This window comes from Methylophaga lonarensis MPL, from assembly GCF_000349205.1.
Classification (GTDB): domain Bacteria; phylum Pseudomonadota; class Gammaproteobacteria; order Nitrosococcales; family Methylophagaceae; genus Methylophaga; species Methylophaga lonarensis.
Genome location: NZ_APHR01000075.1, coordinates 1 through 53,514 on the forward strand (window position 1 = coordinate 1; position 53,514 = coordinate 53,514).

The 53,514-nt window shown below is 48.0% G+C and carries 40 protein-coding genes and 1 tRNA gene; 21 read left to right on the forward strand and 20 right to left on the reverse strand.

What is annotated here, in order from left to right; translation table 11 throughout:
* The first annotated feature begins 260 nt into the window (after window positions 1-260).
* Entirely contained in the window at window positions 261-566 is a 306-nt protein-coding gene (locus MPL1_RS11935) for a hypothetical protein (protein WP_009727390.1), read from the forward strand.
* Window positions 567-654: 88 nt separating this feature from the next.
* On the opposite strand, the gene MPL1_RS11940 is transcribed toward MPL1_RS11935, so the two are convergent.
* From MPL1_RS11940 to MPL1_RS11985, 10 genes are all read right to left on the reverse strand, one after another.
* Window positions 655-1,530, reverse strand: a complete 876-nt coding sequence (locus tag MPL1_RS11940; protein WP_009727391.1) for a carbon-nitrogen hydrolase family protein — start codon at window positions 1,528-1,530, stop codon at window positions 655-657.
* Between the two features lie 55 nt (window positions 1,531-1,585).
* Window positions 1,586-2,173 carry a GNAT family N-acetyltransferase gene (locus MPL1_RS11945; protein WP_009727392.1) on the reverse strand — a complete coding sequence of 196 codons (588 nt, stop codon included), beginning with the start codon at window positions 2,171-2,173 and terminating at the stop codon, window positions 1,586-1,588.
* A gap of 86 nt (window positions 2,174-2,259) precedes the next feature.
* Window positions 2,260-2,667, reverse strand: coding sequence for a ketosteroid isomerase-related protein (locus MPL1_RS11950; RefSeq protein WP_009727393.1), 408 nt, complete (start codon window positions 2,665-2,667; stop codon window positions 2,260-2,262).
* Window positions 2,668-3,099: 432 nt separating this feature from the next.
* Window positions 3,100-3,984 (reverse strand): agmatinase, encoded by an 885-nt coding sequence (speB, locus tag MPL1_RS11955; protein WP_009727394.1) that lies wholly within the window; start codon window positions 3,982-3,984, stop codon window positions 3,100-3,102.
* On the reverse strand, window positions 3,981-5,147 hold the full coding sequence (gene nspC, locus MPL1_RS11960; protein ID WP_009727395.1) for a carboxynorspermidine decarboxylase: 1,167 nt from the start codon (window positions 5,145-5,147) through the stop codon (window positions 3,981-3,983). Before nspC ends, speB begins: the two co-directional genes overlap by 4 nt.
* 659 nt (window positions 5,148-5,806) lie before the next feature.
* Window positions 5,807-7,006, reverse strand: a complete 1,200-nt coding sequence (locus MPL1_RS11965) for a saccharopine dehydrogenase family protein (protein ID WP_009727396.1) — start codon at window positions 7,004-7,006, stop codon at window positions 5,807-5,809.
* Between the two features lie 36 nt (window positions 7,007-7,042).
* Window positions 7,043-8,989, reverse strand: coding sequence for a biosynthetic arginine decarboxylase (gene speA / locus MPL1_RS11970; RefSeq protein ID WP_009727397.1), 1,947 nt, complete (start codon window positions 8,987-8,989; stop codon window positions 7,043-7,045).
* Window positions 8,990-9,096: 107 nt separating this feature from the next.
* Window positions 9,097-10,152 carry a succinylglutamate desuccinylase/aspartoacylase family protein gene (locus MPL1_RS11975; protein ID WP_009727398.1) on the reverse strand — a complete coding sequence of 352 codons (1,056 nt, stop codon included), beginning with the start codon at window positions 10,150-10,152 and terminating at the stop codon, window positions 9,097-9,099.
* Window positions 10,153-11,058: a 30S ribosomal protein S6--L-glutamate ligase gene (rimK, locus tag MPL1_RS11980; RefSeq protein WP_009727399.1), complete on the reverse strand. Its 906-nt coding sequence runs from the start codon at window positions 11,056-11,058 to the stop codon at window positions 10,153-10,155.
* Window positions 11,055-11,567, reverse strand: a complete 513-nt coding sequence (locus tag MPL1_RS11985) for an ATP-dependent zinc protease family protein (protein ID WP_235045585.1) — start codon at window positions 11,565-11,567, stop codon at window positions 11,055-11,057. The genes rimK and MPL1_RS11985 overlap by 4 nt, the downstream gene beginning before the upstream one ends.
* 163 nt (window positions 11,568-11,730) lie before the next feature.
* Between MPL1_RS11985 and MPL1_RS11990 the strand changes: the two genes are divergently transcribed.
* The 15 genes from MPL1_RS11990 (at window position 11,731) to MPL1_RS12050 (ending at window position 34,148) form a co-directional block, all read left to right on the forward strand.
* Window positions 11,731-11,817: transfer RNA gene (locus MPL1_RS11990), tRNA-Leu, on the forward strand.
* A 179-nt stretch (window positions 11,818-11,996) separates the two neighbouring features.
* Window positions 11,997-13,619, forward strand: a complete 1,623-nt coding sequence (locus MPL1_RS11995; protein WP_009727401.1) for a site-specific integrase — start codon at window positions 11,997-11,999, stop codon at window positions 13,617-13,619.
* A gap of 291 nt (window positions 13,620-13,910) precedes the next feature.
* Entirely contained in the window at window positions 13,911-14,741 is an 831-nt protein-coding gene (locus tag MPL1_RS12000; RefSeq protein ID WP_009727402.1) for a site-specific integrase, read from the forward strand.
* A 900-nt stretch (window positions 14,742-15,641) separates the two neighbouring features.
* A complete protein-coding gene (locus tag MPL1_RS12005; RefSeq protein ID WP_009727404.1) occupies window positions 15,642-15,983 on the forward strand; it encodes a hypothetical protein in 342 nt (113 codons plus the stop codon).
* Window positions 15,980-16,213 (forward strand): hypothetical protein, encoded by a 234-nt coding sequence (locus MPL1_RS12010; RefSeq protein WP_009727405.1) that lies wholly within the window; start codon window positions 15,980-15,982, stop codon window positions 16,211-16,213. Before MPL1_RS12005 ends, MPL1_RS12010 begins: the two co-directional genes overlap by 4 nt.
* A complete protein-coding gene (locus MPL1_RS12015; protein WP_009727406.1) occupies window positions 16,213-17,259 on the forward strand; it encodes an AAA family ATPase in 1,047 nt (348 codons plus the stop codon). The genes MPL1_RS12010 and MPL1_RS12015 overlap by 1 nt, the downstream gene beginning before the upstream one ends.
* A 351-nt stretch (window positions 17,260-17,610) precedes the next feature.
* Complete coding sequence (locus MPL1_RS12020; protein ID WP_009727407.1) at window positions 17,611-17,802, forward strand: ribbon-helix-helix protein, CopG family; 192 nt, start codon at window positions 17,611-17,613, stop codon at window positions 17,800-17,802.
* A gap of 2 nt (window positions 17,803-17,804) precedes the next feature.
* Window positions 17,805-20,135, forward strand: a complete 2,331-nt coding sequence (locus tag MPL1_RS12025; RefSeq protein ID WP_235045586.1) for an anti-phage-associated DUF499 domain-containing protein — start codon at window positions 17,805-17,807, stop codon at window positions 20,133-20,135.
* A 62-nt stretch (window positions 20,136-20,197) separates the two neighbouring features.
* Window positions 20,198-20,929 (forward strand): chitobiase/beta-hexosaminidase C-terminal domain-containing protein, encoded by a 732-nt coding sequence (locus tag MPL1_RS13880; protein ID WP_200858806.1) that lies wholly within the window; start codon window positions 20,198-20,200, stop codon window positions 20,927-20,929.
* Window positions 20,930-20,974: 45 nt separating this feature from the next.
* A complete protein-coding gene (locus MPL1_RS12030) occupies window positions 20,975-21,595 on the forward strand; it encodes an anti-phage-associated DUF3780 domain-containing protein (protein WP_009727408.1) in 621 nt (206 codons plus the stop codon).
* On the forward strand, window positions 21,596-22,477 hold the full coding sequence (locus MPL1_RS13885) for a DUF1156 domain-containing protein (RefSeq protein ID WP_200858807.1): 882 nt from the start codon (window positions 21,596-21,598) through the stop codon (window positions 22,475-22,477).
* Complete coding sequence (locus MPL1_RS12035) at window positions 22,410-24,623, forward strand: anti-phage-associated DUF1156 domain-containing protein (protein ID WP_200858808.1); 2,214 nt, start codon at window positions 22,410-22,412, stop codon at window positions 24,621-24,623. The genes MPL1_RS13885 and MPL1_RS12035 overlap by 68 nt, the downstream gene beginning before the upstream one ends.
* Before the next feature lie 90 nt (window positions 24,624-24,713).
* On the forward strand, window positions 24,714-27,464 hold the full coding sequence (locus tag MPL1_RS12040; RefSeq protein WP_009727409.1) for a phospholipase D-like domain-containing anti-phage protein: 2,751 nt from the start codon (window positions 24,714-24,716) through the stop codon (window positions 27,462-27,464).
* Window positions 27,461-28,330 carry a restriction endonuclease gene (locus MPL1_RS12045; RefSeq protein ID WP_009727410.1) on the forward strand — a complete coding sequence of 290 codons (870 nt, stop codon included), beginning with the start codon at window positions 27,461-27,463 and terminating at the stop codon, window positions 28,328-28,330. The genes MPL1_RS12040 and MPL1_RS12045 overlap by 4 nt, the downstream gene beginning before the upstream one ends.
* A 49-nt stretch (window positions 28,331-28,379) precedes the next feature.
* The gene (locus tag MPL1_RS12050) at window positions 28,380-34,148 is read left to right on the forward strand and encodes an ATP-binding protein (RefSeq protein ID WP_009727411.1); all 5,769 of its coding nucleotides are present in this window, start codon (window positions 28,380-28,382) and stop codon (window positions 34,146-34,148) included.
* A gap of 589 nt (window positions 34,149-34,737) precedes the next feature.
* Here MPL1_RS12050 and MPL1_RS12055 read toward each other — a convergent pair.
* From MPL1_RS12055 to MPL1_RS12065, 3 genes are all read right to left on the reverse strand, one after another.
* The gene (locus tag MPL1_RS12055; RefSeq protein WP_009727412.1) at window positions 34,738-35,169 is read right to left on the reverse strand and encodes a GNAT family N-acetyltransferase; all 432 of its coding nucleotides are present in this window, start codon (window positions 35,167-35,169) and stop codon (window positions 34,738-34,740) included.
* A gap of 155 nt (window positions 35,170-35,324) precedes the next feature.
* Complete coding sequence (locus tag MPL1_RS12060; RefSeq protein ID WP_009727413.1) at window positions 35,325-36,578, reverse strand: ammonium transporter; 1,254 nt, start codon at window positions 36,576-36,578, stop codon at window positions 35,325-35,327.
* A gap of 11 nt (window positions 36,579-36,589) precedes the next feature.
* Complete coding sequence (locus MPL1_RS12065; RefSeq protein ID WP_009727414.1) at window positions 36,590-36,928, reverse strand: P-II family nitrogen regulator; 339 nt, start codon at window positions 36,926-36,928, stop codon at window positions 36,590-36,592.
* A gap of 354 nt (window positions 36,929-37,282) precedes the next feature.
* Between MPL1_RS12065 and MPL1_RS12070 the strand changes: the two genes are divergently transcribed.
* Window positions 37,283-37,915: a helix-turn-helix domain-containing protein gene (locus MPL1_RS12070; protein WP_040577157.1), complete on the forward strand. Its 633-nt coding sequence runs from the start codon at window positions 37,283-37,285 to the stop codon at window positions 37,913-37,915.
* Between the two features lie 66 nt (window positions 37,916-37,981).
* Here MPL1_RS12070 and MPL1_RS12075 read toward each other — a convergent pair whose 3' ends face one another.
* From MPL1_RS12075 to MPL1_RS12090, 4 genes are read right to left on the reverse strand one after another with little or no spacing between them, the layout of a single operon-like run.
* Window positions 37,982-38,707: a succinate dehydrogenase/fumarate reductase iron-sulfur subunit gene (locus tag MPL1_RS12075; RefSeq protein ID WP_009727416.1), complete on the reverse strand. Its 726-nt coding sequence runs from the start codon at window positions 38,705-38,707 to the stop codon at window positions 37,982-37,984.
* The gene (locus tag MPL1_RS12080; protein ID WP_009727417.1) at window positions 38,704-40,653 is read right to left on the reverse strand and encodes a fumarate reductase/succinate dehydrogenase flavoprotein subunit; all 1,950 of its coding nucleotides are present in this window, start codon (window positions 40,651-40,653) and stop codon (window positions 38,704-38,706) included. Before MPL1_RS12080 ends, MPL1_RS12075 begins: the two co-directional genes overlap by 4 nt.
* Window positions 40,650-41,234: a succinate dehydrogenase cytochrome b subunit gene (locus MPL1_RS12085; protein ID WP_009727418.1), complete on the reverse strand. Its 585-nt coding sequence runs from the start codon at window positions 41,232-41,234 to the stop codon at window positions 40,650-40,652. Before MPL1_RS12085 ends, MPL1_RS12080 begins: the two co-directional genes overlap by 4 nt.
* A complete protein-coding gene (locus MPL1_RS12090) occupies window positions 41,234-41,737 on the reverse strand; it encodes a hypothetical protein (protein ID WP_009727419.1) in 504 nt (167 codons plus the stop codon). The genes MPL1_RS12085 and MPL1_RS12090 overlap by 1 nt, the downstream gene beginning before the upstream one ends.
* A 442-nt stretch (window positions 41,738-42,179) precedes the next feature.
* Between MPL1_RS12090 and metG the strand changes: the two genes are divergently transcribed.
* A complete protein-coding gene (gene metG / locus MPL1_RS12100) occupies window positions 42,180-44,207 on the forward strand; it encodes a methionine--tRNA ligase (RefSeq protein ID WP_009727421.1) in 2,028 nt (675 codons plus the stop codon).
* A gap of 327 nt (window positions 44,208-44,534) precedes the next feature.
* Here the strand turns inward: metG and MPL1_RS12105 are convergent, their stop codons facing one another.
* A complete protein-coding gene (locus MPL1_RS12105) occupies window positions 44,535-45,233 on the reverse strand; it encodes an ElyC/SanA/YdcF family protein (RefSeq protein ID WP_009727422.1) in 699 nt (232 codons plus the stop codon).
* A 97-nt stretch (window positions 45,234-45,330) separates the two neighbouring features.
* On the opposite strand from MPL1_RS12105, the gene MPL1_RS12110 reads away from it, so the two are divergent.
* Entirely contained in the window at window positions 45,331-47,427 is a 2,097-nt protein-coding gene (locus tag MPL1_RS12110) for a GGDEF domain-containing phosphodiesterase (RefSeq protein WP_009727423.1), read from the forward strand.
* A 399-nt stretch (window positions 47,428-47,826) separates the two neighbouring features.
* On the opposite strand, the gene MPL1_RS12115 is transcribed toward MPL1_RS12110, so the two are convergent.
* Both MPL1_RS12115 and MPL1_RS12120 read right to left on the reverse strand, forming a co-directional pair.
* Window positions 47,827-48,261, reverse strand: a complete 435-nt coding sequence (locus MPL1_RS12115) for a pilin (RefSeq protein WP_009727424.1) — start codon at window positions 48,259-48,261, stop codon at window positions 47,827-47,829.
* Between the two features lie 309 nt (window positions 48,262-48,570).
* Complete coding sequence (locus MPL1_RS12120; protein ID WP_009727425.1) at window positions 48,571-50,163, reverse strand: tetratricopeptide repeat protein; 1,593 nt, start codon at window positions 50,161-50,163, stop codon at window positions 48,571-48,573.
* A 212-nt stretch (window positions 50,164-50,375) separates the two neighbouring features.
* Between MPL1_RS12120 and MPL1_RS12125 the strand changes: the two genes are divergently transcribed.
* Both MPL1_RS12125 and MPL1_RS12130 read left to right on the forward strand, forming a co-directional pair.
* Complete coding sequence (locus MPL1_RS12125) at window positions 50,376-51,395, forward strand: metal-dependent hydrolase (RefSeq protein ID WP_009727426.1); 1,020 nt, start codon at window positions 50,376-50,378, stop codon at window positions 51,393-51,395.
* 413 nt (window positions 51,396-51,808) lie between these two features.
* A complete protein-coding gene (locus tag MPL1_RS12130) occupies window positions 51,809-53,404 on the forward strand; it encodes a protein adenylyltransferase SelO (RefSeq protein WP_009727427.1) in 1,596 nt (531 codons plus the stop codon).
* The last annotated feature ends 110 nt before the right edge of the window (window positions 53,405-53,514 follow it).

Consider the following 53,514-nt stretch of genomic DNA (forward strand, 5'->3'; position numbering starts at 1 on the left):
ACTCGCCGTCATTCCGCGCATGCGGAAGCTGACAAARGCCGTGCACAGATTCCGGACAAACGCCGCGCGTTTTCCGGAATGACGATCAACTCGCCGTCATTCCCGCGAATGCGGGAATCTGACAAAGGCCGTGCACAGATTCCGGACAAACGCTGCACGTTTTCCGGAATGACAATCAACTCACCGTCATTCCCGTCCGCATGCGGGAATCTGACAAAAGCCGTGCACAGATTCCGGACAAACGCTGCACGTTTTCCGGAATGACAATCAACTCACCGTCATTCCCGCGCATGCGGGAATCTGACAAAAGCCGTGCACAGATTCCGGACAAACGCCGCGCGTTTTCCGGAATGACGATCAACTCGCCGTCATTTCCGCGCATGCGGGAATCTGACAAAGGCCGTGCACAGATTCCGGACAAACGCCGCGCGTTTTCCGGAATGACGATCAACTCGCCGTCATTCCCGCGCATGCGGGAATCTGACAAAGGCCGTGCACAGATTCCGGACAAACGCTGTGCGTTTTCCGGAATGACGAAGGTGTGGGCTGCTCGTTTTCCGGAATGACCGTATTTGGGTTGCGCGTTTTCGGAATGACGGTGTGTGTTGCGCGTTTTCGGGACTGATTCTGTTACCGCCTGAAGTCAGATCGAAGTTATTTGGGTGGGCTCAGCTCGTGCTGTTTGGGCCAGTCGCGGTAGTTAAATACCTGGCCTTGCTGACGAACTCTGGCGATTTCGGCAAGATCCAATTCGGCGAATACCCATTCAGCCGTATCAGTGCTGCCTTCGACCAGAATGCCATTGGCCGGAAAACCATAGTCCACAGGCGTGTAAAAGCTTGCTCTGCCGGTATTGACATCAACTGCTTCCGACCATTCAGCCTTACCAAACGTCGGCGATTGAACCACAAAGCACTGATTTTCCAGAGCACGAGCCTGACAACCAATGCGAACACGGTAAAAACCGGCCTCGGTATCGGTACAGCTGGGCACCAGTATCAAATCAGCGCCTGCCGCCACCTGATGATTGGCAATCAGAGGAAACTCACTGTCATAGCAGATGTTGATGCCGATTCTGCCGATATCGCTGTCAATGACTTTGATTTCCTGACCGGCATGGATCAGCCACTGCTCGTTTTCGAAGCGTGTCATCACCAGCTTGTCCTGGTAACCCAGTAAGCCATCAGGCGAATAGAGATTGGCGCGATTACGGAAGGTGTTGTCTGATTGCAAGACGGGAAAACTACAGCCAAGAATCATCACATCATGCTGGCGAGCCAGTTGCTGGTGTATGGCTTGCCAGTCAGGGTAAATGGATTGCATAGAATGCAGCTGTTGGTTCAGATCGCTATAGACCTCCTGACCAAACATCGAGGCCAGTTCCATGCTGCCATATTCGGGAAACACCAATAACTTGGCATTTTCAGCGGCGGCTGACTCGACCCAGCGTGTCAGTTTGTCGGCATAAGCAGCCCAGTTCTCAAGAAAACTGATGTCGTACTGTGCCGCAGCGACTTTTACTTTACTCATTTATGTTTTACTCAGAAAAAACGCTCTGATCAGAGCGTTTAATAGATTGAGGGCTTCAGAGTGTTTTCATCCAAAAAGTCATCGGCTTTGGTGACTCTTCGGTTTCGTCCAACTCTTTCCAACTGAATTCAGTGTGTAGCTCAGGATGCTTTTCATAGCCACGCTTGCGCCAGAAGTTATCCAGAGGCACATAGTCTGCTGGCCGACGTGGGTGATTTTCTGGTCGCTGCACACCACAAAAACAACTGTACTCAAAACCGCCCAGTTCACGTGCGTGCGCTTCCCGATGATCAAAGAATGCCACCCCTGCGCCTTGTCCACGATAGCTAGAGAGCAGCACGGACTCACCACAGTAGAAAACTGTGTCAACGTCGATTCCCGCTTTCAGAAATGGCGCTTTGACGTCGTCAGTCTCATAGCGGAGCGGTATACCAGTTGATGCACCGACCACTGTGCCGTTATCCAGCGCCAGTACAATAACGCTCTCTGGGCACTCGATATAGGTTTGCAGATAGCGTTCTTCGTAATCGTAATCGCCGTCGTACAGATAGGGAAAATCCCTGAACACCTGAATACGCAGACGTGCAAGCTCAGGGATGTATTGCTTGAGTGCTTCGCCTGAGAGACGTTTCAATTCCAACATTTTACGCTCACTTTTTCAGCATCTCAGAACGTCATCAAGAACAGCCAGATACCCGGCTGTTCTTGTTTTGTTCTGCGGAAAATGACTTAACCGACGACTTGTTTGATCCAGTCTTCCAGGTTGTAGTAGTTAGTGATGCGAGCCACTTTGCCATCGCGAATCACAAAGAAAGCACCTGCTGGCAGGTTGTATTTTTGACCCGCTGCTTCAGGCAGACCTTCATCGGTGCTCAGGTATTCACCCAGAACGGTGAATTCAACTGCGGCGCGATCACCGGCATCGTTGGTGGTAATTGAAATATCAACGATTTGTTCTTTGTAATGCGCATTCATGCGATCCATGAAAGCGGTAAATTTTTCTTTACCTACTTCGCGACCACCTTGGTTGACGTCATGAATCACGTCATCAGTCAGCATGCCCAAAAAGGCGTCCATGTCCTGACGGTTAAACGCATCGTAGTAGTTTTGCAGTAAGGTCACAGTAGCTTGATTCATCTGGCAAATTCCGTGGAATGAAAAAACGCGGGATCTTAGCGTGTAAATGCTTCAATGAAAAGTAAAAACTGCCAAACAGCGCTGACTTTAAAGTGGTACTACTTAGGCGCTAGTTCAATGTGAAACAGCTTGATGCAATGAAACCCAACAAGACTCATCCGCAGATTACACAGATGAGCGCAGATTGCGTTAATAAACAATTTAAGGCAGGGACGGGAATCTGTTAAGGCCGTGCAGAGATTCCGGACAAACGCCAAGCGTTTTCCGGAATGACGAGGTGATTACACGTTTTCGGAATGACGGGTGTGTGCTGCGCTAGTTATGTTGGTTGGTGGCGGTGGCTTCGGAATGCCTCCACTGCGACCGACATGACAGCAATTGGACATTAAATCTGCGGCTATCTGCGTAATCTGCGGATAAATTTCGTTGAGCTTAAGATTCTAAACTACGCGCAGTGATGCCCATCAGCTTGTAGGTCAGTAACGAAGCGGCAAAGTCATAGGCATGAAAACCTTCAATCGGTGCAAACTCCATCACGTCAAAACCGATAATGCGTCGTTGCTTGGCGACTGATTCAAATAACTGCAGCGTCTGATACCAGCCCAGACCACCCGGCACTGGTGTACCTGTCGACGGAAACACACTGGGGTCCATACCATCGATATCTACAGTGAAAAACACATTTTCCGGGAAATCATCAGGCAGCGTGATACTGGTGATATTGTTCGGCACCAGCGCATCCGCATCCTGGTAATAGACACCGAATTGTTCACGAATCTGCATTTCCTCTTCGCAAAAAGCGCGAATGCCCAATTGATACAGAGGAATGCCCATATCCACAGCCCGCTTCATTACTGACGCATGGCTGAGAATATCGCCCTCGTAGGCTTGACGCAGATCAGCATGCGCATCGATCTGCACAATGCCAAAATCTTCCATTCCTGCATCTTTCAAGCCCTTAAGCACACCATAGGTTACCGTGTGCTCACCGCCCAATACCACAGGAATACCACCATTTCTGACAATCTCGGCGGTAGCGTTGGCGATGTTCTCGATCACTTGTTCTGGAGCGACTGAACAATCCACCGCTGCACAGGTATGAATGCCTAAATCACAGGGATTGCACTTGCCATCCCACTTTTCCAACTGCCATGAGGCGTTGAGAATTGCCGAAGGCCCAAGACGCGTACCGCCACCATATGACACAGTTTTTTCGTAGGGTACAGGCAATACATGAAACATGGCCTGTTGCGGATCAGCCTGATCTATCTCTGATCCCAGGAAAATTGGATAGTGTTCGCTTGAATCAGTATTCATGACAGTCGCTCTTTAAAGTCTATATAAGCAAATTCTTTGACCACATTCAGGTGATCGGTTTCGCTGTTCCAGATAGCCAGTGCCGGCAGTTTGGTGCCGTTAAAAGTGGTGGTTTTCACCATGGTGTAGTGACTCATATCCTCAAAAATCAGTCGCTGGCCGATTTGCAGAGGTTGATCAAAACTGTAGTCACCAATCACATCGCCCGCCAGACAGGTTAAACCGCCCAGGCGATAGGTATGCGCTTTTTCATCGGGCATGCCTGCGCCGGTGATGTCTGGACGATAGGGCATTTCCAAAGTATCGGGCATGTGACAGGTGGCTGAAGTATCCAGAATCGCCTGATTAAGATGATTCCAGGTCAGATCCAGCACTTCACAACTGAGGATACCGGTGCCAATCGCCACCGCCTCGCCCGGTTCCAGATACACATCAACATTGTGACGTTGTTTGAACGACTGAATCAGTTCCACCAGACCATTAATGTCATAACCTTCAGCAGTGATATGGTGGCCACCACCGAAATTCACCCATTGCATCTGTGGCAGCAAATGACCGAATTTCTTTTCTACCGCCTCGACCGTACGTTGTAATGGTGCAAAACCTTGTTCACACAAAGTATGAAAATGCAGACCACTGATGCCGTCCAGCGCAGTCTCATCAAGCTGTGACAAAGGAATGCCGAGACGTGAGCCCGGTGCGCAGGGATCATAAATTGGCACCGCGCCTTCTGAATGTTCGGGATTGATACGCAAACCAAAATGCAGTTCAGGTCGGTTTTTCTGCGCGGCAAGACACTGATCACGAAAGCGCAGCCATTGGCCACAGGAATTGAAGACGATGTGATGTGCAAACGTCAGCAGTTCATCAATATCGGCCTGGCTGAATGCCGCGGCAAATACATGCACTTCACCACCGTATTCCTCAAAGCCAAGGCGTGCCTCATGTAAACCACTGGCACAGGTGCCACTGAGATATTTTGCAGTCAGCGGAGCCAAAGACCACATTGAAAACGCTTTGAGTGCCGCCAGCACCTTAGCGCCACTGGCTTGTTGCACCTCATGCAAAATACGCAGATTTCGTTCAACGGCCACCTCATCCACCACAAAACAGGGCGATGGCAGACGCTGTAAATCCAGCTTGGAAAAATCAGTAAATTGCATGTTCTTCAAACACCCGAAGCATTGTTCAGTTAAAAAATATCAGCGCAGAGGCACAGGCCTTTGTTGGGTTTCATTGCATTCAACCCAACCTACATCATTGTTATGTTGATCGTATTGGAGGCATCGCCAACGACCGAAATAACACGTTTTTCTCTGTGACCTCTGTGTCTCTGTGGTTGATCTTTAAAGCCAATCTGCGCCTACCTGCATAATCTGCGGATAAACATTATTGTCATGCCGACCGCAGCGGAGGCATCTCCAACGGACGAAAAAGCCTTTGTTGGGTTTCATTGCATTCAACCCAACCTACATCATTGTTATGTTGATCGTATTGGAGGCATCGCCAACGACCGAAATAACACGTTTTTCTCTGTGACCTCTGTGTCTCTGTGGTTGATCTTTAAAGCCAATCTGCGCCTATCTGCATAATCTGCGGATAAACATTATTGTCATGCCGACCGCAGCGGAGGCATCTCCAACGGACGAAAAAGCCTTTGTTGGGTTTCATTGCATTCAACCCAACCTACATCGTTGTTATGTTGATCGTATCGGAGGCATCGCCAACGACCGAAATAACACGTTTTTCTCTATGACCTCTGTGTCTCTGTGGTTGATCTCTAAAGCCAATCTGCGTTCATCTGCGGATTGTTGTTTACCACTCATCCGTCGAGATTGAAACCATCCAGTTCAATCACATTCCATGGCAGGCCGTATTTGTTCATGTCTTCCATAAACGGATCTGGATCGAACTGTTCGATATTCCAAACACCCGGTTTTTTCCATTTGCCTTCCAGCATCAATTTGGCACCAATCATCGCAGGTACACCGGTGGTGTAGGAAATCGCCTGTGACTGCACTTCAGCGTAGCAATCCTGATGGTCTTTGATTTGGTACAGGTAAACGATTTTCTCTTTACCGTCTTTGATGCCCTTGACCACACAGCCGATACAGGTTTTGCCTTTAGTACGCGGCCCCAGTGTTGAAGGATCAGGCAATAATGCTTTCAAGAATTGAATCGGTACGATTTGCTGGCCGTTAAATTCAACCGCATCAATACCGGTCATGCCGACATTGCCCAGCACTTCCAGATGTTTCAGATAACTGTCGCCAAAGCTCATCCAGAATTGAGCACGTTTCAGGGTCGGAAAGTTGATCACCAACGACTCCAGCTCTTCGTGGTACATCCGGTAGATGTTGTAACTGCCGACTTCTTCCGGGCAGGTAAAACGAGCCTTTTTCGACATGGCCGGCGTGGTAACAAACTCACCGTTTTCCCAATGGCGGCATTCGGCGGTCACTTCGCGGATATTAATTTCCGGGTTGAAGTTGGTAGCAAACGGATAACCATGGTCGCCGCCGTTAACGTCGATAATGTCCAGCTCGTGGATTTCATCAAAATAATGTTTGGCAAGATAGGCGGTAAACACATTGGTGGCACCGGGATCAAAGCCACTGCCTAACAGCGCCATCAGACCGGCCTGTTCAAATTTTTCACGGTAGGCCCACTGCCATTTGTATTCAAACTTGGCAGTGTCCAACGGTTCATAGTTGGCAGTATCAAGGTAATCAATGCCAGCCGCCAGACAGGCGTCCATGATGGTCAGATCCTGATACGGCAAAGCCACGTTAATCACCAGATCCGGTTGCTCTTTCTGCAGCAGTGCAGTTAATTCCGGCACATTATCAGCATCGACCTGAGCCGTGCGAATGGGCCGACTCAACTGGGCAGCAATCGCTTTGCACTTGGCTTCGGTACGGCTGGCCAGCACGATCTCAGAAAACACTTCCGGCAACTGGGCACATTTATGGGTCACCACACCGCCAACACCACCAGCGCCAATAATCACTACTTTAGACATAAGCAAAACCTTTCCTGAAAAATGAATCTGCTGAAATTAACGTTCGAAGAAGGTGTAACCATTCATGCTGTCATTAAACGCCCGCAGCATTTGCTGACGCATAGGCACTGAAATACGACCATCACGCACGGCCTGCTCGGCAATTTTGCGAAATTGTTCCTGCATCATTTTGGGATCGTATTCAACATAACTCAGCACATCGGCAATGCTGTCGCCGTGGAATTCGCGAATAAAATCAAAACTGCCGTCTTCATTGATGTGCACACTGACCACGTTGGTATCACCAAACAGGTTATGTAAATCGCCAAGCGTTTCCTGATAGGCACCCACCAGGAATACGCTCAGATAATATTCTTCACCATGTTTCAACGGATGCAGCGGCAGGGTTTTGTGGATGGCATCTTCGTAAGAAAACGAATCAATTTTGCCATCGCAGTCACAGGTCATATCAGCCAGCACTGCAGAGCGGGTCGGCTCTTCATTCAATCGGTGGATGGGCATAATCGGAAACAGCTGATCAATGGCCCAGATATCCGGCAGTGACTGAAACAGACTGAAATTGCCGTAATAAATGTCTGACAACAATTCCGGCAGGCTTTCCAGTTCGGCTGAAATACGCCGTGCCTGTGGCAATAATTCAGAGATTTTTTCCCAGATGGCCAGCGCCAGATTCTCGGCCAGAGCCCGGTCTCGCAGTGAGGCCTGACCATGGTGGAACAACTCACGCAGTTCATCACGGTAATACAAGGAGTCGTTGTAACATTCCTGCAGGTTCTGTGGCGTCACATTGCTCAGTACCGAATACAGATTAATGATCATGTCATGGCTGTCTTCCGGCGCGGTTTCCGGGATCTTGCCCGGTTTGTGATCGCGCACCTCCAGCACATTGAACAGCAGCATGGATGAATAGGCCACCAGTGCCCGGCCGGATTCGGAAATAATTACCGGATGGGGAATTTCCAATGGATCCAGGCATTCCTGCAGGGTTTCGATAATGTTGTAGCAATACTCATCCAACCCATAGTTCATCGAGTGAGTACTGTTGGAGCGGGTGCCTTCATAGTCCACTGCCAGACCGCCACCAAAGTCGAGGTAGCCCATCGGCGCACCCTCTTCTATCAGGCCGGCATAGAAGCGGCAGGCTTCCATCACACCGCTACGAATATTACGAATATTGGGGATTTGTGAACCCAGGTGACTGTGCAGCAATTGCAGGCAGTGCAGCATATCCGCCTGTTTCAGCTGTTCAACCACTTCCAGCAAGGCATTGGTGGACAGACCAAAAATCGAGCGATCACCACTGTCGCCGTTCCAGTGCCCTTCCACTGTCGATGCCAGACGGATACGCATGCCAATCAACGGCTCAATACCCAGAGCTTTGCTGCGCTCAAGTATGGTGCTCAATTCGGTAGCGGTTTCCAGCACAAAAAAGCACTTGATGCCCATTTGCCGGGCATACAAGCCGAGTTCGATGAACTCTTCATCCTTGTAGCCGTTGCAGATAATCAGGCTGTCATGATCGCGCAATTGCGAAATGGCAATAATCAGTTCGGCCTTGCTGCCCGCTTCCAAACCATGATGATAGCGGCGACCATAGTCGGCAATTTCTTCAATAACGTGGCATTGCTGATTGACCTTGATTGGAAACACGCCGCGATAGTGGTTCTGATAGCCAGCATCCTTGATCGCCCGAGCAAAAGCCTCGTTGATTTGAGTGATGCGAATATCCAGCAGGTTTTCGATGCGTAACACCGCCGGCATATCCAGGCCACGCTCTTTCATGCCTTTGACGATTTCAATAATCGGCACCTGGATGGTCTTGTCACCAAATTGCAAGGAGACCACCGCATCACCGTTTTCCGAGATATCGAAATAATCGGCGCCCCAGTCGCGTACACCGTAGAGCTTGCTGCTCTGTTCGACATCCCAGTCCTGCACTGACTCAGTATGAGTCTCGGCACTGGCGTGTTTGGTCATCTGCATTCGCAAGACCCCCTAGGAAAGGTTAAAAATCGCGGGATTGTCACTATTTTAATGACAAATTGCAAAACTTTTATGACAGCACTGCCGCCGGAAAATATGCAATTTTATCAAATGATAGGCTGTTCTTCTGGTACACCGGTATCTGTGGCCGGGTCCAACACCATATTGAAGGCTTCAACGCTGTCGGCAACTTCGTCAGGACGGTTAAATCGCGCAATGTGAAACAGGGCCTCGCCCTCGTTCACCAGCGGGATATTGGTACGGCCAATGATCACGCCGCTACAACTGGCCAAGACTTGTGTTTCAGATTTTTCATCACCATAGGGCGCAGCGACCATACCCAGACAATCGCCTTTTTTGACATGCGCGCCCATGGGCATCAACATCCGGAAAATACCACTTTGTGGTGCCCGCACCCAAGTGCTGGAACGTGCCACAAACGGTTCCAGCGGCTTTAGTTGTTTAGTTCGTGATGGTGCCAGCATGCCGATTTTGCGCATTACCGCCAGCACGCCGCGTACACCGGCTCTGATGGCCAGCTCGTTAAAACGCAAAGCCTCGCCTGCTTCGTAAACAATGACCGGCACACCAGCCTGCTGACAGGCAAAACGTAAAGAACCTTCAATCAAACCGGAATTGACAATCACCGGTGCATTAAATGCCCGGGCCATTTCTTCGACGGCGCCATTGTCCAGCGCTGCACGAATCTGCGGAAGGTTGTCACGGTGAATCGCCGCAGTATGCAAATCAATGCCATGTGTGCATTTTTGCACCACTTCAGTCATAAACAGATTGGCCAGACGTGCCGCCAGCGAACCTTCTTCGGAGCCGGGAAAACAGCGATTCAAATCCCGTCGGTCTGGCAAATAACGCGTCTGGTTGATAAAGCCATAGACATTCACCACCGGGATGGTAATCAAAGTACCTGCGAGGCCTTTCAAACGTTTGCTGCGAATCAGTCTGCGAATGATTTCGACGCCGACAATCTCATCACCATGTACCGCACCAGAGACAAACAATATCGGGCCTTTACGCCGCCCGCGTATTACCTGCACCGGCATGCTTAGTGCAGTGTGCATGTACAAATCCGGCAGCGGCACATCGACCACCCGGGTTTGCCCGGGTCGAATCACTTCCCCGGCGATAATGAGATCGTCAGCCATTCAGCCTCGCCCTCGTGTTTTGGTTGTGCCGGATTTGGCATTCTTTTCGACAAAGTCGATGATCATCGAGGCAATGTCCTTGTTTGTGGCAGTTTCAATGCCCTCAAGTCCTGGTGATGAATTGACTTCCATCACCACCGGGCCGTGATTGGAACGCAACAAATCGACACCACAGACATTCAGGCCCATGGTTCTGGCTGCACGGACTGCTGTGCTGCGTTCTTCTGGTGTAATGCGGATGAGATTGGCACTGCCGCCTCGATGCAAATTGGAGCGAAACTCGCCTTCTTTGCCTTGTCTTTTCATCGCAGCTACGACCTTGTCTCCGACAACAAAACAACGAATGTCGGCGCCACCGGCTTCCTTGATAAATTCCTGCACCAGAATATTGGCTTTCATCCCCATAAAGGCTTCGATAACGCTCTCGGCAGCACTGGTTGTTTCAGCCAGTACCACGCCAATGCCTTGAGTACCTTCGAGTAGCTTGATGACTAGTGGCGCGCCGCCCACCATCTTGATCAAATCTTCAACATCGTCCGGACGGTGTGCAAAGCCGGTGACGGGCAAGCCTATGCCTTTGCGAGACAATAGCTGCAATGCACGCAGCTTGTCGCGAGAACGACTGATAGCGACCGATTCATTCAGTGGATAGACATTCATCATTTCAAACTGACGCAGTACCGCCGTTCCGTAAAATGTCACCGAGGCACCGATACGAGGAATAACGGCATCAAATCCTGTCAGGTTTTCACCTTTGTAATGAACCTCTGGCTTTAGCGATGTGATGTTCATGTAACAGCGAAGTACGTCCAGTACATGTACTTCATGCCCCCGGGCTGTGGCTGCTTCAACCAGTCGTTGTGTTGAGTACAGCTTGGGGTTGCGCGATAAAATCGCAATTTTCATTCAAGATCTCCAGAAGTTGCCGTCGATAGCTGCAACTGAATGTGTTCACTGAGGGGTTGCCCTGCAAGATAAGACAGGGTGGGATTGACCACTATATTACCAGCAGTCATCGCGGTGCGCCCCAGTAACATTCGAAACATCATCGTATCTCGATTGGTCAGGGTGATCTCAATAGGAAAGGTGTTTTTTCCGATGGTGACTGGCGTCTGAATCACGTAACGCATCTCACTGTGTCCGCCCGAATCAGTCACCTTGCGCTCATCAATGACCGGCGCTTCGCACCATTGCTCTGTGTTCAAGTCGCGCTGGTTGGGATGTACGCCAAAGCGCACCCACTTGTCACCGTCTTTATCAAAAGGCTCAACCGAAAAAGCATGTATGGCAGATGTTCTGGCCCCGGTATCAACTTTGGCCTTGATACGATGAATGCCAAGTTCTGGCAGACTCAACCATTCGCGCCATCCGACAACAATATGTCCCAGATCATCCTGCATGCTTACACCACTCACAAAACTCGCTTCCGGACAATTAGACATCATGCGTCGATGCCATTCAACGTTGTTGAGCAACGGGTTTGTTAATCTCTCCTTACCTCAAACTGAAAGCGTCAACGACAAAATGAAAATCCTGCTTCCCAATAGCCCACACAGGCGTTATAATTTCGCGCTTGTTGCCGGGGTGGCGGAACTGGTAGACGCGCCGGATTCAAAATCCGGTTGGGGAAACTCAGTGTGGGTTCGATTCCCACCCTCGGTACCATCTTATTATCACTTGTCAAAATCTTGATAAGTCAAAAATATCAGTAAGTTAGCGATATATTCTCCCGCACTGTTGGACTGGTGTGCGGGAAAAAACGCCAAATTGGTACATAAACTGGTACAGCGACTGGTACAACAGCAAAACGATGACGCCCTTAAATCTGCTAAGGAACGCTCATCATGCCTACCAAAAGAAAGGGGATCTTCTACTTTCGCCGCGCTATCCCCAAAAGCCTTCAAGCCAAACTGAACCGGCAAGAAATTAAATTCTCACTCAATACCCGTGACAAGCTCCAAGCTTTGCATCTTGAATGGCTGTGTGCTATCAAAGTCAACGAAATCATTGAGAAAGCGAAGGCTGGCATGGAATTTCCGAAGGGACCTCTTTTTAATTTTGAAAAGATCACCAAAACGGTTGCAGATAAAGATGGCAATCAAGTAACGGAAACATCCAAACGCATCGATCCGGATACGATCCAGGCTTTTAAAGACGCCGGTATTCCACCTGAAGTACTGCTCGCGATGGCAGAGCGGTTTCTGCAAGAAGAATCACCAACACAGCAAATTGCTAGTAGACAACACGCAGAACCTCACAACAATCTTCAGAATGACACGAGTCTGGGTGAGTATGTTGCGCGCTATACCCGCGAATATGCCGTCATACACAAACAGAGTTTAGGCCCCCGCCTACAAACACATCTTCGCCGCCTGACTGACATTATTGATCCCAATTTACCTATCGCAGATTTTAGCGTTGTGCATGCGGGACAGGTACGCGACAAAATCATTGCACTTCCTGCCAGGAACCGTCAGTACGCATCGTTGACGGTCAGTCAAACAATCGAAGCCGCCCATAAAGACAATCCTGACTACCTCAGACTCACGGCCAAAACCGCAAACTATCATTTAGAAACCTATCGCGCCCTCTTCAACAAAGCAGTTGCCGATAAGGTTTACCCCGAACGTGCTAACCCGTTTCAAGAGATCCGTGTTGCTGCCAAGGGCGTTGAAGCGCGTGCAGAGGCCAAACGAAAAGCCTTAAACAAACATCAGCCCTTTAGCGGCAAAGATCTGACCGCGATGTTTTCGACTAGTATTCATATGGCGTATGGCAGTAACTATTTTCACGAACAATTTAAATACTGGATCCCGTTGATCGGCCTCTTCACAGGAAGCCGAATGTCTCAAATTGCGTCGTTGTATTGTGAGGATATTCGCATGCAAAACGATATTTGGGTTATCGACTTTAACGAGAATTCACCAGATAAAATCGCTAAAACCAGTGCTTCTTTGAGAGTGGTGCCGATGCATCCACTGCTCGTCAAATTGGGCTTGCCGGCTTTTGCGTCACGCGTTGCAAGATCTGGTCAAAAAAGATTGTTTCCCGAACTGAATAATTTTCACAGAAATACCTACGCGAAACGCTTTGAAGACTGGTTTAACCGGACACTACTTATCGAAACTGCAGTGAGAGAAAATACACTCTCGAAAGACAAGACGTTTCATTCGTTTCGAGCAACGTTGCTAGATCTCTTAAAACAAGCAGGTTTAGAAGAGTCTGTCAGAAATCAAATCATTGGCTGGACGAAAAATGAAGACAAGGGCAATAACATTGCCCGAAACCATTATGATTCGCTCAATCTAAAAGTAATGCTTGATGCGCTCAGTAAAATTGAACTTCCTACATCACTCGAGCATTTACCTCCTTTTCCAGGTGATATCAAACTAAAATTCACACGGCCAACCGGTAATCAACACACCCGAAAATCAACTGCTGATCCTCTAGATCATAAAAGCAGATAGCAGTAGTTTTGGTTACCCTGATTTGGCTTGATGATGGAGCAAGCACATTGGGACTTCACTTTTATTATTCCCGGGATATCCTATTAGAGTGGATGTCCATTTTTGTCGCCTCGACTTATGTAGTGACGCAGAGGGAAAACGTTACATAGAGGCGACTGCTCCCCATACTTACTCGGGTAAGTATGGGGGGCCTGCGAGAGTATGCGATTCAGAGAAGAACAGCAGCTCGTCATGAAAAGTGAAAGGCCCCGGACGTCCTATTATCAGGATATCCAATGAGAAGGATCTCATATGCAAGATAAAACTTATAACGAATATCTGTCTTTGGCGAACCATTTTTTGGAAAGCCGATTCACAGACAGCAAGCCGACAGTGAAAACTGTTTCACAAATGCTTTGCGATGTCGCATGTGAATACCGACCGGCTTACTGGCGACGTTTAAAAACAGCCTTAGCCGTATATGCAGAAGATAAAGGTAACGCTGAAACCGCAGCTATAATTCGCGGACTTGTGAATCCGACGACGTCTTGTTCACCTCATCTTAAAAAGCACAAGCAGCGCAGGGTCAAATCGGTTTCTGATGAGGATCATGAAACGCTGATCGCTCACCTTAAAGCGCACAAAGATATCGAATGTCTGGCGGCTGTATTAACTGTCTATTTCACGGGTTGCCGGCCAGCCGAAATTCAAAACATCTCACTTGATGGAAACCAGACCATCACCATCGTAAGTGCAAAAAAGATTGATGCTATCCGAGGCTGTGACAGACAACTGAAGCTTTCTGATGAAGCCTATCAAACGCTAGCATTACTTTTACCAAATATTCCGCATGCAAAAGTTGGCAAAACTTCTGACATCAGCAGAATACAGCGTCGATTACAGCGACATGTAAAAAAGATCTGGCCGAAACGAGAACGCCATATTTCGCTGTACAGTTATCGACATCAGATCGGCGCAAACTTGAAAGCCAGTGGTTTCAGCCGAGCTGAAATAGCAGGCATCATGGGGCACAGTAGTCATGATTCGGTGGATGTGTATGGTGACAAGAGATCTTCAAATCAACGATTAGATGTAGAAGCGTTATTAGCATGCGAATCACTTCAGAGCCGACACTCTCCATAAATTCTGAAAGTGGATTTTATGAATATCAATTAAACATACCCCTGCTTGATCGCTTACTCAGGGGTAAGCGCCAAGGCAAGAGTTCGATTGTCAGCATCCCAAAGTCTGTTGAGTAAATGGAAAAAGACCCGCTGCATCCCCTACTGCGTTTTAACAGAGATAAAACTGGATGTATCAGCATGCTAATAATCATCAAGCTTATGAGTCGCATGCCATTCGACGCACTTAACATCTATCTGCCGGTTTGGATATCGCACCACCATCAAACAGCCATCAAGAAACGATAGGCACTTTGGCCCTCGGGTGGATGATCACAATCACTTCACACACCACCGGCGATCCAAGGAGTATTGATCATCATTGTCTATAGTAACCACTATAAACTCAAACGACCTATAATGAACATTATATGTTATATATCAATTAGTTAAGAAATCTTCTCGGCTTGCAATTAAGTTTTGGATGTGTTGTTATCGTCTCCCAAAAAGGAGGTCGAGTGATGCTCAGCGTTACAAAAATTTATAACAGTTGTCCTATCATCTTCAGAAACCGTCAGCGGCAGGGATCTGGGTCGCCATATGTCTATATCGACGTGATGCCCGGTTGGCTCCCATTGGTGTCTGATCTGTGTGCGGAGCTCGAGCAAGTCGCCCATGTCCAGATGGCAAATGGCGTAACACAAGCAGAACTCCCATCAGTACGATCGATAAAAACTAAATTCTGCCAGCTGCGCTGCTCTATCTCCGGCCGAAATATCGATCACTTGATTGCATGCTATTGCGAGAAAGCCAAGCACATTTGTGAGCAATGCAGCAGCGATATCAATACCGGAATCCTGGAATTTAATGAAACCTACCTATTGCTGTGTGAGCGTTGTGTAATGCAATTCAGGAGTCGACTATGACAAGCGATACGGGGGGAATTTACGAAGCACTGATTCCGATTTCAAACTGGAACATTCTCATCGAAACTGACGTGACGGGGAAAACCACTGAGCGCTTGATTGGACTCAACGAATCTGATGGTCTGGGACATATCAGCGAGAAAATTTTTCATTTTGATGAAAAAACGAAAGTTGCGTTAATGGAAACAGGCCCGAGGTATCAAGTAAATGGTGCACCCGGCCTGCCTCACAGCAAAACTATCGTCACCCTTACTAAACGCATAGGCTTTAAGCGGACATTAAAACTTCTTGGAAATGGCCGCGTGGACCATCTGAAATTTAGGTATCCCTTGTCATGATAACGATAGATGATGTCTGCCTTATTGAAGCAACAGCCATCATTGTGATGGCCACCGCGCTATCAATGAGCATTGCTGTGTCAGACAAGCATACTCCCGCTGAGGCAAAACAAGCGTTTCACGATAACGACAGCAGATTGCTGACAGCTTGTGATGGTATCACTGCTGCGGCTTATCTCTATGGCAATGTGTCATGCGGGTTTCTTGATGACTTAGTGATTGAAATCTGATGACCCAAAAATCGCTCAGAGACCGCTTATTTGAAGACGCACCCCAAGAACCAGAAAAATCGCCACATGATCTAAAAGGACCGACGCAGCAGATTTTTAACCCCGTAGATGTCTTCAAGGCGATAGCAGGCGAACAGAATGATAATCGTCTTAAAATCCTCTCTTCATTGCGCAGGCAGTATGAGTTCAGGCAACTCGCATGTTTTCCAGACGATTTTCTACTTAAGCTAAAGATCCTTGAAAAACAGTTCGGCAACTTCCATGAAGTCACTGCCATCTGCAGAAATGCTTTTATTCTTGGTGCTTTAGAACCGCCCAACGTCATAAATCTGCCGCCAATTCTTTTGCTAGGTCCGCCCGGCATTGGCAAAACAAGGTATCTTTCAGAGCTTGCCATGACTCTCGGTACTGCATTTTTCGATCTCGACTTTTCATCGTTGACATCCGGGTTCATCATCAGTGGCGGCTCAAGCAGCTGGCAGGATAGTAAACCAGGATTCATCAGTAACAGCCTGCTCAAGAGCGACTTTGCAAACCCCATTATCTTGCTTGATGAAATTGATAAAGCACAAACAGGAAGTAACTATGACCCGCTCGGGCCCATGTACGGTCTTTTAGAAAAGCATACCGCCAAAAGGTTTGTTGACGAGTTCCTGAATATAAAAATGGATGCGAGCGCTATTATATGGGTCGCTTCAGCCAATTATCCTGAGCGTATTCCTGAACCAATTCGCTCTCGGATGATTGAGATTTTTATAGATACACCCACACCCGAACAATCTTATGAGATTGTAAAAGCCATCTACCGGGAGCTATTAAATACACGAGCCTGGGGGAAACATTTTTCCGTGGAACTTGATCCGAAAGTCATCGTTCAATTATCAAGTTTGCCTGCAAGGCGGGTACGAATTGCCCTAGAAAATGCATTGGCCGTCGCAGCCATAAGGTCTCGAGGAAAAATGCGGCCTATCATCGTCATGCCACAAGACGTTTCACTCCATCGAGACCCAAAAAATAAATTCATCAAAATGGGCTTTTTGGCGTGATAATCATGCCTATAGATAAGCCTAGAGTCAGACCAAATTTGAACATACTGAATAACATAAAATAATAAAATATTATTTTATTTAGTTTGTCGGCACTCTGAGCGAGGACTGAACAGTTGCGTAAGCCGACATTGGGCTCAGTTAAAGCGGATATATTTGACTATATCAAAAGGTCCAATGTTCTCACATATATGGCGATGAGTCCCAAATCGGAATGTACTGTTTTGAACCGGCTTTTAAACCGTCAGTGAAAACGAGTTAGAACCCCTGTACTCCTACCACATTGCGATTGTACCGCAAAGAGCAATACAGTATATTGCAGTACATTTGCAGGCATTCTGGGAGAGTGTAATGGCTACCACCAAAACTGCGACGCTTACCATCCGAGTCGATCCCGGCTTAAAGGAGGCGTTGCGAGCAGCTGCGCAAGCGGAACACCGCTCTATCGCCAACATGATAGAAGTGCTCATCCGCGAGCATTGCGAGAAAAACGGTATAGCCATAGAGCAAGTCCAAGATTCAGATCAACGAGGGGAGCGTTAAGCATGATCAAGACCGTTAAGCAGGCGTGTCGTTTTAATCCTGTCATTCAGGATTACCGAATGAGCCAGGGAATTGAAAACCTGGCTGATCTCATTAACGACGCAGGTGACGGTAAAGAGTTCTTCTCTCGCAACTATGTTACCCACGGCATGGAGCAACTCTTCCGCGAAGGCATGCTTCGCCTATCCGGCAAATCAGACCAGGCTGTGTTTGAGCTCACCCAAGCCATGGGTGGTGGTAAAACCCACATGATGATTGCCCTAGGCTTGCTGGCAAAACATGCCCATCTGCGTCCAGATGTACTGCCTGCAGATTTAACCGAGCGCCTCGACTTTGGCAATGCTCGAATTGCCGCTTTCAACGGCCGTAACAACCCTGACAACTACATCTGGGGTGAAATTGCTACTCAGCTTGGCGAAGCCGAAAAAATCAAACCACACTGGATCAACGGTCCTAAATCCGTTGACCAGCAAAAATGGAAAGAGATTATCGGCGATACTCCCACGCTGATTATGATCGACGAGTTACCACCGTATCTCGATAACGCCAGCACTCAGGTCTATGGCTCTGGCACCTTGGCCAATATGGTGGTGTACAGTCTAAGCACCCTGATGAGTGCAGCACTTGAGCTGCCTAACTGCTGTATCGTCATTGCCAACCTATCTGGCAGCTATGGTGCGCAAACCAAAACGCTAAAAGAAGCCATTTCTAACCTGCAGCAAGAAACCCGCAGGCAGTCGATGACCATTACCCCGGTACAGCTATCAGGTAATGAAATCTATGAAATCCTCAAGAAGCGTCTGATTGATGAACTGCCGGATGAGCAAACCATCAGCGATGTCGCTGAGGAATACGCTCAGCAAATTAAAAAGGCAGAAGACGGCGGATACATCATTGCATCCAGTATTGAGCAAATCGCCGAACAGGTCAGAGAGACCTACCCTTTCCACCCATCGTTCAAGCACTTGGTTGCGCTCTTCAAAGAAAACGAAGGTTTCCGGCAAACACGTGGCTTGATGCAGTTTACCGCTCGCCTGCTGAAAAGCGTCGAGCAACGCCAGACAGATGATGTGTTCCTGGTAGGCACCCAGCATCTGGACCTCAACGACGAACAAGTGAAAGACGAGATTGAACGTATCTCGCCAAAACTGATTCCAGCCGTCACTCGAGATATTGCGGATAAAGGTGACTCCATTGCGGAAAGCATCGATGCCGAACAAAGCAACGATGCCGCCAGCCAATTAATGACACTGCTACTGGCATCGTCACTATCGCGTGCCGTGGGTGGGCGCATTGGTCTATCAGAAAGTGAAGTTATTGAATTCCTGGCTGCGCCTAACCGCAAGGCCGATGAATTCCTGGATGCCCTGCAGAAGCTGCGTGAACAAGCTTGGTACCTACACCGTGAAGACCAGCGTTTCTTTATCAAAGAAACCGAAAACCTGTCGCGCCAGATTGAGCGTAACGCCAAGGAAATTCCCCAGCCGAAAATTGATCAAGCCCTGATTAACCGGCTCAAGGGAATCCTTCAACCTAATCGCCGCAACGTCTATCAGGAAGTGCAGATTCTGCCGCGCATGGACGAACTCAAACTGAGTGGTCCTCGTGTCCTGATCGTGATTAAGCCTGATGGCAAAGTACCACCTAGTGAACTCACTAATTTCTTCGAATTTCAGCAGGAAAAGAACAACCTGCTGGTGCTTACCGGGCAAGACAGCATTATGGCCGATGCCGTAGAGGATCGCCTGCGCGAGCTCTATGCCATCGAGCAGATTGAAAAACGTCTCAAAGCTGGTGACACCTTATTTGAAGAGGCTCGCGACCGACTTGAAGAAGCGGAAGGCCGCTTTACCAAAGCGCTGTCCGCCGCATACAACACCATTCTTTTCCCAGGCATCGATGAGCTCGACGGCTCTGAGCGACTGCTTAAAGTCACCATCGACAATGGGTTGAAAGTGGGCGAAGGCGATCAATCCGCCGAAGTACAAATCGAAAACTTGATGGCTGATCCACGAGCCAACTACAAACTGGCCGCAGACCTGAAAGATGACTTCGGCCAGTACTTCGCGATGGCCGAATCTGAACTGTGGCCTTCCGGTGCAGCTAATCGTCGCACCCCATGGAAAGATGTCGTCAACCGCGCCAAATGTAACCCAGGCTGGCCTTGGATGCCTGGTAGCGGCGGTATGGACACATTAAAAACCGAGGCCTTGAAACAAGGTCGCTGGCGCTTGGGCGAAGACGGATACATTGAAAAAGGCCCATTCCCGAAAGAGAAAACCAGTGTCAACGTCTCGCTGTTGGGCACCAGCCAGATACGGGAGAGTCGCTAATCAGCCTAACACCGCGTAATGCGGGTGAGAGTCCGGTTATCTATTACTCGACCAAACCTGAAGTGCTCGAGACCGACCCGAAGATTGACGATCTGGAAAACTTCAGCACTGCGGAAGGCACCCTGTATTTCAAAGTCGCCGATCCGACCGGCAAATATGAGACCGGTCCTGCCACCCGCTGGGTGGCAGACCTTAAAGTGCGACACCAGATTGAACCTTCCGCCGATAAGCGCAAGGTCACCCTGCAGTGCACACCGAAAGCCGACATGTTCTACACGTTGGATGGTTCAAACCCCAAAGACGGGCAACCCTATACCGCTCCGTTCGAAGTGGGCTCGGAAGCGGCCCGATTGCTGGTTTATGCCAAATCAGGTGAAGCAACCAAAACAGCCGACTTCCAGATCCCGCATAGCGGCGATAAAACAGTCCAGATTGATGACACCAAGCCCGCGCGCCTGAACAGTGGCAAGCGTGTTCCACTGGATACGACGGACAAAGTCTTCACGGTTATTAACCGCTTTAAAGACCAGGCCAACACCCGTTTCAAAGGTGTACGAATTGAGATTGGCGAAGGTGAAAACACTGTGGGTATTCGCTTTGGCGAACGCCAGATCACCGCTGCAATGATCGAGGCCACCGTTAATAGCCTGCGCGATGTACTGAATGAAGCTGATGCCAATGTCTCAATTGCAGTCAGAGACGGCATCGATTTTGAGAACGGCTTTGAAGCCAAAGAGTTCGCCAAATTAGTTGGCATCGAGTTAAAACCGGGCGACATTGCTCAAGACGACTAAGCGCCGCTTTTAGCGGCACGCTTTGAAAAAAAGAGAGGCAAGAATATGGCAAAGGCACCATCAAAGACAACCAAAACAGCGGTGAAGCATGCAACGCTGGGCTTTGGTGTGCCTGCCACCAGCGACCCTCACCATTTTAAAGTGATTATTCCAAAGGCCAACACCGGCAAAGTACAAATCAGCGAGTACCTAGGTCTTCAGGCACAAAGCGACGAGTTCGCGGTGATTGATCGCGTATTGCTCGACCGCCCTCGCTGGACCGCCATTCGCGCAGAGGTACAACGCACCTTTAATGCCCGACTCAAAAACCACGATGTCAAAACCGCCTCCTGGAAAGTGGGCGAAAACGTCGTGGACCGTTTGCTGGGTAAAGAGTTGTGCGTATTGGCTTGGGCTGTGGAAGGCATGGATATGGAAAAAGTACCGGTAGCTGTGCGCAACTGGCTGGCCCTTCGGCCAGAGGAACGCTGGTGGCTGTTTGGTATGACCGCCATGAGCACCGGTGGCATTAACGATGGTGAAAAAGGCTGGCGCCTCGCCTTGCGACATGCGCTGGGTGATGTTGCTCAAAGCGAGCAGCTCAAACCTCGCGAGCGCAAAATTGTACGCAATCAAATACAGGAGCCGGATGTTCCCTATCTGGACCTGTTTGGAGACGAATATTAAATGACAGAACTAACACCATTCGCACTCAAGGATGCGCCCGCACTCATTGAAGCGGTATATCCAGTTCAGAAAGTATCTTTTGAAGCGCAACAGGAGAGAACCTCAGTACAAAGTCAAACACTGACTGGCCTGGGCTCTTATTGGAAAGGTCGAAAGCCTCTTATATTAGTGCGGAGCATCATCTTGGGCTCTTTGCTGCCGCAAACCAATGATACTGAGAAAGATCTTGAAATATTTGAAATGCTTATGGGTTTTGATCCAATAAGTTTGGCAAAGCGAGCTGTTACATTGGGTTCAATCAAACCAACAGATATAATCTCAGCTATTACCATACCCAATCCATGGGATTTTTTTTCTCACAACATAAAAGCTGATGATGATCGCTTTGAAGAGATCAGCATCTTGCAGGCTCCATTCAATAGCAATGAGCTAGGGATAAAAGTTAGGTGGCAGAAAGACGTTGATGATGATGCAAAAGTGCCACTTTTCAAAAAATATTTAGATCAGCTTGAGACATATGAAGAAAAATCCTTATTGTGCAAACGACCGGAAGAGTGTGATCAAAAATGGTTATCGAACCACATCTGGGGAAAAGTTAATTCACATTTTTCTTCGTTTTCTATAAATGCCAATAACATTAATTCACTTGTGGTGCAGCTTGGTATTCTTAGGTTTGGACGAAAGCCGAAAGTCGGAGATGTGTTCTCCGGCGGAGGCTCCATACCCTTCGAGGCAGCCAGGGTTGGTTGTGATGCATTCGCCAGTGATTTAAATCCTGTCGCATGCATGTTGACTTGGGGGACGACAAACATTATTGGAGCGTCGCCTGAAGAGCGAAAAAAAAATAGAAAGTGCTCAACAAAGGCTCGTGGACTCAGTTGAGGAAGAAATTGAGCAGCTTGGAATAGAGAAAGATAGCTTAGGCAATCACGCCAAGGCTTTTTTATGCTGTCTAGAAACCAAGTGTCCAGAAACTGGATGGCTCGTGCCCCTCATCCCTAGCTTGGTTGTATCGAAAAGCCGAAATGTAATCGCTAAGCTTCGTCCAGATTATGAAGCAAAACGATTTGAAGTCGATATAATTTCTGACGTTTCCAATGAAGAATTAAAAGTAGCAGAAAAGGGAACGGTGCAAGACGGCAGCCTCGTTTATGAGCTAGATGGGAAAACGTATAGAACTCCTATAAAGACCCTTCGAGGGGACTATAGAGATGCCGAAGGTGGAACAAAAAACAGACTAAGAAAATGGAAAAAAGATGACTTCAAACCCTTAGTGGATGACATATTCAAGGAAAGGATATATGCCATTCAATGGATTACTAAGGAAACGCTAAATCTCGGCAGGCAAGAGACTTATTTTTCAGCCGTTACCGATGAAGATCTAAGTCGTGAACTGATCGTTGAAGCCATTGTTAAAGAAAATATTTCCAAGTGGCAAGCTAATGGAATTGTGCCCGATCTTGAAATTGAGTCAGGATACAATACAGATCAGCCCAAAAGAGAACGCGGCTGGCAATACTGGCATCAGTTGTTTGCTCCACGGCAATTATTGATAGCAAGTATAGTTAAGGAAAAAATACTCGAACAACCAATCGAAATGCAGGCGGCTCTTTCTCTGTCTCTCGCAAAGATGCTCGATTGGTCAAGCAAATTATGTCGTTACGGTACAGGTGCAGCTAGAGAATCAATCACACAAACATTTTATAATCAAGCCTACAACACAAACTACTCGTATGGTGTCAGATCATTCGTAACAGGTAAAAATTACCTGTTTTTGACTAGTTCAACAGCCACAGTAAAAGGGAGTATGGAGGTCAAAAACAGCGAAGCCGTAAGCATTGATAGCAACTGCGACTTCTGGATTACCGACCCTCCATATGCAGACGCCGTAAACTACGATGAAATGTCCGAGTTTTTTATTGGATGGTTACGCAGAAATCCACCCAAACCATTTGATGAATGGACCTGGGATTCGCGCCGCGCCTTAGCCATCAAGGGCTCTGGTGACGACTTCCGCAAAGGCATGGTCAAGGCCTATAAAGCCATGGCAGACCATATGCCCGACAATGGCATGCAATGCGTAATGTTCACCCACCAGGATACCGGCGTTTGGTCGGACATGATTGGTATTTTCTGGGCATCCGGTTTGCAGGTGGTTGGCGCATGGTACATCGCCACGGAAACCAGTACCGAGCTGAAAAAAGGCGGTTATGTACAAGGTACAGTGATACTAATGTTACGTAAGCGTCCTGCCGGCGAGAACGCGGGCTTTAAGCAGCGACTGCTCCCAGCCGTGCGAGCGGAGGTAAAGCGCCAGATCGAAACCATGATGCACCTGAATGATGAGGTGAAAGACAAGCTGGGCGAACCAGTCTTTAACGACTCTGACCTGCAAATGGCCGGTTATGCAGCAGCTCTCAAGGTTCTAACATCCTATACCCATATTGGCGGTGAGGATGTAACCAGCTTTGCCCTGCGGCCACGCACCAAAGGTGAAGTCACGGTTGTGGATGAGATCGTGCAACAAGCCGCCGAAGCCGCAAACAGTTTGCTGGTGCCTGAAGGTTTAACTGCCGATACCTGGCAAAAGATCAACGGCATTCAGCGCTTCTATTTGCGCATGATGGACATTGAAACCTCCGGCGCCTCTAAGCTCGACAACTACCAGAACTTTGCCAAAGCCTTCCGCGTTGAAGATTACGGCCGGGTAATGGGCAATATGACTGCCAACAAGGCACAACTGAAGCGGATTCCTGAGTTTGCCTCTCGCGACCTAACTGACAGCACTGAAATCGGCTCCACTTGGCTAGGCCACCTGGTTATTGGCTTGCAACAAATACTCAACGAGAAAGAGCCACAGACGGTTATCAGTCAGCTACAAGCAGACTTGCCAGACTTCATGGAGGTCCGGCCAATACTGATCGACATGCTGACCTTTATTGAGAAAAAGGCCCCAGAAAAAGCCACTCGCGATGCTGCTGAGGTGTTAGGCGCGCGCTTGAAGAATATGCGTGCCTTGGGTCAGTGATAAATAGAGCAATGATAGTGGTGCCAATAGAGATAAGAAGCCAATGAAACGATTAGTTGAATAAGAACCAAGGATGGAGATTCCGCAGCAATGAGCATTCGTCGATTTTCATCGCGCACCCATAGGCTCGACAGTAGCTTCTTGCTGGAGCACCTCAAAGGTGCTCGCAGTTATAAGCGTATTGCCGGTTACTTTACTAGCTCGCTGTTTGAAGTCGCCAACGAGCTGATTGAGTCCATCCCCGATGTAAAAATCGTCTGCAATGTGGATATCCATCCCGACGACCTGAAGGTGGCTCAGCTGCGTGAGTCGAAGATGATCGGCCGCTGGAATGAGCGGGATATTGAAGCCGAAAGCTTGCTCAATCGTGACCGCTATCGCCGTCTGGACAGCTTCCTTGCCAAGCATGGCCAGGTCATCCGTGTTGCCCCCGACAGCATTTGCGGTTTTCTGCATGGCAAAGCGGGCGTTATTGAGCTGGCCGACGGCAAAAAAATTGGCTTCATTGGCTCGATGAACGAGACCAGCAGCGGCTGGCAACGTCACTATGAAATCCTGTGGGAAGACGAATCACCGGAAGGCGTACAGTGGATTGAGCAGGAATTCGACTTTTTGTGGAATGCTGCTCGCCCATTACCTGAAGCGGTGATCCGAGAGGTGAAACGCCGTGGCTATCGCAGAGAGGTGCTGTTTGAAGATATTGTCGAAGACGATGATATTGCACCCGCTGCGCTGATTGAGTCCCCACTGTATCGCCAAGGCTTCTCATTGCAGCCCTGGCAACAAGGCTTTGTCAGCGAGTGCGTTCGCCATTATCACAACCACGGTGTTGTGCGTTTACTGATTGCTGATGAGGTTGGCCTTGGTAAAACCCTATCCATGGCCACGGCGGCGCTTTCGCTGTGTTTGCTGAGCGACAGAGAGAACAAGAAGCGTAAGCCCGTCATCATTTTCGCCCCAGCTACCCTCTGCGAGCAGTGGCAAGTAGAAATGATTGATAAGCTGGGCATTCCCTGTGCCCGCTGGCAAACCCAAAAGAAAGCGTGGCTGGACCCTGAAGGACGAATCATTTCTCCCTCAGGGCAAGAGCACATTGCCAAGTGTCCGCTGCGCGTTGGCATCGTATCCACCGGGCTAATGATGCGCGATTCATTAGAAAAGCAGCATCTGCTGGGGTTGCGCTTTGGCGTGGCAATATTGGATGAAGCCCATAAGGCGCGCAGTCGGCAGGGTTTCGGCAAAGACGCCGGCACCCACAATGAATTGCTGGCCTTTATGCGCGAGATTGCTGCGCGATCAGACCATGTCATTCTGGGCACAGCAACACCTATTCAAACCCGCCCCGAAGATTTGTGGGACTTGATTGGTATCCTACATCAGGGCAGTGGCAATTTCGTACTCGGCAACGACTTTGCCAAATGGCACCGTCCACCTGAGGTACTGCCTATTTTATCTGGTGAACAGCGCGTTACCGAGCCGAGCTTCGCTTGGGAACTGCTGCGCTCACCACTGCCCGTCGTCGATTCAACCAATGAACAGTTCGCACGCCGCTTATTTAGCTCTCTTCGTCAGGATCTTGGATTAATTAATCAGAACGACAAGTGGGACATTAAGAACACGCTTTCTGATCTATCAGATGACTCGCTGGAATATCTCGAAGATGAATTGGATAGAAATATTTCGGGTGCCAGTTTTTTTCAGCGGGAAAATCCATTTATCCGTCATGTCGTTTTACGTAAACGTGTAACGCTCGAGGATGCCGGACTTTTACCACGCATAGGCGTCGACTTGCATCCCGACCGGGAGTTGTCGAAGGAAGTCCACCAATTTAACAGCTTGTTCGAGGGTAAAGCGCTGCGAACAAGCGAGGATTTCAGGCAGGCCTACGCCGAAGCGCGGCACTTTGGTAAAGCCCTTGCTCAAAGTGGCAAAGGCAGCGGGTTTATGAAAAACCTGATGGAGCAACGGATTTGCTCAAGTATTGCGGCTGGATTGAACACTGCTCGAATGCTGCTGGAAGGCCGAACTGTTCGTGAGGAAAGTGACGAACAGCTGATAGAGGTTAAAGCCGAAAGCCCAGATGAAATTGCCGTTCTCGAGCGAATGATCTCCCGGCTTGAGCGCATTGAAGAAGACCCAAAGCTCAACGCTGTAATCCATTACCTTGAAAAAGAGAAGTGGCTAAAGTTTGGCGTCATTATTTTTAGCCAGTACTATGACACGGCGAAGTGGGTTGCAGATTCGCTCGCCGAGCGTTATCCAGACCAGGCGGTAGGCCTGTATGCCGGTGCAGGTCGCAGTCGACTGTATCAAAAGGGTGACAACGTCAATATTGAACGGGAAACGCTGAAACGTATGGTGGCTGAGCACCAGCTAGAAATCATGGTGGCCACCGATGCAGCCTGCGAGGGGTTGAACCTTCAGACGCTGGGCACCCTAATCAATATCGACCTGCCATGGAACCCTACTCGTTTAGAGCAGCGTATTGGACGCATCAAGCGCTTTGGTCAGGTACGCGAAAAAGTCGACATGCTAAACCTCGTCAACGAACAAACTGTCGACGAAAAAGTTTACGAAAAGCTGTCCGAGCGGATGCAAGACCGTTACAACCTGTTTGGCTCGCTGCCCGATACCATTCGCGATGAATGGATTGAAGATATCGAAACCATGGGCGAAAAAATGGATGAGTACATCAACGCCCAGAAGCAGGCCAATGGATTTGATCTGCGCTATACCGAGACTATGTCTCCATCCGAGAAAGACTGGCGGGATTGCTCCAACGTACTCTCGCGCCGTGATTTTACTGAACTGATGACATCCGGATGGAGCGAAAGCAAATGAGCGCAGGAAAAATGGTCACTTACGATCAGCTTATGCTGCCGTTAATGAAAGCGCTCGTTAACCTGGGTGGTTCAGGCAGCATCGATGAGATCTATGAGGCCGTGGTCGAGCTTGAGAAGTTTGATGAGGCAACGCTGGCCATTTTGCACAACCCCGAAAAAAGCAGCCAAACAGAAATCGGTTATCGCTTGGCCTGGGCACGCACCTATCTGAAGAAGGCCGGATTTCTTGAGAATTCTTCGCGCGGTGTCTGGGCGCTTACGGATAAAGCGCGGCAAGCGCCAGAAATTGATAGCCGCGAGATCGTGAATTATGTGCGGTCACTGGATAGAAAAACTTCTCAAGAAACGACAGACCCATCCGATCCGGCAGCGTCCGTTGATGAGTCACCCGAAGAGGTGTTGGCCTGGCGAGAGAAATTGCATCACATTCTGATTGAGGAAATGAGCCCTGACGCCTTTGAGCGGCTTACACAAAGGATGCTCAGAGAATCAGGCTTTGTTCATGTCGAAGTAACCGGCCGTACCGGTGATGGTGGCATCGATGGCAAAGGCATCGCCAGAATCAATGGCTTGATGAGTTTCCACATCGCCTTTCAATGCAAAAAATACAAAGGCTCAGTGGGCGCACCGGAGATTCGGAACTTTCGCGGCGCCATTGTCGGACGCGCCGACCGAGGCATGTTCATCACCACAGGAAGCTTCACCAGGGCGGCTATTGAAGAAGCCAACCGTGATGGCGCGGCCCCCATTGATCTTGTCGACGGTGATCAGCTCGCGGACAAATTGAAAGAGTTGGCTTTAGGTGTAAAGACAGAGCTTGTTGAAAAGGTGACTGTTGAACCGGAATGGTTTTTGAGCTTGTAGTGAGTGCTATGGAATTAGGCAATCAAGCAAAGAGGAACAAGTGCGCTCAATGAAGGTAAAAAATGCTGCAATCACCTATACCGCATATGACTATCAAACCCTGCAGGGAGTAAAACTTATTGCGGAGTGGCTTTGCAGTCCAACCAAGTATTCAAGAGTGGCATTTGAGGCAGACGAAGACGCCAATGATACACCTGCGGGCATTGATGATATCGTCGGCGAGCGACCAGATGGCATTAAGGATTTCTGGCAGGTTAAATTTAGCCCGTCACCGCACAAAGATGAAAACCGACTTTCTTGGGATTGGCTGTTAAGTGTCTCAGGTAAGACCAAAAGGTCCCGTTCAATTTTAAGAAAACTATACGACGCTATTGTTTCAGTCCCGACTGAAAATCTAGGTGATGTAGTTTTACTAACAAATAAGCTGCCCGATAAAGACATAGAGGGATGCCTTTCTGGTTCAAAAATCCTATTTGAAAAGATTGATAACATCACAAAGAGCTTGATCGCAAACCAGCTAGGAAGCGACAAAGAGGCTGAATATCTTTTTTCAAGATTAGCAGTTCAACACAGCGACGGTGATTACCACGTTACTAAGCGTTCAGTACAAGCAGGACTTTTACATTTTTCTGATGACGCAGGAGTTGAGAGACTAATTTCGCGATCGCGTGAATGGGCAATGTTCAAAGACAATCCACCTGGCGGTGGGTGGATTCATCTTCACCATATTAGAGAAATCTTGTCGCCCAGGCGCCCTGAGCCGATTCCGGAAATTTTCTTTGTCCCAGATGATTATTGCCTTCCTGATGTTGATTTTCACAGCAGCATGATCGAAAGGATTGGCGCCTCGCGTGGAGAGGTGATCACCTTAACTGGAAAACCTGGGGGCGGGAAAAGCACCTACATTTCTTTTCTATGCCAGGAATTAGAACGCACTGAAATCCCCTTTGTCCGTCACCACTATTTTTTATCTCTGGGGGATTCCACAGCTGATCGCGTAAGCCCAAGGATTGTTGCCGAATCCTTACTTCACCAAATTAGCAGCATCCACAAAGATGCAGGAGCAAACACAAACCAGCCAGAGAACCTTTCTGAAGCGATAAGGACATGCGCAAATTACTACAGCGACAAAGGCAAACCCTTCGTTGTGCTCATAGATGGCCTAGATCATGTTTGGCGGGATAACGCCAAAGATAAAAAACCACTGGATGAAATATTCAAACAACTTCTACCAGTGGTAGATAACTTGGTCATTCTAATTGGGACTCAACCGGTAGATGACAATCTTTTACCAAACATCTTGCTTTCAAACTCACCAAAGCAAAATTGGTACTGGTTACCAGAGATGTCAGGTAATTCCATTTATGAGTTTTTGAAGCTTTGTGTAGAATCCGGACGATTATATCTAAACTGCCACGAAAGCCATCGGAACGAAGAGATCCAAAATGGTGCTAATGCATTACTGCAGATAACAAATGGTTATCCACTTCATGTTATTTACTCAACTGAGTATATTTCGAGTCACGGACTAGCTCTGTCTCAATGGAATATTGAACGGCTACCGCCATGTACAGATGGAAATATAGCAAATTATTACAACGAATTATGGAATTCGCTCAATTACAGACAAAAAGATGTTCTTCATCTTAGCTGCGGCTTTAAATTTGCTTGGCCTAGACAAGCGATCAGCCAGGTAGTAAACGATGAACATGATAAAGCGCCGAGTGTCGATGCTGTTTCGCACTTGCTGTCTGAAACCATCTCTGGTATTAGGCCTTTCCACGAAAGCCTTGTAGTATTTGTTACTAGTCTCGTCGATCATAAAGAGCGTATAAAAGCGTTACTACCAGATGTCTGTGTTTGGCTTCAAGCGGAAGCGCCAACTCACCTCAAAGACCAGTGGCTTTGGTCCTGCCAAGCCATGAGTGGGAACACCATTGAACTGCGACAAGGCATAAAGCGCGACTGGGTTTTGGATAAAGTTGTTTTAGGAATGCCGGTTGATGCGTGCATAAGATTATTGTCAGAAGCGGAAACCTATGCCTTCGACGACTGTAGCTATGCGGAGGCCTATCGGCACAGACATCTGAAAACTAGACTAATCAACGGGCCTGAATTCCAAACTTGGGATTCAACTTTGCTCGAAACCTTATCAATAGTTGGTGCTGACGCTCATGCAATTAACGAGATTTTATCCAGAGAAAATGAATATAGCCCCTTAAAACTATCAATACTTTCAATAGTGATGTGGTTTCGCGGTGAAATTAATAGAGCTGCCGAATTATCCAGAAAGGCAATTGATCGTTACAGAGCTAAAACAAAATTATTAGCCTCACGCAATTCACAAAATGAAGAAGTCGAAGCCATCACCATAGTCAAAGCAGGCACACTAACCGATAGCCTTAACTATGACGCAATATTTGACAATGGAAACTTTGATAATTGGCCAGACGGTTATATCGCCAGCTTAAGATCTGCATGCCTTATCAAAAAGGATATCAATCTTCTGATTCGCGCTTGGAAATGTCTACCTGTCGGTTCGCCACACATTGAAAAAATTGAGCTGGATGCTATTAGGTTGAGTATCTTAGAAGATGCTGATATCTGCTGCTGGCCGGAGTTCAAAAGCTTTTCTTCTCATGGGGTCAGCGGATTCTTTCGGGCATATTCAAAAATAACACCGAGCGATATCCAGGCAGAGACTCTTGATGATGAAAATCAGTCAGCTTATAGAGTCACAACTTCACAGAGTTATCACACTTGGTTTTTCTCCTCTTTGCAGCTCAGAATTGTCGCTGAGGGAGATTTTAGCTGGCTTCCGGTACGAGCAGAATCCGAAAGGGTGGACGTTTCGGATCACTATGATCTTCTAAACATGCTGGCCGATATTATTGTGGTCGAGATTCTGGCCGGAAGCGTATTAACCTTTGACCTGGTTTGCTCGCTGTTTCCTGACAATTCAAATATCGAAGACGCTCACTGGGAAAAGCGCCGAGCAGACATTTCTTTTAAGAGAGAATGGATCGAAATTGCCGCAGATTGCCACTTGTTAACGACCAGGAGAAAAATATCGTCTGACGAGTTCGATAATGTTTTGAATTTTGGCATTTTTCGATCCAGCTGGCTCAGGCTCTGGTACAAGGAGCTAAAGCTTGAACTGTTATCTGATGGTGCGGCAAAACAGTTGATTGACCAAGAAATATTGCGCCTAGAAAGCGAGCTTGAGGAAACGATCGAAAAATCAAATGGGTACCTAGAGCTTGCAGAAATTGCTTTTCAGCACGATATTCAAGAGCATTTCAAGAAATGCTTGAGGACCACATGGGATTTTGTTCTCGGATATGGACACCACAAAGATCCAACTATATTTGATGTTCTTAATGCAATTGAGTATCTGTCAAAAAGTGACCCAAAATCTTCACTGCAAATGTTGGAAAGAATTTCACCTATCGTGTTTAACATTTCCAAATTTACAGATGGGGATGAAACTAGGCATTCAAAACACTCGATATCATCATTAGTGGCAAAGCTGAATCCTCAAACTGCCGCTTCAATATATGACCAAGAGCTTCGCGATGGAGAATGGTACTATGCAGAAGAGACCATTCAAAGACTGATTGAACAATCCGATTTATCAGCACTAATTACTAAGCAGCTATTTTTAACCGGACTGCCTACTTCATGCCACGAAACTATCAGAAAGAAACGCGATCTTGGAGATGCTAACGCAACAGATATCGCGTCAAACATTAAAAACCATCTAGGCATCGACGTTCTCGATCAACATGACGAAAATACAAAAAAGCCAGACGAATTTGATGAAAAAATCACGTTGAACCCGGCCGACTACCCTCCTGAATCCTTCGAGCAATTAGCAGATGACTTAAGAGGAAAAATAAGCACTGGGAAATTTTGGAAGCGTTGGTACCAATTTTGGCTAGATCAAGACAAGGAATCTGATCTCATTCAACATTTGATGCCGCACGTTCTATCATTCACTGAGCGTTACGATGACAAGCGATATCTTTTGGATTTGCTATTTCGAAGCCAGAGAAATATATCTGGAAAATCTAAGGCATTTGATTTATTGGCTTTGGCGCACAGCGCGATGAATGGTTGGTCCAACTGGTTTGAAAGTTCTGAGAAAAGTATTGAAAGGCTTGGAATAGTTGCAACTCAATACGCCAACAAAATTGACGAATTTATTAGACTAACAAGTGCACAACCTGACACCTGGAAGGACAAATTTGGCAGCCTAATCATACCCAATGACAAGCTCGTATTTTTGCTTTCACAAGCCGGAAGGATAGATGAGGCGATACAACTAACCATCGCCATGGTAGAAGAATTGGAGGACAGTGTCCGCAATCTTAATTTGCCCAAGCCTGATTGGGATTGGGAAACTTCGGACAGCCTTGATGAAGCCTTGAGCAAGCTTCTAATTTCAAGGCTTAAATGCCCTATCCCGTCAATTAAACTGTGGACTATCGAACAGATTTCGCTTCTGTTGAGCAGCCAGAAAACAAAAATTGAGTCTCTGTTAGTACAGGATTTGGCTAGCCGAAAGCAAGAATCTGAATGCGTAGAGGTGCTTTGCGTTTTTTATGTCGCGCAATCAAAAGGATATAAATGCCATCAAGATCTTGGTCGACATATCAAGGCAAGATCAACGCTGTCTGATTTGCTTATTAAAAGCTTAATTCCAGGCTCAAGTGATTTCGGTGAATATGCTTATCCATTTACTCCACATATTTGTCTCGGGCCTGATAACCATAGGTTCAGCTACTTTCAAGGCAACCACGTTCCGCGTCTATATTTTTCGTGGTTACAGAAAGAAGAGCGCCGAACAGGGATACCTTTCACAAAGTATTATGAGTTAGAGTGGTGTAATACTTTCGAGTATTTGTCACCGGCTGAAACCCAGATTGATTTTTTTCTTGGCAGTGACCGTCAACGCTCTACTGGCCAGTTCTACACGCAAGCTAGCCATCGGGGGCGATCTGCTTACCTACGAACTATCGAGATAGCAAAGCAATTCTATGGCATGCCAGACACCTATGCTGAGCACCTCTCTATACTTGCTCTGCCAATTGAACCTGCATACACGGGGATAAAACCTTATAAGCCCTCTTGGCTGCCGAAATGGGACAGTAATTGGAATACAGACGAGAATGGCATAGCTCAGTTTGTTAAGCTTGCTATAGGAAATTTCGATTCAATTAACGGCTCGCAATGCTTATTAGCTTTTTCACTACCAATCAAAATTGACGAAAACACGTGGATTGATGTGGCGGTCGCAAAAGCTTCTGTGACCGAACAATCCGCAGAGGGATTCGAATTAGAAGAACGCTCTGGATGTATTTCTATAGGAAATCTACTTGATCCAGAACTCGCCTACGAGTTTCAAGATGACGATCAAATTCCGGCTGGAGTAATGGCCGTTACACCATACCCATTCAACAGATATGGGCATTGGCATTCTGATATGGAGACACGCTGTCTATACGTTCCAAAGAGTAATTTAAAAGACAAAAGAATTGTTGGCAAAACTGTTGATGGTGCTTTCTGTTATTACCTGGATGGAACAAATATAGGATTTTCCCAATTTTGGCACTCTGGATGGCAACCAATCCATCCTAAAGGTATTCGATCTCTGTGTGGCTCTTCGACAGTGATTTACAACGAAAGACTTGTTGACTGGTACAGCGCAAACGATTCATCGGCTAGCTTTTCATATGTATGTAAAGCCAAGGTTCTTTCATCGACAGATAGTTATCGTGACTTCAATGAGCATGAACTTAACTTCGTGATCACATAAACTGTCCGCAAGGAACTTGAGGGGCTCCCAGTTTTAGTACCACCATCTAGGTGACTGGGCACATTTCAAAAGCCACATCCTCGAAAGTCAGGTTTCTTTCCTTCTGGAGAAGTCTATTCTTCTCCACATTCCATGTAAAAGGTTTCATGAGCAATATATCATTACAATGTGTGCCTAATGCACTCAACGTTAAAGCGAGGTCATTGTCGTTATTTCATCATTGAAAATTAACGCTGAGATGGATCATCATTAAATTGATTGACTGACTAACTGGTACATTGAGTGGTACATAAACTGGTACAAAGTGCTTGCATTTGACAAAAATGGCGGTAGAATCCGAATGCTGATGTCATCGTTACACTGTTGTTTTCATTATATTATTTGCTGATTTTGTCAAGAGCATAAATTGGTACCGAGTGGGTTCGATTCCCACCCTCGGTACCATCTTATAAAGTGTCGATTTATCAGCAGATGCTAAATCGAGACAGCAGATTGGCGGTTATCTACCGCCAAATACTGCGAACTTCCAGATACAAATATCACGCCTCCATATTGCAATCACTCTCTAGCTGACGCTGAGCATTCAGTATCATCCAAGCATCGTCGGATTATCCAAAGCACTTCCCTGTTCCAGCACCCAGCAGCGCGGATTATGGCTGTAGCCAAGATGCTGGTAGTAATGATTGGCGGCTGGAGCCGCGATAAGAATCAGCCGGCATCTTGGTCCCAGTTGTTGTTGGGTGATGCGCTGCAATTGCTTACCAATGCCGAGGTTTTGATGCGATTTGCACACCGCAAGGTCTGACAGATAGCAGGCATAATGAAAATCCGTCATCGATCTGGCAACGCCGACAAGAACATCTTGTTTCCAGGCTGTGACCATCAAATTGCTATTTGCGACCATTCCCTCAATACAGGCACGGTCATGAATCGGTCTGCGCTCAGCCAGTGTTGATCTAACCAACAAGTCGATAAATTGATCGGCCGTCAGCGGCTGGTTCACTTTGTATTCAATATCCATCAGTTCTCCTGCTCCAGCCAGATCCATTCATCGGTATTTTTACACTCATATTTCGGCTTATTACAGCAACCATTACTGCTTGTTCTTCTGTTCTGATGAGTCATCAAAAAAGCGCCGGCACAAGGCCGGCGCTTTTGACTAACAATGCCAATGATTTATTTATCAGAGGTAAATTCAGGATAAGCAGACATTCCACACTCGCTGATATCCATACCTTCCATTTCTTCCTCTTCATCGACGCGCAATCTGACGATTTTATTGATAATCGACAAGACGATGAATGAAGCAATAAACATCCAGGCAAAGGTCACCACGGTGCCGATAAACTGGCCAGCAAACGTGGCATCCGGGTTACTGAGCAGTACGGCAAAAATGCCCCAGATACCCGCTGTACCATGAACCGAGATGGCACCAACTGGATCGTCGAGGCGCATTCTGTCCATCAGCACTACCGAGAACACCAGGACCACACCACCCACTGCACCAATGATGAGTGCAAGTCCAGGACTTGGCAGCAAAGGTTCAGCAGTAATGGACACCAAACCTGCTAGTGCACCACTGATAGTCATGGTCAGGTCTGTTTTACCAAACAGGAAACGAGCCAGTAATGATGCAGCCACCATACCCGCGGCTGCAGCCATGTTGGTGTTAACAAAGATCTTTGCAACCGCATTGGCTTCTTCAATGTTGGCAATTTTCAACTCCGAGCCGCCGTTGAAACCAAACCAGCCAAACCAGAGTATGAACATACCCAGTGTTGCCAACGGCAAGTTGGCACCTGGAATCGCATGCACTTCACCGTTTTTGCCATATTTGCCTTTACGTGGGCCGATAATAATTACGGCTGCCAATGCAGCAGCTGCACCCGCCATATGCACCACAACGGAACCGGCAAAATCCTGGAAGCCCAGTTGATCAAGGAAACCACCACCCCATTTCCAGTAACCTTCAACGGGATAGATAAAGCCAACCATGAACACTGCAAACACCAGGAACGGCCATAAACGCATGCGTTCCGCTACCGCACCAGAAACGATCGACATTGTGGCTGCCGCAAACACTGCCTGGAAGATAAAATCAGCCATGGCCGAGTAGTAAGGCGCATCTTCGCCGCCTGCCAGCACAGATTCGGTGCTGTTATCTTCACCGAGGAAGAAATCAAGGCCCGGAATCCATGAGTTGACCGGATCTGCCGGGTACATGATGTTGTAACCAACCACAAAATAAACCAGACAGGCGATACTGTATAACAGCACATTTTTGTTGAGTATTTCGACTGTGTTCTTGCTGCGAACCAGACCGGATTCCAACATGGCAAATCCCGCTGCCATTAACATCACTATCGCCGTGCACATCAGAAAATAGAATGTGTCGAGCGCATAACTCACTTCAATTGCTAGCGTATCCATTGCGCCCTCCTTTAAATGGCTGCATCGCCGGACTCACTCGTTCTGATTCGAACGACTGATTCCAGTGTGGAAACAAAAATTTTGCCGTCACCAATCTTGCCGGTGTTGGCACTAGCAGTAATGGCATCAATAGTTTTGGAGGCATCATCTTCGCTGACGACAACTTCAAGCTTTAACTTGGGTTGGAAACTGACTGTATATTCCGCACCTCGATAGATCTCACTGTGGCCTTTTTGTCGGCCATAACCCTTGACTTCCGTCACCGTCAAACCGGAAATACTTAAATCAGAAAGGGCTGTTCGTACCAGCTCGAGCGCATGCGGACGAATAATCGCCGTTATCATCTTCATTTCTCGCTCCTGTTAATCAGAATGAAAATATTTTTACCCCGACGAAACAAATGAAATATTTATGCCAAAAAAGTTACTCCAATAGAAACAACAACTTGATATAACAATCAGCTCTATAAAGGCGCTAAACCGTCTGATTTCTGCACCCGTTCGGTTCGCTCGCACCTGAATGGTTCAATAAGACAGCTTCAACACTTTGTACTTGGTTTAGCTGTTTATCAGTCAGCCTGATTGTGCTGATTTGTTCTGGTCGAGTCAGTGTCAGAACCCCAGACTCATCACATGACGAATCATCAGCCTTTGCCTGCGTGTCTGCTGTATGATCAAAATCGTCACGACAATGAGGGAAACGGGGTGAAAGAAAATAGTGAGTCGGTGTTTATTGAGTCCGCACCAAAATCTCTGGAAAAACATCTTGGCAATACCCTTCGGCATATTCGCCTGGAGAACGGGCTGACCATTGCGGAAGTCGCCGAGCGGGCTTCGATCAGCCGTGGCATGTTAAGCAAAATTGAAAATGGCCTGACCTCTCCCAGTCTCGAAAAACTGGAACAACTTGCCAATGCCCTGGGTGTCACCCTGTCCAAACTGTTTCATGATTACGACACGCCAAAGGGTGGCGCACAGTACGTGAAAAGTGGCGAAGGCATGGAAGTGGTCAGAAGAGGTACCAAGTGTGGTCACACATACCACTTACTGGCTTACGATCAAGGTCCGCAAAAACTGTTTGAACCGTTTCTGATCTCATTGGAAGAACAAGGTGAAATCTTTGCCCCGTTTGAACATCATGGGACAGAATTCATCTATATGTTGGAAGGACAACTCGAATACACCGTGGGCGATGAGTTGTATGTGCTTGAACCCGGTGATTCACTGACCTTCAATGCCGAGCAACCGCACCGACCAGAAAACATCCGACAAATGCCGGTTCGTTACCTGGCAATTATTTTCTACAACAGTCTGGATAATCAGGCAGAGTCAGACTAAACCTCGCCAACCGCAAATGTATTTTGCTGTTAACCCGAATACACGTGACCTTGCACTGAGCCGGGCTCAGGAACGATACAACAGCCGATTCATTTCGCTGATGGCACTGATTTTGATTTGTTTAGGGCAGACTCGCTCACATTGCCGATAATTACTGCAACTGCCAAAACCCTCCTGCTCCATTCTGGCCAGCATTTTTTCGGGTCGTTTTGGATCAATTTGCCCTTGAGGCAAACGGGCAAGATGCGACACTTTTGCCGCTACAAACAAGGTGGCAGAGGCATTAGGACATACCGCAACACAAGCACCGCAACCGATACAGGTAGCGGCATCAAATGCTGCATCTGCATCAACTTTGGCAACAGGCAGACTGTTGGCCTCTGGTGCTGAACCGGTGCGAATCGGTATAAAGCCACCCGCCTGAATAATCCTGTCCATGGCACTACGATCAACGATCAAATCCTTGATCACCGGAAAAGCAGCGGCTCGCCATGGCTCAATCCATAGTTCAGCGTCATCAATATAGTCACGCATATACTGCTGGCAGGTCGTGGTGGCTGTATGCTTGCCGTGCGGCGTGCCATTAATCACCAGTGAACAACTGCCACAGATCCCTTCTCGACAATCATAATCAAAGGCAAAGGGTTCATCGCCTTGTGTAATTAGTCGCTCGTTTAATCCGTCGAGCATTTCCAGAAATGAAGATTCCGGGTCGACTTCAACACTGTGCGTTTCAAAAGCTCCCGAGTGCTCGGCCTGCTGCTGACGCCAGATATGCAGTTTCAGTCTCATCGGTAACTTCTCACTCCGGGGCTGACAAATTCAAATAGCAAGGGCTCCTGAAGCAGCCGTGGCTCACTGACATCTCCGCTATATTGCCAGGCAGAGACACTGGCAAACTGCATGTCATCTCGCTGTACTTCGCCACCATCCGTCAGGTGCTCTACCCGAGCGTGACAGCCACAGGATTCTTCCCGTTGCAGTGCATCCAGGCACATCAACTCGCCGAGTTCAAGAAAATCGGCAACTCTGGCAGCTCGCTCCAGTGTCTGATTCAGTGTGTCACTGCTGCCGGTGACTTTGACATGCTGCCAAAAACGTTCACGTAATTGCTGAATCTCGGTGATCGCAGATTTAAGCTGAGAGGCTTCTCGGGCCATACCACAGGCATGCCAGAGAATTTCGCCCAGTTCACGATGAAAGACATCTGGTGCAGTCTCAGGGCTTGGTGCATTCATCAGACGATCAAGACGTAAACGAACCGTTTCGATTGCGTTTCGGGCCTCCGCAGCAAAATCCTGCGGTCTGATTGGATGTTGTTTGGCAAGATAATCCGACACCGTAGCTGGCAAGATGAAGTAACCATCAGCCAATCCTTGCATCAAGGCACTGGCGCCCAGCCGATTGGCACCATGATCGGAAAAATTCGCCTCGCCGCCTGCAAAAAGCCCATCCACCGTAGTCATCAGATTGTAGTCAACCCACAAGCCCCCCATGGTGTAATGCACGGCTGGATAGATACGCATCGGCGTCTGGCGAGGGTCTTCGGCGGTAATGCGCTCGTACATATCGAACAGATTGCCGTATTTTTCGTTAATGACATCCAGACCTTGCTGAGCAATGGCATCGGCAAAATCCAGATAAACACCGCGACGCTGCCCGGCGATTTCAACGCCCACGCCGCGGCCTGCATCACAAATATGCTTAACAGCCCGCGATGCAATATCACGGGGTACCAGATTGCCAAACGCGGGATACAAACGTTCCAGAAAATAATCCCGCTGCTGCTCTGCAATTGTTGCCGGTGCCTTGTCGCAATCGGCTATATCTTTTGGTGCCCAGATACGGCCATCATTTCGCAAAGATTCGCTCATCAAGGTCAGTTTGGACTGAAGCTCTCCATGCTGGGGAATGCAGGTCGGATGAATCTGGGTAAAACATGGGTTGGCAAACAAGGCTCCATGTTTGTGAGCTCGCCAGATAGCTGAGGTGTTACAGCCTTTGGCATTGGTGGACAAATAAAAGGCATTGCCATAGCCACCGGTGCACAAGACCACACAATCAGCCAGATGTGCCTGTAACTCACCGGTCACCAGGTTACGGCTGACGATGCCCTTGGCTTGGCCGTTGAGCATGATCAAATCCTGCATCTCACAGCGAGAGTGCTGAGTAATTCTGCCAGCCGCAATTTGTCGGCTCATCGCCTGATAGGCACCGAGTAGAAGTTGTTGCCCGGTTTGCCCCCTGGCATAAAATGTTCTGGAAACCTGCGCACCGCCAAAAGAACGGTTCGCCAGATAGCCACTGTATTCACGAGCAAAAGGCACGCCCTGGGCCACCGCTTGGTCGATAATCGAAGTGCTTAACTCGGCCAGCCGGAAAACATTGGATTCCCGGGCTCGAAAATCACCGCCCTTGATCATGTCGTAAAACAAGCGCCAGACACTATCGCCATCGTTGTGATAATTCTTGGCAGCGTTGATTCCACCCTGTGCGGCAATGCTGTGGGCGCGGCGAGGACTATCCTGAAAACAGAAACTTTCGACCTGATACCCCATCTCGGCCAGTGACGCTGCAGCCGATGCACCCGCAAGTCCGGTGCCAACGACGATCACTTTGTAATGTTTACGGTTGGCTGGACTGACTACCTGTAAATGATACTTGTGCTGAGTCCAGCGCTGGTCAAGCGGGCCTTTGGGGCAATGTGCATCAAAATCAAAAGGTAATGATTCCATCATCGTCCCAACCACGCCATTACCGGTACCACTGCAAAGCCCATCACCAACAGCACAACCAGAGACAATGCCAGCGGATAGCAGGTTTTACTTGTGACTCCCAAAGTCTGCAAGACATTATTGAGCGAATGCTGCAAATGCATGCCCAGCAAAAACAGACCTGCCAGGTAGATCATCACCATCCAATGTGAGGCGAACAGCGCCATGGTTTCCTGGTACACATTGTCTGGATCAAACTGCAAGGTCTGCACAATATGCAGCACAATAAACAGCCCAATCAGCACAATGCTCATAGTCACCAAGGCCTTGGGTGGCTCGAGATGATCCCGTTTGAAGTAGCCTATGGGTCGGACTTTGGCATTGTGCCTGCGAATGGCAATCGCGCCCCAGATGTGAACCAGTAAAGCCAATATCACCAGCATCAGCAGCGGCCAGCGAATGAAGGGCATATTGATGAACTGATAAAAAGCATCAAAGCTTGCTGGCTTTATAAACAACAAATTAGTGAGCATATGCAGTACAAGATAGCCAGTCAGAATCAAACCAGCCAGCGCCATCAGTCGTTTACGGTATTGCAGCAGCATCAGCTCTCCCGATCCAGCAAAACATCTCCCGAATCAGACACCGGCTTGAGCTTTTCACGTTGTATGGTTCTGATACAGCTATTCCAGCGTAAAGTGGCTTCATCGTTATGCTCCGGGCGAATCGCTTCTGCTTGTTGATAGCACTGAAGTGCCTTGATGAAGAAGTCGTAGGCAAAAGCACGCGACATTGGCTGTGTCATCATAAAGCGGGCTCGTCGCTCGTGAAACAGGCCGGTGAAATAGATCTGATCATAATCACTTTTGAGTCGAGCAATGGCCAGCTCCAACTCCTGAAAAGGTGACTGGGAGCCACTGATGCTGATTTGATCGGTCAGCGCCAGAATATAGATACGCAGTGCAGACTGATTTTCCGGTTCGATGTGCAGTACATCGAGGCAGATACTTTCTGCGATTTCAGGTTCCAATAACGAACGATATTGACGCGCCTTATCAAGCGCCAGCTCAATCGAGTCAGCATGAATATCGTGTAAGCTCAGATCCATTGGTAGCCTCATCTGGCGGGGGGAAAGCTGCGGCGTTACAGCTACAGTCAATCTAAAGCAAAGACCGGGGCTTTTCAATCTGGTCAACAAGCGCCAACTTGATCGGCAGTGGCAACAGATGAAAAACCACAGAGGCACAGAGGGCACCAAGATACTTCGGCCATCCAATCAGCGCAGTATTGAGAGCGGTTCTGGATGGAGAAGTTCATCATTTTTCATTAACCAAATGCCAGACTGGGATGTGTCATGGCTTTGACCTTGCCTCAATGCACACTTTATTTCTGAGTACTGGGATCTGTTGTTTGAAATCTCTGTGCCCTCTGTGTCTCCGTGGTTTGTATCCTGTAGACCTGACATCAGGAATTGCTTAGCCTCCATGGTGACAAGCGCCGAATTCTGGTATCTTTGACGGTTTTTCAACGGCCTTATTACCGGTTCATCCATGCAAAGAAAAATTCTGGTCACCAGCGCCCTGCCCTATGCCAATGGCTCGATTCATCTTGGCCATCTTGTTGAGTATATTCAGACGGATATCTGGGTGCGCTTTCAGAAAATGCGTGGTCATGAATGTCATTACGTCTGCGCCGATGATGCCCACGGCACCCCCATCATGCTGCGCGCCCAGAATGAAGGCATCCAGCCTGAACAGCTGATTGCAGATGTCAAACAGGAACACATGGCGGATTTTGCGGATTTTGCTATTGGTTTTGACAATTATCACAGCACGCACAGCGACGAGAACCGCGAGCTGGCCAGCCAGATTTATCTGGCAAATCGTGATGCCGGAAATATTGAAAGCCGCACTATCAGTCAGGCTTATGACCCAGAAAAAGAAATGTTTCTGCCGGATCGTTTTATCCGCGGCGAATGCCCGAAGTGTGGCGCTGCGGACCAGTACGGCGATAACTGCGAAGCTTGCGGTGCGACCTACGATCCAACTGAGCTGAAAAACCCGGTCTCGGCTGTTTCTGGTGCAACGCCTATCACCAAAGAGTCTGAACATTTTTTCTTCAAGCTGGGCAACTTTGAAGACATGCTGCGGGACTGGACGCTGGGCGGTCATTTACAAACAGAAGTGACTCGCAAGCTTCAAGAATGGTTTGATAGCGGCTTGCAAGACTGGGATATCTCTCGGGATGCGCCTTATTTCGGTTTCGAAATTCCTGATGCACCCGGCAAGTTTTTCTATGTCTGGATGGATGCCCCCATCGGTTATCTGGCCAGCTTCAAAAACTATTGCCAGCGAACGGGCGTTGATTTTGATGCATTCATGAAGGCCGACAGCGATGCTGAAATGGTTCATTTCATCGGCAAAGACATCATCTATTTCCACGCATTATTTTGGCCAGCCATGCTCAAAGGTGCCGGCTTCCGCCTGCCGAACAATATCTATGCGCATGGCTTTTTGACGGTTGACGGCAAAAAGATGTCCAAATCGCGTGGCACCTTCATCAAGGCGCGCAGCTATCTTGACCATCTCAACCCCGAGTATCTGCGTTATTACTTTGCGGCCAAACTTGGCAATGGCATTGATGATATTGACCTTAATTTGCAAGATTTCCAAAGCCGCATTAATGCTGATTTGGTCGGTAAGGTAGTCAATATTGCCAGTCGTTGTGCCGGATTCATCAACAAACGGTTCGATGGTCAACTGGCTGACAGCCTGGCTGAACCGGCTTTATGGCAAAGCTTTGTTGAACAGGCTGAAACGATTGCCCAACGCTATGAGCAGCGCGAGTTTGGTCAGGCGATGCGCGACATCATGGCTCTGGCAGACAAGGCCAATCAATATATCGACGAACAAAAACCCTGGGTACTCGCCAAAGAGGAAGGTAAAGAAGCTGAAGTGCAGGCTATTTGCAGCATGGGCCTCAACCTGTTCCGTGTACTGGTTGGCTACCTAAAACCGGTACTGCCTCGCACCGCAGAACTAGCTGAAGCGTTTCTGAATATTTCCTCGCTGCAATGGTCTGATATCACCAATCCCTTGCTGAATCACAAGATTGACACTTTTAAACCGCTAATGACCCGTATCGAACCGGAAAAAATCACTGCCATCCTGGAAGCTTCTAAAGCGACTATGACTGATAACAGCCCAAGTACCGACACTGTGCCAGCCAACTCTGATTTTGATCCCATCGCAGATGAGATTCAGTACGACGACTTTGCCAAAATCGATTTGCGCATTGCCAAAATCGTCAACGCTGAGCATGTAGAAGGTGCCGATAAACTGCTACAGCTGACACTGGATATCGGTCTGGGTCAGCGTCAGGTTTTTGCCGGCATCAAATCTGCCTATGCACCAGAAGATCTGATTGGCAAGTTAACAGTGATGGTGGCCAACCTTGCTCCGCGTAAAATGCGTTTTGGCCTGTCAGAAGGCATGGTGCTGGCCGCCGGACCGGGCGGAAAAGATCTGTTTATTCTCAATCCAGATGAAGGTGCAAAGCCCGGCATGCGGGTGAAGTAGTTCCCTACACGGGGCTGGCACATCGTTACATCGAAAAACCAAAACGTTTGTCCGAAATCCGGCTAAGGTTTCAGATTCCCGCATGCGCGGGAATGACGGTGGATCGTCATTCCGGAAAACGCACAGCGTTTGTCCGGAATCTCTGCACGGCCTTTGTCAGACTCCCTCCTGCGGAATCAATACTAAAAAACCTTACAGCACTATTCACCATGCCTCGGATCGTTTATCTATCAACTCAATCTGCGCCTATCTGCGTAATCTGCGGATAAACAGTGTGGTTGTACCGACCGTAGCGGAGGCATCTCGACCCCACTTTCGACTGGCAAATCAATCGATATTTCTGGAAGGCTCGACCGCCCACATTTCATAGTGCGAGCCGGGCTCACCGGGCTTGAAACAGCAACTCACCCATAGATTGCCAACAACCTCTCCCAGTACTGTTTTAGCGCCTTCACTGGTTTGCCACCAAGCGCTCAACGAAAAACCCTCCGGTTTGGCCGCGATAATGCCAAGTTGATGCTTGCCAGCCAAGGCCATTTCAAACAACCGTCTTGTTCGCATGGCGTGAACATCCGCCGTGAAAATATTAATCGTGGTCGAGTCAAAGGCTTGATCATCCAGCCAGTTTCTCAAGATCACCGCACTGAGGTAGGTCCTGTTTTGAGCTGAGGCGGGCGCAGGTAAGGCAGTTATTTGCGTTTCATCAACGCCTTGGTTTAAGAGAAAAGCAGCAGCTTGTTCGGCGTAGCTAGCGTATTCAGGTCGATAACGGCTTAATTCCGGCCCTCCTGTGGTGATCATTTTCTGGTAGTGTCCTGAGCGAAACTCTTCCAGCGCCTCAAGCAACAACAGTTCACCCAGCCAACCCTCAACCACCAACAATTGTGCTTCGGGTAATGGCTTGGACACAGCCAACCATCGTGCGGTATGTTTCACGGTGTACAATAATGAAAAAACTATCAGTGCCGATAATGCCAATACAACGTACCAGCGCGGCAACCACAGGGAATGTTTGCGAAAAAACAAATCTCGACCTCTCAGTTCGAATCAAAAAGCAATATAGCAAAACTCCCAAACCCTGACGCAGGTCTGACTATTAAATAACCCGGTTCAAGAGGACAAAATGGCAAAAAGCTTACAAGGAAAAGTGAATCGCAGCATGGTAATTGTTGCTGTTATGACTGGCATCACTATCAGTACTGCCGCCACACTCATCCTGTTTTTGTCGCAGATGAGCATTCACTTGATGACACTGGCCAGTTTATTGATAGCGCTCAGTCTGTTCGCTGGTTTTGCTGCATACCTGACTGGCCGTCATTTGACAGAACAATCAGCTAACGACCTTCAGACACTACAAGAGGCAATCAACGAAATAGTCAAAGGCCAGGATCATCGAGCCAGTGAACATTTAGGCCTGCTCAAGTCACAAGAAAGCACCGCAGAGTTATCTGGCGTCGTTGAGCCGTTGGAAGAGATAATGAGTCGGCAACAAAAGCTTGCCTCCGATCATGAGCTGCGCCTCAAGGAAGCCCACAACAAAGGTGAGAAAACCAAACTTCAGCTGGCCTCACTTCGTCAGCTGATGAACTCAGCAAAAATGCTGATCATCACCGCAGATGAACAACTCAATATCACATTCTTTAATGAGTTTGCTCAGCGCTTCACTGGCGTCCAAGCAGAGGCAATACTTCATCGCGGTCTGGCGAATGTGTTTCCCTCAGGTGAGTGGGATGATGTGAACTCAGCCTATCAAGACATTCTTGATGGAAAGCACGAACTGATCGAACATGACAGTGAAATTGTCGATGCCAATGGGCGGATTCGAACGATCTGGTGGTTACACTCCAAGTTTACCGAAAACAACACAAGCACCCTGCTCACCATTGGTCACGATGTAACAGAGCGTAAAGAAACCGAAAAACGCATTGTCTGGTTGGCCGGTCATGATCCCGTCACCGGCATGCTCAATCGCAACAAATTTCTTGAAGAGTTTGACAAGGCCATCTTCGAAGCCAATCGTTCTCAACAAACTTCCTGCCTGCTTTTTATCCGCATTGACGAAACTTGCTTTGGTGACAGTCACCATCTGCCTGCCAAGCAAACAGTGGATAGCCTGTTGCAGCATCTGGCTCAATCACTCAAAACACTCACCTATTACACAGACATTCAAGGCAGACTTGCTGAACTTGAACTGGCGATAATCAAGGTAGATACCGATGAAATCGGCGCACAAATCCTGGCCGATCAGTTGCTGATGTCAATTAACACACTGTCTGTGTCTGGCCTGCCCGGAATCAAAATACGTGCACATGTTGGCAAAGTCATGTTTCCGGTAAACAGTACCTCTGCTCAGGAATTACTCGGCTACGCTGAACTCGCCATGCATCAGGCGAAAAGCAAATCGCCGATGAACAGTGCCTGTCAAACCCTGTCACTTGATCAATCCGAAGCAGGTCAGGACTCACAAAATACTTTCTGGAAACAGCAGATTGAAAATGCGCTCAGCGAAAAACGCTTTATCCTGCACTACCAACCGCTGCTGGATTTAAAAACAGAATCTACCAATTTCTTTGAAGTGCTGATCCGCATGAAGGACGCGGAAACAAGTGAAATCAGAACAGCTGGCAGTTTTATAGACATCGCTGAAAAGCTGGATTTGATTCATTTAATCGACGAATTTGTCCTTGGCAGCAGTCTTAAAACTCTTCTGGCAAATCGCGAGCAGCGGCCTGACTTGAAGCTTGTGATCAACCTCTCCGAGAGGACCTTGCTCAACAATCGCTTTATTGAACAACTTGGTAATGCACTCAATAAATCCCAACTTCCAGCAAGTTGTTTTAACGTTAAAGTCAGCACTCATCTGGCATTGAAAAATCACAATGGTGTTCTGCAAAGTCTGAATCGACTCAAGCTGCTGGGTTGCGGCATCATTCTGGACGACTTTGGCTTGCAAACAGACGTCGAATCACAGAAATTGCTGGCCCTGCTGAAGTCACTTCCCGTCACCATGGTTAAAATCAGTGGCAACCTCATCAAGAACCTACTGATGAATGACTACGACCGTCTGTTTGTCGCCCGTGTCACCAAAGAAGCTCATAACAACAACATTCAGACCATTGCTGAATTTGTCGAGGAAGCGCCCGTACTGGAAGCGCTCAAAACTCTGGAAGTTGATCTGGCACAGGGCTTTTTTATTGGTCGCCCTAGTGCAGAGATGTAAGACGACCAAGCGCTTTTATTTGCTGTTCAGGTTTGGAGTTGGAATGAACCATTGGCATTAACTTCAGTTGATGTTCGTCGTGGCGACCATGTGACCATGTTCTAGAAATCATACGCTAATTCGTCCTTGAACCCCATAATGAGATTGCGCTTGCACGTACGTCAACTCACCTTTTTCTGCCAGATCATCAACGGCCAAACACAGAGGCCAACATAAAGTGTCGATGTGAACGTTTTTATACTGTCTTGACTGTTCTGACTATCTGTGAGCTCGTGTAATCTCTCAACTTATTTCGGCTCAAACAAAAAAGCCCCAGCATATGCTGAGGCTTTTTTTATTTTCTTCAACTCAGGCTAGATCAATCCTGTCTAACTCCTTGTCTCGATTTTGATTGTTTGATTAGCAAAGTCCAGGATTAGTCGCGCAGGCACCGGCCCAAGTCACCGTGTTGGCAGCAGTGTATGTTCCAGTCAAAACATAAGTGTCTGCCGCTGTAATCCCACCCACTGCTCGGGGCACTACAGTTATAGCACCAGAGGTGTTGTCTGTGACAGCCCATGACACGTTGTCAACAAAGTCTGTCGGATTTGTACCAGCTGCCATGTTTGCTGGTACGCCATTTGTTCCTGGGGTACAGTTTGTGAAGCCTCCTTGCAGCTGCGCGCACACTTCAACTGCGGTCTTAAGCGCGGTAGTAGCTAGCACGACTTCTGAGTATCTCGCACGGTCTGTATATTGCTGGTAAGCAGGTAATGCAATCGCCGCTAGAATACCAATGATGGCGATAACGATCATGAGCTCGATCAGTGTAAAACCTTGTTGCATTTTTTTCATGTCTATCTCCTAAGTAATTTCAGCAATCACAGGTTGCCTGGTGCTATTGAAAGCCAATCCCGTGCCAGTCATAAATATAACTATAATTCAATGAGTTAAATAAGGAGGCGTGAGGGGTTATGCAAAAAAATCGTCACAATGTGACATTTATCGTCAGATTTAGACTGCATAGTTAGAAACACAACACATCACCATCACGGTACTGCAGGTTATGGTGAAAACACGGTTAACTATTACTTCTCAACGATTGTGATATTCCAGGCGCATATCCTGCTGCAAGCCCACTGTTCAAGAATTACAAACTTCAGCTCAAGCAGGCTTCAAATCAAACGCAATGCAGATCCGCTCTTCATCCGAACTGAAAGGAATTGTTCGGTGAAATACTGATGATGGGAACATCACCACATCGCCCACTGACGGTGCGATGGTTTTGGTCGGGAAGTTATTGTGTTGCTTGGGATAGTTATCACCATGCGTGCTCAGTTCGATACTGCCCTCATCCGGATTTTTCTTTTTGGTTGGCAGTGATAGATAGAGCGCACCACTGACCCAACCTTCTTCATGGATATGAGAAGTCAGATGGCCACCGGTACTCATTTTCACATACCAGGAACTGGCAAACTCGGTTTTTTTCGGGAAGTCCTTGATGAAAATGCAGTCTGAGTCTTTGAAGTTCTGGCGATATTGATCAATCGCCCGTGCGACCAGTTGCGCGACCTCTTGGAAAGTTTCTTCATCACGCTTGAACAGGTTACCCGCTGATTGAACGCCGTTGTGCAAACGGCCCTGCATTTTTTCTTCCATATCGGCGAACTGAATATCTGCCAGCAGTTTTTGCAACAATGGGCTGTCACCCTTAAGCTCGGGAATTTCGATGTGGCAGACAAAATCGAGTGGATTTTTGCAGAAGTTGTAGTCGTTTTCGGTGCCAAAGTTTTCGGCATAGTGTCCTGTCAAAGTCGCCAGGAACGGTGAGGTGTGGCGAACAGCCTTGAGCGCATCAAGTCCGGCTTTAAATTCCTCAAACTTGCCGGTTTTATACAGGCAATAGAGCGAGCGTTCCTGCCAGTCGGCATATTGGGATTTCTGGAAATGTTTTAACGCGTTTTCCAGATCGCCACTGTCATACAGGTAAACAGCCAGACTATAGTTGGCAAGCGGCAGCTCCGGATTCAGTGACAGTGCTTTTTTATAGGCGGCAACCGATTCGTCATAGCGGCCTTGATCACGCAGAACTTCACCGAGGTTACTGTAGGCCTCTGCATAGTTTGGGTTGAGTTGCAGAGCATCGTTGTAGGCATCAACGGCATCCCCAAGTTTGCCCTGATTGGTGTAAGCAGTGCCCAGATTGAAATAGAGCTGGGCATCTTTGCGCAGACGCAAGGCCTGTTGATAGGTTTTGGCGGCTTCGGCCATTTTGCCTTGTGCCTGCAGCACCACACCCAAATTGGCAATCGCCTCAAAAAAGCCGGGCTGCTGGGCAATGGCTGTCTGGAAAGCCTGAGCCGCTGCATCGTGTTTTCCTTGCGCTTGCAATGCAGTGCCAAGATTGTAATGAGCATCTGTCAGGGTAGGCTTGAGTTTTACAGCTTTCTTGTAATGGGCAATCGCTTCGTCCGTGCGTCCAAGATTAGTCAGCAAAATCCCAACATTGAAATGCAGTTCTCCAACGGTAGGGTCAAGATCCACTGCAGTTTTAAAAGCAGCGATGGCATCGCTTGCCTTGCCTTGAGAGGCCTGAGCATTACCCAAAAGGTTATACAGTACGAAGGCTTTTGGGTATTGCTTGAGCAATCGCTTGGCTTCAGTTTCAACAAAGCCAAGCTGACCTTGATTAAATGCGTTAAACAACGGCTGAATTTCAGCCTGGCTGGGTTGTCTTGGCGGTGCGGACTGTTTCATTTTGACTCTCTCTGATTCTATTGTTTTTATCTGTAAGAATTTTCAGTAACCAAGGAATCTATACCAGCCAATCTCAGGAAGCAACCATCTGGCAATACAGAAAAACCAAGTACTACAAGGGGCTATTGTTCTGTCATTGCCGCTTCTGTTATGGCTGCTACCCTAAGGTATAGTGACTCAGTATTGGTAATGTTCAACAACGGGAATCAAAGATGGATCCAGTTTCACAAGCCGTGCTTGGTGGCGCAGTTGGTTATATCGTCGCAGGTAAAAAAGCCCCGCGCAAAGCCATCATCGCAGGTATGACGCTGGCGATTTTGCCGGATTTGGATATCTTCATCAGCTATGAAAATGATCTGGACAGCATGACCTATCACCGAAGCTGGACCCATTCATGGATTGTGCATACCCTGCTCGCCCCGCTATTTGCCTGGATTATCTGGCATTTTGACAAAACACTGAGTTATTTACGCTGGCTGGCCATTGTCTGGTTGGCCTGGGTGACCCATGCCGGGTTGGATGCATTGACGGTGTTCGGCACACAGCTTTTCTGGCCTTTTATGCCGCCCCCGGCATCCATCAACAGCATTTTTATTATCGATCCACTGTTCACCCTTCCATTATTGGCAGGCTGTGGATTGTTAGTCTGGAATAGCAGTTCACTGCGAAACCATCACATCATGATCGCAGCGATTATCTTCAGCCACCTCTATCTTGTCTGGGGACTGGCGGTTCAGGGCCATGTCGATCATCGTGTACAGCAATCTCTGCAAGCCAACGGCATCAGCAGTCAAAAAATCATGATTACACCGACACCACTTAATTCAATTTTGTGGCGTGTGCTGGTCATGGATCAAACGCACTACTACGAAGGTTTTTATTCACTGCTTGATGGCAAACAGCAGATTCACTTTGAGCGCTTCGATAGAGGCATGGCAGCACAGGAATTTCTCTCAGACCTCGATAGTTATCAGCGAATGCGTTGGTTTAACGATGGATTTTATCGCCTGGCAATGGTTGAAAATGACATTCTGGCCACCGATCTGCGCATGGGCTCTGAACCTTATTACTTCTTTACATTTAAACTGGCAGAGCTCAGCGATGGTGAAGTCATTCCGGTTCAACCGGAGCAAATTAGGACGCCTCAGCCCAGGGTTGAATCAGTGCGCTGGGCCTGGCAAAGAATATGGCAATCGGATTTACAGCCGATATCTGTCGAGTCACCGCACTGACGCGCTGAGCAAGCATGTCATTTTGATGACGACCACAGCGTGAGCATCACGACCATACTAACGATCAAAGCTGGCTGAGATGGCCTTTTAAGATCCCTCGACAAGCTCGGGATGACATAAAATTGTGCTCGGTATGATAGAAAATTGCGCTCGAGATGACACATATTCTTCGCTGACGTTGATCGCATACCACCCACAGGTCATTCCGGAAAACGCACAGCGTTTATCCGGAATCTACGCACGGCTTTACAAACCGCCTTTTTGTGAGAGTTTTTTCCAGCTCATGGCACAGGCTATAAATTCGTACTATTAGCTCAGCACCACTTGTTTAGCCCCAGACTCTGCCGGTGTTTTGCAGGGCTCATTTCTGCTGTAATTGCAGGCATTAGTCTCATTGCACAGGTTGTTACTGCATGCACCATCATCCTCTGGACAAACTCAAGTTTGATAACCGATTCGTCAGGGAACTCCCCGCTGATCCTGTCACCGATAATTATCGACGGCAGGTGTTTGAAGCTTGTTTTTCATTTGTTAACCCAACCCCAGTGTCTAAGCCAGAGCTTGTTGCCTACTCTCCGGAAGTCGCTACGGATCTGGGTCTGTCAGACGAGGACTGCCAGAGTGAGCAGTTTGTCCAGGTGTTTGCAGGTAATCAGCTGCTCGATGGTATGCAAGCACATGCGCACTGTTACGGCGGACATCAATTTGGCAACTGGGCAGGTCAACTGGGCGATGGTCGCGCTATCAATCTGGGTGAGGTGCTGACAGATCGAGGTGAACATCTGGCACTCCAGCTCAAAGGCTCAGGTGAAACCCCCTACTCGCGCTCAGCGGATGGTCTAGCGGTGTTGCGCTCTTCTATCCGTGAATTTTTGTGCAGTGAAGCCATGCATCATTTAGGCGTGCCAACAACGCGTGCGCTGAGTCTAGTCACCACTGGCGAAGGCGTCGTTCGAGACATGTTCTACGATGGACGACCCAAGACAGAGCCGGGAGCTATTGTCTGTCGTGTTGCACCATCATTTCTGCGCATTGGCAGCTATGAGCTGTTTACCTCCAGAGAAGACATCGACAATCTCAAACAATTGGTCGATTTCACCATTCGTCATCATTTCCCGCATTTGGGCAAGCCAGGAAAAGCTACTTACCTTGCTTGGTTAAATGAGGTATTTGAGCTGACCGCAGATCTGGTTGTGCACTGGATGCGTGTCGGTTTTGTGCACGGAGTACTCAACACCGACAACACCTCGATTCTCGGTCTGACCATTGATTACGGCCCATACGGCTGGGTCGATGATTACAATCCGGACTGGACCCCCAATACCACCGATGCGTCAGGCAAACGCTACCGATTTGGTCATCAGCCTCAAATCATGCAGTGGAACCTCTACCAACTGGCGAATGCCATTTATCCTCTGATTAACGAAGTTGAGCCCTTGCAGGAATTGCTCAATGATTTTGTCAAAAGCTACACCAACAAGTGGCAGGCGATGCGCTCTGCCAAACTCGGATTAAAAGCCTGGCAAAACGAAGATGATGAACTGCACCGACAACTGCAGAAAATACTGCTGCTGACCGAGACAGATATGAGCATTTTCTATCGGCAACTAGCTGAAATTCCATGTGAAACAAGCGAACAGACTGATGAGCAGTTGTTGGCGTTAATTGCCAGCAGTTGGTACGCGCCAGACTCTGTTTCTGTGCCTGACAAAAAACAAATCGTTGACTGGCTGCGCAGCTATCAACAGCGAGTGCGACAAGACAACACTGATGATCTGAGTCGCAAAACACAGATGAATCTCGTCAATCCGAAATATGTGCTGCGTAACTATTTATCCCAGCAAGCGATCGATCTCGCGGAACAAGGCGACTTCAGTCTGGTCAATGAATTACTGGATGTGATGCGACATCCCTATGACGAACAACCTGAAAGACAGCAATTTGCAGCCAAAAGACCCGATTGGGCCAGAGATAAACCTGGCTGCTCCATGTTGTCTTGCAGTTCATGATTCACAATGCAGGAGCAATAAAATGACGAAGCCTTTCAATATGCTGGCACTATCGTGWGCGCTGATTTTCAGTACAGCSGWTGCACGTGCCGATGTTCAATTGGATGTGG

Excerpts from the sequence above, each read along its gene's own strand:
- MPL1_RS11935 (WP_009727390.1), top strand. The coding sequence starts at position 261 with ATGACAATCAACTCACCGTCATTCCCGCGCATGCGGGAATCTGACAAA.
- MPL1_RS11940 (WP_009727391.1), bottom strand. The coding sequence starts at position 1,530 with ATGAGTAAAGTAAAAGTCGCTGCGGCACAGTACGACATCAGTTTTCTT.
- MPL1_RS11945 (WP_009727392.1), bottom strand. The coding sequence starts at position 2,173 with ATGTTGGAATTGAAACGTCTCTCAGGCGAAGCACTCAAGCAATACATC.
- MPL1_RS11950 (WP_009727393.1), bottom strand. The coding sequence starts at position 2,667 with ATGAATCAAGCTACTGTGACCTTACTGCAAAACTACTACGATGCGTTT.
- speB (WP_009727394.1), bottom strand. The coding sequence starts at position 3,984 with ATGAATACTGATTCAAGCGAACACTATCCAATTTTCCTGGGATCAGAG.
- nspC (WP_009727395.1), bottom strand. The coding sequence starts at position 5,147 with ATGCAATTTACTGATTTTTCCAAGCTGGATTTACAGCGTCTGCCATCG.
- MPL1_RS11965 (WP_009727396.1), bottom strand. The coding sequence starts at position 7,006 with ATGTCTAAAGTAGTGATTATTGGCGCTGGTGGTGTTGGCGGTGTGGTG.
- speA (WP_009727397.1), bottom strand. The coding sequence starts at position 8,989 with ATGCAGATGACCAAACACGCCAGTGCCGAGACTCATACTGAGTCAGTG.
- MPL1_RS11975 (WP_009727398.1), bottom strand. The coding sequence starts at position 10,152 with ATGGCTGACGATCTCATTATCGCCGGGGAAGTGATTCGACCCGGGCAA.
- rimK (WP_009727399.1), bottom strand. The coding sequence starts at position 11,058 with ATGAAAATTGCGATTTTATCGCGCAACCCCAAGCTGTACTCAACACAA.
- MPL1_RS11995 (WP_009727401.1), top strand. The coding sequence starts at position 11,997 with ATGCCTACCAAAAGAAAGGGGATCTTCTACTTTCGCCGCGCTATCCCC.
- MPL1_RS12000 (WP_009727402.1), top strand. The coding sequence starts at position 13,911 with ATGCAAGATAAAACTTATAACGAATATCTGTCTTTGGCGAACCATTTT.
- MPL1_RS12005 (WP_009727404.1), top strand. The coding sequence starts at position 15,642 with ATGACAAGCGATACGGGGGGAATTTACGAAGCACTGATTCCGATTTCA.
- MPL1_RS12010 (WP_009727405.1), top strand. The coding sequence starts at position 15,980 with ATGATAACGATAGATGATGTCTGCCTTATTGAAGCAACAGCCATCATT.
- MPL1_RS12015 (WP_009727406.1), top strand. The coding sequence starts at position 16,213 with ATGACCCAAAAATCGCTCAGAGACCGCTTATTTGAAGACGCACCCCAA.
- MPL1_RS12020 (WP_009727407.1), top strand. The coding sequence starts at position 17,611 with ATGGCTACCACCAAAACTGCGACGCTTACCATCCGAGTCGATCCCGGC.
- MPL1_RS12025 (WP_235045586.1), top strand. The coding sequence starts at position 17,805 with ATGATCAAGACCGTTAAGCAGGCGTGTCGTTTTAATCCTGTCATTCAG.
- MPL1_RS12030 (WP_009727408.1), top strand. The coding sequence starts at position 20,975 with ATGGCAAAGGCACCATCAAAGACAACCAAAACAGCGGTGAAGCATGCA.
- MPL1_RS13885 (WP_200858807.1), top strand. The coding sequence starts at position 21,596 with ATGACAGAACTAACACCATTCGCACTCAAGGATGCGCCCGCACTCATT.
- MPL1_RS12040 (WP_009727409.1), top strand. The coding sequence starts at position 24,714 with ATGAGCATTCGTCGATTTTCATCGCGCACCCATAGGCTCGACAGTAGC.
- MPL1_RS12045 (WP_009727410.1), top strand. The coding sequence starts at position 27,461 with ATGAGCGCAGGAAAAATGGTCACTTACGATCAGCTTATGCTGCCGTTA.
- MPL1_RS12050 (WP_009727411.1), top strand. The coding sequence starts at position 28,380 with ATGAAGGTAAAAAATGCTGCAATCACCTATACCGCATATGACTATCAA.
- MPL1_RS12055 (WP_009727412.1), bottom strand. The coding sequence starts at position 35,169 with ATGGATATTGAATACAAAGTGAACCAGCCGCTGACGGCCGATCAATTT.
- MPL1_RS12060 (WP_009727413.1), bottom strand. The coding sequence starts at position 36,578 with ATGGATACGCTAGCAATTGAAGTGAGTTATGCGCTCGACACATTCTAT.
- MPL1_RS12065 (WP_009727414.1), bottom strand. The coding sequence starts at position 36,928 with ATGAAGATGATAACGGCGATTATTCGTCCGCATGCGCTCGAGCTGGTA.
- MPL1_RS12075 (WP_009727416.1), bottom strand. The coding sequence starts at position 38,707 with ATGAGACTGAAACTGCATATCTGGCGTCAGCAGCAGGCCGAGCACTCG.
- MPL1_RS12080 (WP_009727417.1), bottom strand. The coding sequence starts at position 40,653 with ATGATGGAATCATTACCTTTTGATTTTGATGCACATTGCCCCAAAGGC.
- MPL1_RS12085 (WP_009727418.1), bottom strand. The coding sequence starts at position 41,234 with ATGCTGCTGCAATACCGTAAACGACTGATGGCGCTGGCTGGTTTGATT.
- MPL1_RS12090 (WP_009727419.1), bottom strand. The coding sequence starts at position 41,737 with ATGGATCTGAGCTTACACGATATTCATGCTGACTCGATTGAGCTGGCG.
- metG (WP_009727421.1), top strand. The coding sequence starts at position 42,180 with ATGCAAAGAAAAATTCTGGTCACCAGCGCCCTGCCCTATGCCAATGGC.
- MPL1_RS12110 (WP_009727423.1), top strand. The coding sequence starts at position 45,331 with ATGGCAAAAAGCTTACAAGGAAAAGTGAATCGCAGCATGGTAATTGTT.
- MPL1_RS12115 (WP_009727424.1), bottom strand. The coding sequence starts at position 48,261 with ATGAAAAAAATGCAACAAGGTTTTACACTGATCGAGCTCATGATCGTT.
- MPL1_RS12120 (WP_009727425.1), bottom strand. The coding sequence starts at position 50,163 with ATGAAACAGTCCGCACCGCCAAGACAACCCAGCCAGGCTGAAATTCAG.
- MPL1_RS12125 (WP_009727426.1), top strand. The coding sequence starts at position 50,376 with ATGGATCCAGTTTCACAAGCCGTGCTTGGTGGCGCAGTTGGTTATATC.
- MPL1_RS12130 (WP_009727427.1), top strand. The coding sequence starts at position 51,809 with ATGCACCATCATCCTCTGGACAAACTCAAGTTTGATAACCGATTCGTC.